Annotated in this window: 48 protein-coding genes, 7 tRNA genes and 2 riboswitches (1 of these 57 running past the window's edge); of the genes, 51 read left to right on the forward strand and 4 right to left on the reverse strand. The window is 47.9% G+C overall.

Features of this window, described 5'->3' with window-relative positions; all coding sequences use genetic code 11:
• Positions 1–31 precede the first annotated feature (31 nt).
• From ACM6JA_RS00980 to guaA, 11 genes are all read left to right on the forward strand, one after another.
• Positions 32–107, forward strand: a tRNA-Phe gene (locus ACM6JA_RS00980).
• Positions 108–125: 18 nt separating this feature from the next.
• Positions 126–201, forward strand: a tRNA-Thr gene (locus ACM6JA_RS00985).
• Positions 202–205: 4 nt separating this feature from the next.
• Positions 206–280, forward strand: a tRNA-Gln gene (locus ACM6JA_RS00990).
• A 5-nt stretch (positions 281–285) separates the two neighbouring features.
• Positions 286–361, forward strand: a tRNA-Lys gene (locus ACM6JA_RS00995).
• Positions 362–429: 68 nt separating this feature from the next.
• Positions 430–511, forward strand: a tRNA-Leu gene (locus ACM6JA_RS01000).
• 51 nt (positions 512–562) lie between these two features.
• Positions 563–638: transfer RNA gene (locus ACM6JA_RS01005), tRNA-Gly, on the forward strand.
• A 7-nt stretch (positions 639–645) separates the two neighbouring features.
• Positions 646–722: transfer RNA gene (locus ACM6JA_RS01010), tRNA-Arg, on the forward strand.
• A 196-nt stretch (positions 723–918) separates the two neighbouring features.
• A complete protein-coding gene (locus ACM6JA_RS01015; protein ID WP_414850783.1) occupies positions 919–1872 on the forward strand; it encodes an AAA family ATPase in 954 nt (317 codons plus the stop codon).
• 14 nt (positions 1873–1886) lie between these two features.
• A complete protein-coding gene (locus ACM6JA_RS01020; RefSeq protein ID WP_414850784.1) occupies positions 1887–3092 on the forward strand; it encodes a DUF58 domain-containing protein in 1206 nt (401 codons plus the stop codon).
• Positions 3093–3096: 4 nt separating this feature from the next.
• Positions 3097–5331, forward strand: a complete 2235-nt coding sequence (locus ACM6JA_RS01025) for a transglutaminase TgpA family protein (protein ID WP_414850785.1) — start codon at positions 3097–3099, stop codon at positions 5329–5331.
• Positions 5332–5351: 20 nt separating this feature from the next.
• A riboswitch (purine riboswitch) is annotated at positions 5352–5454 on the forward strand.
• A 158-nt stretch (positions 5455–5612) separates the two neighbouring features.
• Positions 5613–7151, forward strand: coding sequence for a glutamine-hydrolyzing GMP synthase (gene guaA / locus ACM6JA_RS01030; RefSeq protein WP_414850917.1), 1539 nt, complete (start codon positions 5613–5615; stop codon positions 7149–7151).
• A gap of 64 nt (positions 7152–7215) precedes the next feature.
• Here the strand turns inward: guaA and ACM6JA_RS01035 are convergent, their stop codons facing one another.
• The gene (locus tag ACM6JA_RS01035) at positions 7216–7701 is read right to left on the reverse strand and encodes an NTF2 fold immunity protein (protein ID WP_414850786.1); all 486 of its coding nucleotides are present in this window, start codon (positions 7699–7701) and stop codon (positions 7216–7218) included.
• 138 nt (positions 7702–7839) lie between these two features.
• Positions 7840–7941: riboswitch (purine riboswitch) on the forward strand.
• Between the two features lie 196 nt (positions 7942–8137).
• On the opposite strand from ACM6JA_RS01035, the gene ACM6JA_RS01040 reads away from it, so the two are divergent.
• The 38 genes from ACM6JA_RS01040 to ACM6JA_RS01225 all read left to right on the forward strand — a co-directional run bounded on the left by ACM6JA_RS01040 (position 8138) and on the right by ACM6JA_RS01225 (position 53739).
• Complete coding sequence (locus ACM6JA_RS01040) at positions 8138–9514, forward strand: NCS2 family permease (protein WP_007729997.1); 1377 nt, start codon at positions 8138–8140, stop codon at positions 9512–9514.
• 294 nt (positions 9515–9808) lie between these two features.
• Entirely contained in the window at positions 9809–11110 is a 1302-nt protein-coding gene (locus ACM6JA_RS01045; protein ID WP_414850787.1) for a histidine--tRNA ligase, read from the forward strand.
• Between the two features lie 59 nt (positions 11111–11169).
• Positions 11170–12666: a M1 family metallopeptidase gene (locus tag ACM6JA_RS01050; RefSeq protein ID WP_414850788.1), complete on the forward strand. Its 1497-nt coding sequence runs from the start codon at positions 11170–11172 to the stop codon at positions 12664–12666.
• A 19-nt stretch (positions 12667–12685) separates the two neighbouring features.
• Entirely contained in the window at positions 12686–14224 is a 1539-nt protein-coding gene (locus ACM6JA_RS01055; RefSeq protein ID WP_414850789.1) for a M1 family metallopeptidase, read from the forward strand.
• 182 nt (positions 14225–14406) lie between these two features.
• Positions 14407–14895 (forward strand): 5-(carboxyamino)imidazole ribonucleotide mutase, encoded by a 489-nt coding sequence (purE, locus tag ACM6JA_RS01060; protein WP_007730004.1) that lies wholly within the window; start codon positions 14407–14409, stop codon positions 14893–14895.
• Complete coding sequence (purK, locus tag ACM6JA_RS01065) at positions 14892–16055, forward strand: 5-(carboxyamino)imidazole ribonucleotide synthase (protein ID WP_414850790.1); 1164 nt, start codon at positions 14892–14894, stop codon at positions 16053–16055. Before purE ends, purK begins: the two co-directional genes overlap by 4 nt.
• Complete coding sequence (gene purB / locus ACM6JA_RS01070; protein WP_173618414.1) at positions 16052–17347, forward strand: adenylosuccinate lyase; 1296 nt, start codon at positions 16052–16054, stop codon at positions 17345–17347. Before purK ends, purB begins: the two co-directional genes overlap by 4 nt.
• A gap of 251 nt (positions 17348–17598) precedes the next feature.
• Positions 17599–18171: a GNAT family N-acetyltransferase gene (locus ACM6JA_RS01075; protein ID WP_414850791.1), complete on the forward strand. Its 573-nt coding sequence runs from the start codon at positions 17599–17601 to the stop codon at positions 18169–18171.
• Between the two features lie 294 nt (positions 18172–18465).
• A complete protein-coding gene (locus ACM6JA_RS01080) occupies positions 18466–18981 on the forward strand; it encodes a sigma-70 family RNA polymerase sigma factor (protein ID WP_414850792.1) in 516 nt (171 codons plus the stop codon).
• Positions 18982–19639: 658 nt separating this feature from the next.
• A complete protein-coding gene (locus ACM6JA_RS01085; RefSeq protein WP_414850793.1) occupies positions 19640–20338 on the forward strand; it encodes a response regulator transcription factor in 699 nt (232 codons plus the stop codon).
• Positions 20335–21351 (forward strand): sensor histidine kinase, encoded by a 1017-nt coding sequence (locus ACM6JA_RS01090; RefSeq protein WP_414850794.1) that lies wholly within the window; start codon positions 20335–20337, stop codon positions 21349–21351. Before ACM6JA_RS01085 ends, ACM6JA_RS01090 begins: the two co-directional genes overlap by 4 nt.
• Positions 21352–21418: 67 nt before the next feature.
• Entirely contained in the window at positions 21419–22189 is a 771-nt protein-coding gene (locus ACM6JA_RS01095) for an ABC transporter ATP-binding protein (protein ID WP_007729857.1), read from the forward strand.
• A complete protein-coding gene (locus tag ACM6JA_RS01100) occupies positions 22164–24050 on the forward strand; it encodes an FtsX-like permease family protein (RefSeq protein WP_414850795.1) in 1887 nt (628 codons plus the stop codon). The genes ACM6JA_RS01095 and ACM6JA_RS01100 overlap by 26 nt, the downstream gene beginning before the upstream one ends.
• Before the next feature lie 70 nt (positions 24051–24120).
• Complete coding sequence (locus ACM6JA_RS01105; protein ID WP_414850796.1) at positions 24121–24591, forward strand: nucleoside deaminase; 471 nt, start codon at positions 24121–24123, stop codon at positions 24589–24591.
• A gap of 242 nt (positions 24592–24833) precedes the next feature.
• Positions 24834–25310 carry an Lrp/AsnC family transcriptional regulator gene (locus ACM6JA_RS01110; RefSeq protein WP_007729865.1) on the forward strand — a complete coding sequence of 159 codons (477 nt, stop codon included), beginning with the start codon at positions 24834–24836 and terminating at the stop codon, positions 25308–25310.
• Positions 25311–25429: 119 nt separating this feature from the next.
• Positions 25430–26992, forward strand: coding sequence for an ABC transporter substrate-binding protein (locus tag ACM6JA_RS01115; protein ID WP_414850797.1), 1563 nt, complete (start codon positions 25430–25432; stop codon positions 26990–26992).
• A gap of 41 nt (positions 26993–27033) precedes the next feature.
• Positions 27034–27990 (forward strand): ABC transporter permease, encoded by a 957-nt coding sequence (locus ACM6JA_RS01120; RefSeq protein ID WP_414850798.1) that lies wholly within the window; start codon positions 27034–27036, stop codon positions 27988–27990.
• Entirely contained in the window at positions 27990–28820 is an 831-nt protein-coding gene (locus ACM6JA_RS01125; RefSeq protein WP_414850918.1) for an ABC transporter permease, read from the forward strand. The genes ACM6JA_RS01120 and ACM6JA_RS01125 overlap by 1 nt, the downstream gene beginning before the upstream one ends.
• 35 nt (positions 28821–28855) lie before the next feature.
• On the forward strand, positions 28856–29830 hold the full coding sequence (locus ACM6JA_RS01130) for an ABC transporter ATP-binding protein (RefSeq protein WP_026043173.1): 975 nt from the start codon (positions 28856–28858) through the stop codon (positions 29828–29830).
• Complete coding sequence (locus ACM6JA_RS01135; RefSeq protein WP_414850799.1) at positions 29827–30813, forward strand: ABC transporter ATP-binding protein; 987 nt, start codon at positions 29827–29829, stop codon at positions 30811–30813. The genes ACM6JA_RS01130 and ACM6JA_RS01135 overlap by 4 nt, the downstream gene beginning before the upstream one ends.
• Before the next feature lie 24 nt (positions 30814–30837).
• A complete protein-coding gene (locus tag ACM6JA_RS01140; protein ID WP_414850800.1) occupies positions 30838–31419 on the forward strand; it encodes a chromate transporter in 582 nt (193 codons plus the stop codon).
• Entirely contained in the window at positions 31416–31946 is a 531-nt protein-coding gene (locus tag ACM6JA_RS01145; RefSeq protein WP_007729877.1) for a chromate transporter, read from the forward strand. The genes ACM6JA_RS01140 and ACM6JA_RS01145 overlap by 4 nt, the downstream gene beginning before the upstream one ends.
• A 323-nt stretch (positions 31947–32269) precedes the next feature.
• Entirely contained in the window at positions 32270–33880 is a 1611-nt protein-coding gene (gene ggt, locus ACM6JA_RS01150) for a gamma-glutamyltransferase (RefSeq protein ID WP_414850801.1), read from the forward strand.
• Between the two features lie 250 nt (positions 33881–34130).
• Positions 34131–34502: a response regulator gene (locus ACM6JA_RS01155; RefSeq protein WP_007729879.1), complete on the forward strand. Its 372-nt coding sequence runs from the start codon at positions 34131–34133 to the stop codon at positions 34500–34502.
• A 281-nt stretch (positions 34503–34783) separates the two neighbouring features.
• On the forward strand, positions 34784–35836 hold the full coding sequence (locus ACM6JA_RS01160) for a glycosyl hydrolase family 8 (RefSeq protein WP_414850802.1): 1053 nt from the start codon (positions 34784–34786) through the stop codon (positions 35834–35836).
• Positions 35817–36686, forward strand: a complete 870-nt coding sequence (locus tag ACM6JA_RS01165) for a GGDEF domain-containing protein (protein ID WP_414850803.1) — start codon at positions 35817–35819, stop codon at positions 36684–36686. The genes ACM6JA_RS01160 and ACM6JA_RS01165 overlap by 20 nt, the downstream gene beginning before the upstream one ends.
• Entirely contained in the window at positions 36652–38439 is a 1788-nt protein-coding gene (locus ACM6JA_RS01170) for a DUF2334 domain-containing protein (RefSeq protein ID WP_414850804.1), read from the forward strand. Before ACM6JA_RS01165 ends, ACM6JA_RS01170 begins: the two co-directional genes overlap by 35 nt.
• Positions 38432–39718, forward strand: coding sequence for a glycosyltransferase family 2 protein (locus ACM6JA_RS01175; RefSeq protein ID WP_414850805.1), 1287 nt, complete (start codon positions 38432–38434; stop codon positions 39716–39718). The genes ACM6JA_RS01170 and ACM6JA_RS01175 overlap by 8 nt, the downstream gene beginning before the upstream one ends.
• Before the next feature lie 3 nt (positions 39719–39721).
• Positions 39722–41986: a cellulose biosynthesis cyclic di-GMP-binding regulatory protein BcsB gene (locus tag ACM6JA_RS01180; RefSeq protein ID WP_414850806.1), complete on the forward strand. Its 2265-nt coding sequence runs from the start codon at positions 39722–39724 to the stop codon at positions 41984–41986.
• A 248-nt stretch (positions 41987–42234) separates the two neighbouring features.
• Entirely contained in the window at positions 42235–42621 is a 387-nt protein-coding gene (locus tag ACM6JA_RS01185; RefSeq protein ID WP_007729887.1) for a response regulator, read from the forward strand.
• 30 nt (positions 42622–42651) lie between these two features.
• On the forward strand, positions 42652–44856 hold the full coding sequence (locus tag ACM6JA_RS01190) for an NAD-dependent epimerase/dehydratase family protein (protein WP_414850807.1): 2205 nt from the start codon (positions 42652–42654) through the stop codon (positions 44854–44856).
• Entirely contained in the window at positions 44849–45823 is a 975-nt protein-coding gene (locus ACM6JA_RS01195) for a hypothetical protein (protein ID WP_414850808.1), read from the forward strand. The genes ACM6JA_RS01190 and ACM6JA_RS01195 overlap by 8 nt, the downstream gene beginning before the upstream one ends.
• Before the next feature lie 80 nt (positions 45824–45903).
• Positions 45904–47727 (forward strand): DUF2194 domain-containing protein, encoded by a 1824-nt coding sequence (locus ACM6JA_RS01200; protein WP_414850809.1) that lies wholly within the window; start codon positions 45904–45906, stop codon positions 47725–47727.
• A gap of 3 nt (positions 47728–47730) precedes the next feature.
• Positions 47731–49137, forward strand: coding sequence for a GT4 family glycosyltransferase PelF (gene pelF / locus ACM6JA_RS01205; RefSeq protein ID WP_414850810.1), 1407 nt, complete (start codon positions 47731–47733; stop codon positions 49135–49137).
• A gap of 5 nt (positions 49138–49142) precedes the next feature.
• On the forward strand, positions 49143–50543 hold the full coding sequence (gene pelG, locus ACM6JA_RS01210) for an exopolysaccharide Pel transporter PelG (RefSeq protein WP_414850811.1): 1401 nt from the start codon (positions 49143–49145) through the stop codon (positions 50541–50543).
• 31 nt (positions 50544–50574) lie between these two features.
• A complete protein-coding gene (locus tag ACM6JA_RS01215) occupies positions 50575–52299 on the forward strand; it encodes a CotH kinase family protein (RefSeq protein WP_414850812.1) in 1725 nt (574 codons plus the stop codon).
• Positions 52296–53030: a polyphosphate polymerase domain-containing protein gene (locus ACM6JA_RS01220; RefSeq protein ID WP_007717248.1), complete on the forward strand. Its 735-nt coding sequence runs from the start codon at positions 52296–52298 to the stop codon at positions 53028–53030. The genes ACM6JA_RS01215 and ACM6JA_RS01220 overlap by 4 nt, the downstream gene beginning before the upstream one ends.
• A gap of 22 nt (positions 53031–53052) precedes the next feature.
• The gene (locus tag ACM6JA_RS01225; protein ID WP_414850813.1) at positions 53053–53739 is read left to right on the forward strand and encodes a DUF4956 domain-containing protein; all 687 of its coding nucleotides are present in this window, start codon (positions 53053–53055) and stop codon (positions 53737–53739) included.
• A 67-nt stretch (positions 53740–53806) separates the two neighbouring features.
• On the opposite strand, the gene ACM6JA_RS01230 is transcribed toward ACM6JA_RS01225, so the two are convergent.
• From ACM6JA_RS01230 to ACM6JA_RS01240, 3 genes are all read right to left on the reverse strand, one after another.
• The gene (locus tag ACM6JA_RS01230) at positions 53807–55201 is read right to left on the reverse strand and encodes a DUF4832 domain-containing protein (RefSeq protein ID WP_414850814.1); all 1395 of its coding nucleotides are present in this window, start codon (positions 55199–55201) and stop codon (positions 53807–53809) included.
• 32 nt (positions 55202–55233) lie between these two features.
• Entirely contained in the window at positions 55234–56385 is a 1152-nt protein-coding gene (locus ACM6JA_RS01235) for a response regulator (RefSeq protein ID WP_414850815.1), read from the reverse strand.
• A 130-nt stretch (positions 56386–56515) separates the two neighbouring features.
• The gene (locus ACM6JA_RS01240) at positions 56516–56830 is read right to left on the reverse strand and encodes a thioredoxin family protein (protein WP_414850816.1); all 315 of its coding nucleotides are present in this window, start codon (positions 56828–56830) and stop codon (positions 56516–56518) included.
• A gap of 212 nt (positions 56831–57042) precedes the next feature.
• Between ACM6JA_RS01240 and ACM6JA_RS01245 the strand changes: the two genes are divergently transcribed.
• Together ACM6JA_RS01245 and ACM6JA_RS01250 are read left to right on the forward strand one after the other, a co-directional pair.
• Positions 57043–57498 carry a prepilin peptidase gene (locus ACM6JA_RS01245; protein ID WP_414850817.1) on the forward strand — a complete coding sequence of 152 codons (456 nt, stop codon included), beginning with the start codon at positions 57043–57045 and terminating at the stop codon, positions 57496–57498.
• Between the two features lie 96 nt (positions 57499–57594).
• Positions 57595–57671 carry the start of a flp pilus assembly protein CpaB gene (locus tag ACM6JA_RS01250; protein ID WP_414850818.1) on the forward strand. Its footprint extends 739 nt past the window's final position, so only the first 77 of its 816 coding nucleotides appear in the window; it begins with the start codon at positions 57595–57597; the stop codon falls past the right edge of the window.

The raw sequence follows: 57671 nt of genomic DNA on the forward strand, positions 1-57671 counted from the left end.
TTCTTAAGGAATGGCGAAGATAATCATAGATGGCTCGGTAGCTCAGTCGGTAGAGCAGAGGACTGAAAATCCTCGTGTCGGCGGTTCGATTCCGTCCCGAGCCACCACAAATTAAATTAAACAGCGCCGGTATAGCTCAATTGGTAGAGCACCTGACTTGTAATCAGGGGGTTGTGGGTTCAAGTCCTATTGCCGGCACCACCATTGGGGTATAGCCAAGCGGTAAGGCAACGGACTTTGACTCCGTCATTCCTAGGTTCAAATCCTAGTACCCCAGCCATTTGCGAGCCATTAGCTCAGTTGGTAGAGCATCTGACTTTTAATCAGAGGGTCGAAGGTTCGAGTCCTTCATGGCTCACCAGTTTTTTTTGCTGAACAAGCAAAGCTGCGTGATAGTAATAGTAATGCCTTTTCTGTTCTAAGTAAAATGCGGGTGTGGCGGAATGGCAGACGCACCAGATTTAGGTTCTGGCGGGCAACCGTGGGGGTTCAAGTCCCTTCACCCGCACCATACTATGACAGAAAGCTTTGCCCTCAGTACAAACCACATAAGATGTAACATGCGGACGTAGCTCAATTGGTAGAGCGTCGCCTTGCCAAGGCGAAGGTCGAGGGTTCGAGACCCTTCGTCCGCTCCATTTATTTGTGCCCTTAGCTCAGCTGGATAGAGCGTTTGACTACGAATCAAAAGGTCGGGAGTTCGAATCTCTCAGGGCACGCCATATTTCATATGAAATCGAAGAGTAGGAATAGATCCTACTCTTTTTTTTATAATGACTTGTGTATTTTTTCAAATTTTAAGCATTTTTCCCTTGTATCTCCTATTTGCATCTATTACTTTAGAATTACGCTGAAAGCATGGAGGAACATCTGTTACAAACCTGCGGAAGAATATCATGGAACAGGAGTTGTATCAACATGAACCCTATCAAATTGGAACAAGTAAATCCTGCAATAGCCAGTTTAATCGATAATATAGAAAAAGTATTGATTGGTAAACGCTCTGTAATTGAGATGATGGTAGCGGCTGTTCTAGCGAATGGTCACGTTTTGCTCGAAGATGTACCAGGCGTTGGGAAGACCATGATGGTACGTGCATTGTCCAAATCAATCAGCGGTGAGTTTAAACGTATTCAATTTACCCCAGATTTGTTGCCAACGGATGTGACAGGGGTTGCTATCTTTAATCAAAAAAGTCTGGAGTTTGAGTTCCGTCAAGGGCCGATTTTTGCAAATGTCATTCTTGCAGACGAAATCAACCGGACTTCGCCAAAAACACAATCCGCACTCTTGGAAGCAATGGAAGAGCGCTCGGTAACAATCGATGGTGCTACGTATCGATTGGAAGAGCCGTTTTTTGTGATGGCTACACAAAACCCATTAGAGTATGAAGGGACCTTCCCATTACCTGAAGCTCAATTGGACCGATTTTTCATGCAATTAAGCTTGGGGTATCCAACAGTAGAGGAAGAAATGCGGATGCTGTCCAGATTCTCGGCGGCGAATCCATTGGAAGAGCTTCAGCCGGTTATGACCACTGCCGAGCTTGCGGAACTTCAACGCCAGGTATCGACGATTAAGGTAACGGAAGGAATAAAAGAATACATTGTGCGTCTATGTCATCGTACGCGTGAGCATCATCATATTTATCTAGGCGTGAGCCCGCGCGGTACCCTTGCTCTTTTCCGGGCTGTTCAGGCGTTGGCCTTCGTTCGTGGACGTGACTATGTCATTCCAGATGACGTGAAGGAACTCGTTCCATTTGTATTTGCACACCGTATGATTGTGAAACCAGAAGCAAGACTGGAAGGAGCAACCGTAGATCGGGTGTTGGCTATGATCTTGTCTGAGACCCGTGTCCCGGTAAGCTAAGGCGGTGATTGCAGATGAGACAGCAAAGGTGGGGTAGGCTCAAGGCGATTGCATTAGTCCTGATCACGTATTTATTCGCAAAATTTCAAGGTGGCTTCTCAAGCTGGTTTCTTTTCTATAGTAGTTTGGTATTTCTTCTGTATGAAATTGTCGCTTATGTACTCATGTTCACGAAGCTAGAAGTCGAGCGTGAACTAGATCGCAATCGTCTACAGGATGGGGAAGATGTCATTGTAACGATACGCCTGCGCCGGAGGATTTGGTTTCCGCTAGGATGGAATATGATTATGGAGCCATTGCCGGCGAGGCTGGCTGGCGTGTATGAGCCGCATCGACAACTGATATTCCCATGGTTCAAAAGGGAAGTCGAGTTTCGGTATGTCATACCCAATGTACCGCGGGGATACTACCGTCTCGATGAATGTGTAGTGAGCGGCGGAGATTTTTTTGGATTTTTTGAGCGTCGCAAGGTTTATTCGATTTCTCAGGAGTTTCTCGTTTATCCAAAATACAAAGAATTGACCCATTGGGCCCTGGGAGACGGAAGCTTCAGTGGAACTGTTCATGTTTCCCATCGACGGTCTGATGACGTAGCAGCAGTACGCGGCGTAAGAGACTATCATCGGGGCGATCGGTTGAGCCAAATTCATTGGCGAGCTTCTGCACGGGGGACGGGTCTAAAGACGAAAGAGTTTGAGCATCAAGCGATGAATCAGGCGGTCTTTTTCCTTGATGTGGAGAAGGCAAGCTACCGAGGGAAGCCAGTGCACTTGTTTGAAACAGCAGTGAAGCTGGCCGCGAGTCTGATCGCTTACGCCAATCGGAATCAATATCATTATGGGCTCGTATACAAGCAAGCAGAACGCATATCGATACCACCAGGTCTGTCCCATGCCCATTTCCTCAGAGTTTTTGATCAATTAGCTCGTGTTGCGCCAGAAGGACAAGAGTTATTTGCAAAAATTGTGGGAAGAGAAGCATTGGAGCAGCCTCAAGGTGTTACTTTGATTATTATTACACCGCATGTAGAAAAAACGTTGATCAGTCGTTTGGTCACACTCGCTCAAAAAGGCAGACGGGTGCAGTTGTTTCTCATGCAAAACGAGTCAACGATTTCGCATGAACAAAAACAAGCGTTGCAGCTGCTTGGCGCAAACAAAGTAACTTGTACGTCTATTCACATGGATGATCAAGAGTGGAAACGGATTGGAGGTGCATAGACTCATGAGCGTTTGGAAGCGTCCAACGATTTGGGAGTGGGTCTTGGCCCTTTTTCTGTTCCTGATGTTAAGAGAGTGGCTGATTCCTCTACAGACATTAACCGATACGGGCGTTCTGTGGCCGTTTTATGCGATTGTGGCTGGAGTCATCATCATTGACCTGTTGATCCCTTATCGGTGGTTAACCTTGCCGATCAAGGCACTGGGGCTAATGGTGCTTTTGCATGCTACTTTGTTTGACAAACCGTTTTTTGATTCGGAATGGATTGGTCAATTGTACGGGCAGATGATTCACGATCTCCCGTTAGCGTTTCAACAGGATTGGGCCAGCATGTCGATCTTGTCGCGGAATACCATGTTTGATCTCGTCTTGGTGTTGTTAGCGACGATGTTAACTTATCTGGTGCTGGAACAACGACAAGGTTTATGGTTTGTCTTTTTAACGGAACTGTATTTGGCTGTGTTGGATACGTTTCTCCCGTATGATGCCAGTGCAGGGGTTGTACGGACGCTGATCATTGGTTTTCTGATGCTGGCCATTAGCCATCTGATGAAGATGACGAACATGGCAACATTGGCAGGGAAGAGAAGCAGAATCATGCTCAACTCACTGCTGGCCTCGGTGCTGGTCATCATGGCTTGCATAGGCATCGGTTATGCTGCACCGAAGTCAGGACCGTCATGGCCTGATCCGATCGCCTTTTTAACAGGGAAAGGAAACGATACCCCTGTTGGTGTGATGAAAAAAGTAGGATACGACAACAACGATGAACGGTTGGGCGGTCCTTTCCTGCAAGATAACACATTAGTGTTTATTGCAAAGACGAACGAGCGCAGCTATTGGCGCGGTGATTCGAAGGACGTGTATACGGGAGTTGGCTGGGAAAAAGGCGATAGAGAGTATGAGTCAATCTTGGACCCGCAAACTTATACATGGGAGAATACGTTGTTCCAAGGGCTTGAAACGAAGAAGGTACAAGCGACATTAGATTTTAAAGGCCCGCAGCAATTCCCGACTGTCTTTTATCAAGGTCAGCTGAAAAAGGTGAGCAACTACGCTCCACCAGATGCAACCGTTGTTTATGACAAAATGAATCAGCAACTGGAAGTACGGGCAGGAAAAATCAACTTGGTCCAGCTGAGTGAGAAAAACGATCGGCCAGAGTACGGCCCCAATCCGCTTTTGCTCAAACTGAATCAATACAAGGTCGAGACAGAAGTACCGATTGTCAGTGAAAAGGCCGTGACGAATGCGGGGACGAACTATCCGGATGATATCAAAGAGCGCTATTTGCAAGTGCCAGCCTCGGTCCCTCCGCGAGTAAGAGAGCTCGCTGCAACAATTACGAAGGATGCCAAGACTCCTTATGACAAAGTGAGAGCGATCGAGAATTACTTGCGCGCAAGTGGAAAATATAAGTATGAAACGAAAGACGTTCCAGTCGCTGCAGAAGGTCAGGATTTTGTCGATCACTTCTTATTTGACAGCCTTCGAGGGTACTGTGACCATTTCTCGACTTCGATGGCGGTTATGCTCCGTACCCTGGATATCCCGACACGTTGGGTCAAGGGCTTCGCTCCAGGTGAACGAGTGGGAACGGATGCGTTTAACTACGAGACTGTAGAAGTGCGTAACAAGGATGCTCACTCGTGGGTAGAGGTATACTTCCCGGGGGTTGGTTGGGTTCCTTTTGAAGCGACGAGTACATTTATGTCACCTGTTCGTTTTAATTACGATCTGGTCACCTCAAAGCCGGAGATCCCCATCCCGTTGCCAAACATGGAGAATCAAACGAACATCGATCGTGGGGATGGACGTTTCAATGAGCTGGAAGAGGGCGACAGACCAGCAGGCAGTTGGATTAAAATTCCTTGGCAAGTAAATGCGGGATTGGCTGTAGCCGCTGTCGTAGCAGGATTTATCGCGTGGCGTCGCAGACAAGACATTCAGTTATGGTGGATGCGCAGGCAACTGAATCAAGAGCGAAGCAGTGAGTTCCCGGATCGGTACCATCTGCTGATGCGGATGATGGAGCGAATCTACACGCGCAGACAGCCAGGAGAAACGTTGCGGGAGTACGTGGGCAGGATGACCTTGCCGGCAGACAAGCGACAAGACCTGCGCTATTTGACGGAGCTGTACGAACGTACCGTGTACGGCTACAAACAAATGGAACAAAAGGCGAGAACAATAGCAGAGCAAATACTCGAACGCTTAATCCGTCAATTGAAGCCTTGAACAATGCCGTTCCATCTGCTAGAATGACGATCAATGAGACTCGTATAATGATCAGGAATAGGGCCTGAAAGTTTCTACCGCTAGACCGTAAATTTGGCGACTACGAGGAGAGCACATCGGATTTTTGTACATGCAAACCGCACATGTGTACACAAGCTGGGACGTTGCCTCCGTATTGATTATCGGAGATAGCAGTCCCGGCTTTTTTGCAAATATGCGACAACTTCGCATGGCATGCCGACACTTGCACGTCCTGTATGTTACAGGAGAAGGGGGATATGATGGACAAGTCAATGGAAATGGTCGTCGTACTCGATTTCGGAGGCCAGTATAATCAGTTGATCGCGCGCCGTGTACGCGATCTGGGTGTTTATAGTGAACTGATACCGTTCAATACACCTGTTGAAAAGATTAAAGAGATAAATCCAAAAGGGATTATTTTCTCTGGCGGACCTGCTAGCGTGTACGAAGAGGGAGCACCAACTGTAGATCCTGCGATTTTTGACCTGGGCTTGCCTGTATTGGGTATTTGCTACGGTATGCAGTTGATGAGCCATTTGACGGGCGGAAAAGTAGAACGCGCGGGTAAACGCGAGTACGGAAAAGCTGAATTGCGTATGCAGCAAAAACACAGCTTGTACGACAAATGGGATACAAACGAAATCGTGTGGATGAGCCACTCTGACAAAGTAGTAGAGCTCCCAACGGGATTTGTCATTGATGCGGTAAGCGACAGCTGCCCAGTAGCTGCGATCAGCAACCCTGAGCGCCAGCTGTACGGCGTACAGTTCCATCCAGAAGTAGTTCATACCGTAAAAGGTACTGAGTTCATCGGAAACTTCCTTTTCAACATTTGTGGATGTGAAGCGACTTGGAGCATGACCACGTTCATCGAGGACGAGTTGGTTCGCATTCGTGAAACAGTTGGCAACAAGCAAGTACTGTGTGCGTTGAGCGGCGGTGTGGATTCTTCCGTAGTAGCAGCGCTGATTCACAAAGCGATTGGCGATCAATTGACGTGCATGTTCGTTGACCACGGTCTTCTGCGCCAAGGGGAAGCAGAAGGGGTAATGGAGACATTCTCTGAGAAATTCTCCATGAAAGTGCTCAAGATCGATGCTCGTGAGCGTTTCATGAGCAAGCTCAAAGGTGTATCTGACCCAGAGCAAAAGCGCAAAATCATCGGTAACGAGTTCATCTATGTATTCGATGAAGAAGCTGCGAAGCTGACGGATATGGACTTCTTGGCACAAGGTACGCTGTACACCGATATCGTGGAGAGTGGAACAGCAACTGCACAAACGATCAAATCGCACCACAACGTAGGCGGTTTGCCAGAAGACATGAAGTTCACGTTGATTGAACCATTGAAAACCTTGTTCAAAGACGAAGTACGTAAACTGGGTACAGAACTGGGCTTGCCAGATGAGATTGTTTGGCGTCAGCCATTCCCAGGACCAGGCCTCGGCATTCGTGTTTTGGGTGAAGTGACGGAAGAAAAACTGAAGATCGTTCGTGAATCCGATGCGATCTTGCGTGAGGAGATTGCCAAGGCAGGTCTCGATCGGGAAATCTGGCAGTACTTCACGGCTTTGCCAAACATGACGACCGTAGGTGTAATGGGAGATGTTCGTACGTATTCTTACACAGTAGGAATTCGTGCGGTAACGTCCATTGATGGTATGACCGCTGACTGGGCGCGCATTCCGTGGGATGTATTGGAGAAAATCTCTGTGCGTATCGTGAATGAAGTAGACAATGTAAACCGCATTGTGTATGATGTAACGTCCAAACCACCAGCAACAATTGAGTGGGAATAGGAACAAAAAATGACTCTCTTTTATTTGCGTGTTTTGCGAATAAAAGAGAGTTTTTTATGACCAATTATCTCGTTCCATACATCATGAGAAGCTCTCCATTTTCTTTTGCAAGAGCGATATAAATGACTCCGCCTAGCCATCCCGGAGGAAGAGTTCCTTCGATAATCCAAGCTTCTGCAATAGGGTTATAACTGATAGCGAAGGGAGTTTCCTCTAAAAACTGAGAATAGTGCTCCGCTAAATAGGAGAAGATTGCCGTGGCAACTGCATGTTCATCTGCAAGCTCACCAAAAGCAATTTCATCTCCAAACCGATCTTGCTTGCGAAGAGCGTCGCGATCGGCGAAATAGAGTTCAAACCTTCCAAATAGATTCTCATCATACAAATCACGTTCTACAAAGCCATATTCGATGACTTTTTCCTTTTGATGAACGTTGCGTTTGCTCTTTTTCTTATCGTCGACCCGTACGGTGATTCGATTGACTCGAAGCCGGTCACGTTCTCGCTCCTGCTTCGCTATTATTTGTGCCCAAGCATCCATAAAGCTCATTTTGGATCTCCTCCATCTAGTTATGAAGTATAACATAGCCCTTTCTTAGTAAATATCCGGATATTAAACTCTTTCCAAAAATGAATGTTCGTATTTTCGTTGACATTCCCTATGTCACCTGATACACTTCTCAATGTGAGCAGGTAATATAGGAAGGTTCGTATATTCTTGAGAATATGGCTCGAGAGTTTCTACATGGTCGCCGTTATCGACCTGGCTACGAACAAAATGTCATCGGGATCTGATTTTGTTATTATATTTGGAATTATTCCCGGAGTGTTTTGTTTGAAGGCCAGGCGCATGATAATAGCGCCGGGGCCTTTTTTTTGTGAAAAGCGTCTCGACGTTTTTCATTAAATAAGATGTGACCGTTTACGGTCGGCAAAAAACAGTTAGACTGTTTTTTGCAACAAGATTAGTATGGGGGGACTTATAGGTGCGGAAGTATTTCGAGTTTGACAAGCTAGGCACCAATTACCGTCGCGAAATCATCGCAGGTATCACTACTTTTTTGGCAATGGCTTATATCCTGGCTGTCAATCCATTCATTCTCAGTGGTGCTGATCTGCCGCCAGATTTAAAAGCAAACTATCCTGAATTTGGGGCTGTCTTTACCGCAACAGCTTTGGCTGCTGCTCTTGGTACACTGTTAATGGGTATTCTCGGACGTTTGCCGATCGGTCAAGCTCCGGGGATGGGATTGAACGCATTTTTCACTTATACCGTCGTTCTGACGATGCAAATTCCTTGGCAACAGGCTTTGGCTGGCGTATTCCTTTCTTGTACGATCTTTTTGATTCTGTCTCTGACAGGTGTTCGTGAAGCGATCATCAAAGCGATTCCACAGAGCTTGAAATACGCAGTTTCGGCAGGGATTGGTCTTTTTATCGCGTTTATCGGTTTGAAAAACGCGGGTATTATCGTAGCAAATGATGCCACCTTCGTAGCACTGGGACATCTGACCTTCTATCACGAGGGCATGAAGCCGGAAGCAATTTTGGCAGCGAAAAATGCATTGCTTGCGGTGTTTGGTCTGATCGTGACGGTCATTCTGCTTTCTCGCAAAATCAATGCAGGTATCTTTATCGGAATGTTGATTACGGCGATTACCGGGATGTTTTTCGGACTGGTGAATCTGCCTGAGCAAGTCGTTTCTGCACCACCGAGCCTTGCTCCTACATTCGGTGCTGCGTTCCAATATCTCGGTGATCCATCCGCTTTGTTCACCATGAACATGCTGATTGTTGTGTTGACATTCTTGTTTGTAGACTTTTTCGATGCGACGGGTACGCTTTTGGGTGTAGCAAACCAAGCGGGATTGCTTCGCGAAGACGGCAATTTACCACGTCCAGGAAAAGCACTCGCTTCCGATGCGATTGCAGGTATGGCAGGTGCGGTACTCGGTACATCTACCACTACGGCTTATGTTGAGTCGACAGCAGGGGTAGCGGCAGGCGGACGCTCCGGATTTACAGCAGTTGTCACAGGGATTATGTTCCTTCTTGCGTTGTTCTTCTCGCCGATTCTCGCAATTGTGACACCAGCGGTTACGGCACCAGCACTCATTATCGTCGGTGTTCTGATGGCTTCTCACATTGCAAAAGTGGCTTGGGATGACCTGGATGAAGCGTTCCCTGCATTCCTGACGATTTTGTTGATGCCATTGACTTACAGTATTGCAACAGGTATTGCGACGGGCTTCATCGTTTATCCAGTGATGAAGGTAATGAAGGGCAAGGCCCGTGAAGTGCATCCGGCGATGTATGTGCTGTTCTTCGTCTTCCTGGCGTACTTCATCTGGTTGCGCGAATAGAATTTTTGGGGAATGAAGCTCTTCGTCTACTGGACGGGGAGCTTTTTTTGCGCTATGATAGGAAAAATATTTTTTCACGGAAGGATGGACCGATTCTCATGACAGGTCTAAACATGTTCCTTCAACAGCATCACCACACGTAGAGCGTTTGTATCTTCGGAAATTTTTCCGCAGGTGCAAGCGCTTCTTGTGCTTCGTGCCTGCGGTGGTGTATTTAGGAAGCCATGCGGGCAGGAAGTTGCCTTGCATGGCTTTTTTTGTTTTCTCTATCTGAAAAAAGAAAGGGTGTTCCTCATGGAAAACGAAGTATTAAAAACGGTAAAAGGCACAAAAGATTTCATGCCGCAGGAGCAAATGCAACGAAACTGGATACGACGGACGCTCGAAGCTGTATTCGAGACATACGGCTGCAAACCGTTGGAGACGCCTATGCTGCAGCACTACGAATTACTGGCATCCAAGTACGGCGGCGGGGATGAAATCTTGAAGGAAGTGTATCGCTTAAGCGACCAAGGAGATAGAGAGCTTGGCCTGCGCTATGATTTGACCGTACCGTTGACGAAGGTAGTGGGCATGAATCCTGAGATGCGGATGCCGTTCAAGCGGTATGAGATCGGAAAAGTATTTCGGGACGGTCCAGTAAAAACCGGGCGTTTGCGCGAATTTATTCAATGCGATGTCGATATCGTGGGAACGACATCGGTGCTGGCTGAAGCAGAATTGCTCAGTATGGCGTTTGAGGCATTCAAGCGGCTGGGGCTAGACGTGTACATTGAGGTTAACAACCGCAAGCTGTTATCTGGGGTGCTTCAGGAGCTGGGAGTTCCCGTAGAGCGGGCCGGGGATGTCATGCTGTCGCTGGATAAGCTCGAGAAAATCGGCGTGGACGGAGTGCGGGATGACTTGCGGGAGCGAAACGTCGAGGAGCCACTCGTTTTGGCGATTACATCTTTCCTGCAAGAAGGTGTGATTACCCTGGATCTGTTGGCAGAGCGTTTTGCATCCCCGCTTGTTCAGGAAGGGATTCGGGAGCTGCGCGATATGCTTGCCTATGTAAAAGGAGCGGGTGTGGGTGGGGAGCTTCGTTTCTCGCCATTTTTGGCAAGGGGCTTAGGGATCTACACGGGGATTGTGTATGAGATCTTTTTGCGGGATGGAAGTATGACGTCCAGTATCGGCAGTGGGGGACGTTACGATCAGATCATCGGTCGGCTTTTGGATGATGGAAGAGAGTATCCCGCTGTAGGGATTTCGTTTGGATTGGATGTCATTCTTGCAGCGTTGGCAAATCGCAACACGGAAGAGCAGAAAGCTGCCGATGTACTCGTCATTCCCCTCGGGACAGAAGCATCCAGTCTGGGCTTGGCCAATCGATTGCGCGAGAGCGGCGTCAGAGTCGAGCTGGAGCTAACAGGTAGACGACTGAAAAAAGCACTCGATTATGCAAACAAAGAAGGCTTTGCTTTTGCTTTGATCTATGGGGAAAACGAAGTGAACAGTGGGCAAGTCGTCGTTCGAGATATGCGAGAGGGAACGGAACAATCGGTTCCTTTGGAGTTGGCTGGAAAGTGGCTGTCCGACAAGCTATCAGGCTAAAGAGGAAAGATAGTCTTTTTCTTCCATTTTTTGTACAGTAGAGAAAAGGGGGAGATGGCGTGAAGAAATGGGTCTCAATGGTCGGTTGTAGCTTATTGTTTTTGACGTGGATGTTGCCTGTAAATGCTGAGGAGGGTACTGCGCTTACGCGTAAACCACTCTATCAGGCTGATGTGCGAATTGATCCAATCAAGAAAGAAGTAACAGGAACCGTAACGATTACCTTTTGGACAAAAGACCCTGCTCGTGCCTATCTCCATCTTTACCCGAACGTATTTACAGAAGAGCATCAAGGCATGCTATGGGAGGAACTTTTAGGCAATGGCCCAACGCTTGGCTCATACACTAATAAAAAGCTCTTGGTCGATGGAATAGCGGTTGTCGGCAAAAAGACGAAAGACTTGAACATACTCGAAGTGCCTCTAGAAGGAGAGCCGGGCCCACGAAAGATTGTGATGGAGTTCGAGATGACTCTTCCGCGAAACGACGGCAGGATGTCGTACGATGACCAATCGATCTGGCTGGGGAACTGGCTCCCGGTTCTTGCAGCGTACGACAAGGAAGGCTGGCATCTCGATCCATACGAGCCTGTCGGTGATCCATTTTACAGTGAGAACGCAGATTATGAGGTGAACGTGACGCTGCCAAAAGACTATCAATTGGCGAGCACAGCACCAGACAGGGCTGCGAAACAGGTTTCTGCTCGTGAGGGAGAAAAGACGATACAGCTCGGTGCAGAAAATGTGAGGGATTTTGCCCTAGTCGTTATGGATGCCTCCTATCAGCAAATGGAAACAAAAGTGGGCGAAACAGTCGTCCGAACATGGTGGCGGAAAACAGATGATCCGGCAACTACTGAGCAGATTCATGAAGCAGCAGCGAAGTCTCTCGCCTATTTTCATGATCAATTGGGTGCCTATCCATATACCGAATACGATGTGGTAAGGACTGGTGGCTCGATTAATGGAATGGAGTATCCTGCATTGGTCTTTCTTGACGGACGTCATTTCTTTTCTGGGGAAGAAACAGGTATTGTCACAGTTGTCCACGAGACGGCACATCAGTGGTTTTACGGCTTGCTCGGAAATAATCAGGTAAAGGAAGCATGGCTGGATGAGGGATTCACGGAGTACGTGACGCTCTCGTATTTATCTCAGCAAGACCCGCTGATGGGAGCAGAACGGGTGCGCAGACGGCTGGAGCAGGGCACCTCTGTTCAACATTACGTGGCAGAGGAACAGCGTCCTTGGCAAGCGCTGTCTGTATTCCCTGATAATCAGAGTTATAGTGATCTCGTTTATTCCCGTCCGTCCTCGATGCTGTGGCTATTGCAGGGAGCGTGGGGGGAAGAAAGGGTACATGACGTATTGAAGCAGTATGTCGAGAAGTACCGTTATCAGGTTGTGACCGGAAAGGAATGGGAGGCATTTCTATCTGAGATGGCAGGAGAAGATGCCAGTGCTTTCTTGGATTATTGGTTGAAAGTAGACATGTCCCAGCAGGAACAGGCAGCAGCTTGGCTGGAGCGCCAACGTCTCAAGCATCAGAAGAAGTAATCGAAGGCAGGGGATCACGATGTGGCGGAAGCATTGGGTGGTCATCGTGGCATTAGGAGTTGTTTTGACTGTATTCTTGACCGTCCGTCCTTGGACAGGGCAGGCTGGCTTAGATGCTCAGGAGATTGTGCCGATTAATCACAGGCAGGCTGCAGTCACTTACAAGGCCGACGTACAAATCGATATGAACAAGCACGTGGTGAAAGGCATGCTGACGGCTCGCTTTGTCCCACAAGATGACCAAGCTTTTTTTCATTTATATCCCAATGCTTTTTCTGCGAATGCTGCTCTCAGTGGAGAGAACTGGGAGGTTGTGCTGGGCAAACAGCGTGAGCCTGGTGGAATCAAGATAAGCGAGGTACGGGTGAACGGAAAAAGTGTCGGCGTACAGTATGCAGGAAAGACCAATACGCTTTTACAAGTGCCCCTTCCTGCAAGAACATCGTCTGCTGAGACGGTAGTGGATATGAATTTTCAGCTCGAGGTTCCTTTTAACAATGGGCGAATGTCTTACCATGATCATGCGATGTGGCTGGGCAACTGGCTACCGATCCTGGCGGTCAAGGATGCAGGAGGCTGGCGGCTCGATCCTTATTCCGCGATTGGCGATCCTTTTTACTCGGATGTGGCGAATTATCATTTGCGTGTGCAGTTATCAGAGGGGTACCAGCTTGCTACGAGTGGATTGGAGAGCGTGGCTGTTATCACCGAGACGAGACCGCAACGGCTAAAAATCTATGAGGTGGACGCATGGAACGTTCGGGATTTTGCCCTTGTTGTCATGGACGATACGTACCAGCCCATATCTGGCAAGGTCGGGGAAACCATCGTACGTACGTGGGTGCAGAAAAGTGATGACCCGCAAAACGTAGAACGAATACATGAGACTGCTAGGGAGTCTCTCGACTATTACGGAAAACAGTTCGGGGTGTATCCGTATAAGGAATACGATGTTGTCAAAACAGGCGGCTTCTTTGGCGGGATGGAATACCCGAGCCTCGTCTTTATTGCCCAGGAGTATTTTGACCGTAGCGATGCCATGGGGGAAGCGGTCGTAGCGCACGAAACGGCACATCAGTGGTTTTACGGGTTGGTCGGAAACGACGAGGTGCGAGAGGCTTGGCTGGATGAGGGACTGACGGATTATGCGACGATGGTATTTTTGCAGCAAAAGTCCCCCGCACAATCACAAGCGTATATTCAGATGCGGCTAGGCCAAGCACGTGCAGCGGAAGGATATGCGAACCAAGGAGTAACTGCGAAGTCGTCCGTGGAGGCTTTCCCAGACTGGAGGAGCTACAATGACCTCGTCTATGGGCGAGCTGGTGCCATGTGGTGGAACTTGAAAGAACAATGGGGAGTCGAACGACTGCATCAGGTGTTGCGTCAATATGTACGAGATCATCAATACAAGCAGGCAAATGGGGAGCAAATCACAGCGCTATTGACTACAGCAGCCGGGGCGGATGCCAGTCCCTTTTTGGATTATTGGCTTCGGGTTGAGCTAGAGAAAGTAGAAGCGGCAAACAATTGGGTAGAAAAAGGCAAACACGAATAATTTTTGATCTATCATTTTTAAATGTTCGGAAACGAGGTTGACAGGCAAACTTTCTCCCTGCTACACTGAATACGTTGAGAGAAAACGAGTTCGAATAGCCCAGGCGATGAGAGCGGCGCGAAAAGCCCGTTAGTCGGTTGGGTTTTCTTCTGATGTTACAAAACGTAGGGGGCGAATGGTTCATGCTACAGCCTTTGGTAGGAGTCATTATGGGCAGTACGTCAGACTGGGAAACGATGAAGGAAGCTTGCGCAATTTTAGACGAATTGCAGGTACCGTACGAAAAGAAGGTCGTGTCTGCACACAGAACGCCAGACTTGATGTTTACGTATGCCGAGACCGCGAAAAGCCGCGGCTTGGAAGTCATTATTGCGGGTGCGGGCGGGGCAGCTCATTTGCCAGGAATGGTAGCTGCTAAGACAGCGTTGCCTGTCATTGGTGTCCCGGTGAAATCATCCAACTTGAATGGTCTCGACTCGCTTTTGTCGATTGTGCAAATGCCAGGTGGAGTGCCAGTGGCGACGGTTGCGATCGGAAAAGCTGGAGCCATCAATGCTGGGTTATTGGCTGCGCAAATTTTGGGGATCAAATATCCAGACGTACAAGAGCGGTTCATGCAAAGACGTGATGATGTACGCAATAAGGTGCTGGAGGCTAGTGAACTCGAATGACAACCAAAGATCGTAAGCAAATCAAACCAGGATCGACCCTAGGAATACTCGGCGGAGGACAGCTTGGACGGATGATTGCTCTTGCTGGACGAGCTATGGGCTACCGCTTTGTCACAATGGACCCGACGGCAGACGCACCATGCGGCCAAACGGCTGATCGGCAAATTGTTGCCAGCTACGATGATGTAGAAGCAGCGATGCAGCTTGCCTCGGTCAGCGATGTTATCTCCTATGAATTTGAAAATGTCGATGCGCAGGTCGCTGAAGTGTTGGAGAGCCGCGCTTATGTACCGCAGGGGAGCCGTCTTTTGCGTATCACCCAGAATCGGATTCGGGAAAAGACCGCCATTCGCGAAATCGGCATTCCTGTTGCTCCGTTTTGTGTCGTGAACAGCTTGGGGGATTTGCAGGACGCCGTGCGTGAACTGGGACTGCCTGCTGTCATGAAGACCGCAACCGGTGGCTATGACGGCAAAGGGCAATGGGTATTGAGAAGCGAGGCTGAGCTGGCGGAGGCGTATGAAACGTTGTCCAAAGCAGGTACAGAGCTGATCGTGGAACAATTTGTACCATTCCAAATGGAGTTGTCTGTTATTGCTGCACGCAATCCTGCGGGAGAACTGGCTGTTTTTCCTGTGTCAGAAAATATTCATCAGGAAAACATCCTGCATTTGAGCATCGTACCCGCTCGTATTTCGGCTGAAGTAGCAGTCCGTGCGGAAGAAATTGCTCGCACGATTGTAGAAAAGCTGGATGTGGTCGGCCTCATTGCCGTTGAGCTGTTTTTGACCGAAGATGGTCAGCTATATGTCAATGAATTGGCGCCTCGGCCGCATAACTCCGGGCATTTTACGATGGATGCTTGTGTCACCTCGCAGTTTGAGCAGCATGTTCGGGCGGTTTGCAATCTGCCTTTGGGATCTACAGAGTTGCTCTCGAGCGTCGTGATGGTTAATATTTTGGGAGAGCATCTACAGCCTGTCATCGATCAGATCGACAAGCTGCCGCGCACAGCCAAGCTCCATTTGTACGGAAAAGCAGAGAGCAAGGCCAAGCGAAAAATGGGGCATATCAATGTGCTCGCCCCTACTGTAGAAGAAGCGCTCACCCTGATTGATGAGCTGAAAATCTGGACGAATACATCGGAGGTATTATCATGATCGAACGTTATTCCCGACCGGAAATGCGCGCCATTTGGACGGAAGAAAACAAATTCAAAGCGTGGCTGGAAGTAGAAATTCTCGCGTGTGAAGCATGGTCCAAGCTGGGCGTCATTCCTGAGGAAGACGTGAAAAAGCTGTGGGATAAAGCTACTTTTGACATGAACAGAATCTACGAGATCGAAGAAGAGACACGCCATGATGTGGTGGCGTTTACCCGTGCGGTATCGGAAACCTTGGGCGAAGAAAAGAAGTGGGTGCATTACGGACTGACTTCTACAGATGTGGTGGATACTGCTCTGTCTTATCTGCTGCGTCAGGCGAACGAGATTTTGGAGGGTGATATCCAAGACTTCATCGAGATTTTGGCAGACAAAGCTCGTGAGCACAAGGATACGGTTTGCATGGGCAGAACACATGGCGTACATGCGGAGCCAACGACTTTTGGTTTGAAGCTGGCCCTGTGGCATGAAGAAATGAAGCGCAACCTGGCGCGTTTTCAGGCTGCGAAAAAAGAAGTGGCGTTCGGCAAAATCTCTGGCGCAGTTGGAACATACGCAAACATCGATCCGTTCGTGGAAGCGTACGTGTGCGAGAAGCTGGGGCTGTCTGCAGCGCCTATCTCGACCCAAACCTTGCAGCGTGATCGCCACGCCGAGTACATGGCGACATTGGCACTGATCGCAACCTCTTTGGAGAAATTCGCGACAGAAATTCGCGGTCTGCAAAAGAGCGAAATGCGCGAGGTGGAAGAGGCATTTGCCAAAGGACAAAAAGGTTCTTCCGCAATGCCACACAAGCGCAACCCAATCGGCAGCGAAAATATTTGCGGTCTGGCTCGTGTCATCCGTGGACACATGCTCACTTCTTATGAAAATGTTTCCCTCTGGCATGAGCGGGATATTTCCCACTCCTCTGCGGAGCGCGTGATTTTGCCAGATGCGACGCAAGCATTGAACTACATGCTGCGCCGTTTCATGAACATCGTGAAAAACTTGACGGTGTTCCCTGAGAACATGAAGCGCAATATGGACCGTACCTTTGGATTGATCTACTCGCAGCAAGTGATGCTCAAGCTGATCGAAAAAGGCATGAGCCGCGAGCAAGCCTATGATACGGTACAGCCTCGTGCGATGCAGGCGTGGGAAGAGCAACGTTCCTTCCGTGCGATCGTTGAGGAGGATGCAACGGTCAGCTCCACACTGTCCAAGGAAGAGCTGGATGAGTGCTTTGATTACCGTTACCACCTGAAGCATGTGGATACGATTTTCCAACGTCTTGGATTGATTTAAATGTAAGTGCCCTCGAATTTTTTCGGGGGCGTTTCTTTTTATATAGGAGCTGTTGTGGGGGAGAAGCGCAGCTTTTTGTGAAAAACTTGAAAGTGAATTCAAGGGTGTGAAATTGCTGCTAAGTGTTCTCAATAATAAAGTGTTAGACTGACAGTATCGTTAAACTAACTGGTAGTGTTGCTTTCAATTGTCAATGAGCGGTCAAGCCGCTACTATTATTGGAAACTTATTCCCATAGAAGGAGGACTAATATGAATCCATTACTACTCTCTTTTCCGGAACATTTAGAAACTCAGCGATTATTGATTAGAGCACCGCAATGGGGTGATGGTCAATTTGTAAATGAAGCCATACGTGAGAGTCAAAACGAGATGCGCCCCTGGCTTCCGTTTGTAAAAAACCTCCCATCTATGGACGATTCAGAAGCCTACGTACGTAAGGCCAGGCTCAATTTTCTAGAGCGCACAGACTTAGTGCTACATATATTTGAAAAGAATACAGGGCAGTTTGTGGGCAGTAGTGGGCTCCATCGCTTTGATTGGTATGTACGCAAATTTGAAATTGGATATTGGCTACGCACATCGCGTACTGGTGAGGGTCTAATGACAGAGGCAGTAAAAGGTATTGTTGCCCTTGCCATTTCTGAGTTGGAAGCTAACCGCCTTGAAATTCGCTGCGATACTCGGAATAACTCAAGTATAGCTGTAGCTAAAAAGGCAGGTTTTACGTTGGAGGGCACTTTACGCAATGTTAACCTAAATGACTCAGGAGAACTAACTGATACCCATATCTTTTCAATAGCAAAAGGTTATGAATATCATTGATAACTGAGCTAATGGATGCGAAAGTATATGGTCAGTCTACTTGAGGCAGGACTTCTCCCCCAGCAAAACGGTTTTGAAGACAACTTAAAAAATTCCTTAAGAAATTTTTAAAGATTTCTTTTGAAAGTTGTAACCGAAATGATACCTCTTCCGTACCTACTTGTGCAGCTTACAACGAGCCCATAAGTACCTTACAAAAGTGTAAGCTTCCTGAAATATAACTCGATGGTTCCTGCTTCGTTTCGACCGTACAATGAAATCAATTCATACGGATCACGAAACGGGAGATCGATTATGACGACAGCAATCATGTATCCAAAATTAAGTCACCAACAAATTTACGAAGATTACTCTGCTAAAATATATCGCTATTTCCGCTACCGGGTAAAAAACATCTGGGATGTGGAAGACCTGACAACGACTGTGTTTATTAAGGTGTACTCCAAGCTTGAGCAGTACGATGGCCGCCATCCTTTTGGCGCCTGGATTTTCCGAATTGCGCACAATGCTTTGATTGACTACATGCGCAAGAAGCGGGAGAGTCCGGTAGATCAGGACACATTTAGCAATATGGTCGCAACAGATAAGCTGCCGGAGGAGTGCCTTCTGAATCAGGAGACAACCGAGGGCTTGTGGGATAAGGTGCACACGCTGACAAAGGATCAGCGCAATGTGATCGCCCTGCGTTATCTCGGAGATTTGCGAATGAATGAGATCGCGGAAATTTTGGGCAAGACAGAGGCTTCGGTGAAAATCTTGCACTTCCGTGGGATTAAGAAGCTGCAGCAATTGATGGAGGCTCAAACATAAAGGGGGGGACAACAGTCCTTCCTTTTTTCTATGTGGCTGTAGTGGAGAGAAGAATATTTCCAGACTAGGCTTCCAGGCTCCGTCCTGCTGAGGGCTGAGACTGTCCGCTCCGAAGGGATTCGCGGGGAAACGCAAAAGTGGTAGCCGCTTTGTCGTATGGGCACGGTTGCGTTTCTTTTGCCCGCGAATCCCTTCTCCGCTCGGTAGGACTCCACAAGTCGCTACGCCTGGAAATATTCTTCTCTGTCATTACTGATGACATCCTTACATTCTCTTAAGGCTTTTAATAAACCGTTTAACACTGAAAGCTCGTAGAGGAAACAGGAGAAAACAGCGAAGATCTTAGGGACACCGACCGAGACGCAATGCAAAAAGCGAAACACGCTCTTAAGCGTCCACCTCTGAAACACATCCAGAAAGGACAACTTTGGCCGCGGTTTCGCTTTTTGCATGGAGTCGAACAGTCAATCCCCCAGGGGGTGGCCCTAGAAGCTGAGCGTTTTCTCTTGTTTCCTCCCCTCCACTACAGCAACGTACAAGCCGTTTTTTCAGTAGACATCTAAGTACGAGAAACGCTAAAGGCTTGGCGTAGTCTAGTTTTCTAATGGTATAGTAAAGAATAAAATGGAGGAGACTCAAGACGAGAGGAGTATGAGTGATGTCCACAATTATGATTGTAGAAGACGACCCGAAAATTAACCAGCTGCTGCAAGAGCAACTGGAAAAATACGGATTTCAAACAGTCAATGTTGAACATTTCGATAGAGTCATGGAGGTATTTATCCAATCGCGCCCTGATCTGGTTTTGCTGGATGTGAATCTACCGAAATTTGACGGATTTTATTGGTGCCGGCAAATGCGCCAGGAGTCCAACTGCCCGATCCTGTTCATCTCTGCACGAGAAAGTAAAATGGACCAAGTGATGGCATTGGAAAATGGGGCGGATGACTATATCACAAAGCCGTTCGACTACGATGTGGTTTTGGCCAAAATCCGCAGTCAGCTACGCCGGGCTTACGGACAATATGCTCCGCAAGAAGGGGAGCGTACGGTTGAAGTGGCGGGGCTCAAGCTGTTTTTGGAGCGAATGGAGCTGTCTATGCACGATACCAAAATCGAGCTGAGCAAAAAGGAAGCGTTACTGCTCGAAGCCTTGATGAATCAACATCCGCGCGTCGTCAGCCGTGAGCGTTTGCTAGAAAAGCTGTGGGATGAACAGTTTGTCGATGAAAACACGCTGAATGTCTACATCACACGCGTGCGCGGCAAGCTGAAGGACTTAGGCTTGGAGGGAGCTGTGGAGACTGTTCGCGGTTCCGGTTATCGCTTGCGTGCGACTTGGGAGGAAGGGCAATGAAGCTGTTCCTTCGAGATCAATGGCCATTCGCAGCGTTTTTTCTCGTCCAATTGATCTTATTGATTATGATTTTTGCGATGGATGGGTACTGGAATGAGTCATTGATGATCTACGTCATGTTTTTATCTGTTTTTTTCGCGGGGGCTTTTCTCGCCATCCGTTATTTGTCTCACCGCACAATCTATCAGCGACTGAGCAAGCCGGTAGAGACATTAGAGGAACTGACCCAGACATACGGGAATTCACCGTTGTGCCGCGCGATGGATGACATTAGTCAGGAACAATACCGACTCTACAAAGAACAGCTTCATGCCTATGAAAACAAGCAACGGGACCATACGACGTTTATTCAGCAGTGGGTCCATCAGATGAAGACGCCGATTTCGGTTATTCATCTGTTGCTGCAAAATGAAGATGATCCAACAGCTGAGAGCGTCCGTGAAGAAGTGGACCGGATCAAGCGTGGACTGGAAACCGTTTTGTACATAGCTCGCCTCGACCGATTTGAACAGGACTTCCTGATTGAGCCCGTAACGCTGCGTTCTTTGGTGCAGAATGTGTTGGCCGAAAACAAGCGGCTGTTTATTCGCAATCAGGTGTATCCCGAGGTAAAAGTAGATGAAAATTGGCGAGTGGAATCGGACGATAAGTGGCTTGCTTTTGTCCTTAACCAATTGTTGACGAATGCCGTTCGTTATTCAGCAGGGAAAAGCAACAAGGTCACCATTCGTGCGTATGAACGCGGAGTACATGCCATACTGGAAGTGCAGGATTATGGAATCGGAATCCCTGCCGAAGATATTCGCCGCGTGTTCAAGCCGTATTTTACGGGAGAAAACGGGCGCAAATACCCTGAGTCCACCGGGATGGGGCTGTACTTGGTGAAGGAAATATGCGGGCGGCTCCATCATGGGGTGGAAATGGAATCAGAAGTGGGCGAGGGGACAACCGTACGCATCGTCTTGTCTGCCGTCGTACCAACCTTACAAGAAAGTAAGATAGCTGAAAGTTAATTCGATAGCTGGACTATGCGCACTTTCGTATAGTTGAATTTGGAAGTGCAAGAAAGGGGAATGGCGCATGGAAATGCTTGCTGTAAATAGCTTAAGTAAAATATACGGGGGCAAGGTAACCTACCGCGCGCTGACCGATATCGATTTTTCGATTCGCAAGGGCGAATTCGTCGGTATTATGGGCCCCTCAGGCAGTGGCAAGACTACGCTATTAAACATGATCTCCACCATTGATACACCAACCTCTGGTGCGGTTCTTTTGAACGGTACGAATCCGCATCATTTAAAAAAAGATAAACTCGCTCTGTTTCGTCGCCGTGAGCTCGGTTTCGTGTTTCAAGATTTCAATCTCTTGGACACGTTGACGATTGGGGAAAATATCGTGTTGCCGCTGACGCTGGACAATGAGAAAGTGTCGGTCATGGAAGAAAAGCTGCAAAGTGTTGCAGAGAAGCTAGGGATTCAGGACATTTTGGAAAAGCGGACCTTCGAGGTGTCTGGGGGGCAACGCCAACGGACGGCAATTGCCAGGGCGATCATTCATTCCCCGTCGCTTTTGCTCGCTGACGAGCCGACAGGAAATCTTGATTCCAAGTCTTCGCGCAATGTGATGGAGACACTGGAAGCGATCAATAAGAGAGACAATACCACGATGATGATGGTGACGCACGATGCTTTGGCGGCCAGCTATTGCCATCGGGTGATTTTTATTAAAGACGGACAGCTCCATAACGAGATGTATCGTGGTGAGAGTCGACAGGTATTCTTCCAGAAAATTATTGACTCGTTGTCGTTTTTGGGAGGGAACACCTATGACCTTTCGACAATTCGCGTGTAATAACGTTGTACGAAATAAGCGTATGTACGCTGCATTTTTCATGAGTAGCGTTTTTTCTGTCCTCATTTTTTTCGTCTATGCGATGTTCATTTTTCATCCGGAAATTATCGGGCAGGAGATTCATGAATCCGTAGCCACTGGGATGATGGCGGCTGAGTACGTCATTTTTCTGTTCTCCTTCTTTTTTCTCTTTTATTGTGTCGGTGCTTTCTTGAAAAAGAGGGAGAAGGAGTTCGGCATCCTTTTTATCCAAGGCATGACACCGTTACAGCGGAACATGCTGATTTTTATGGAAAACATGCTGATTGGCATTGTCTCGATTGCCATCGGGATTGGGCTCGGGCTGGTTCTCGCCAAGCTGTTTTTCCAATTCGCCGGATTTTTGCTGGATGTAAAAGCACTCGGGTTTTACTTCCCGTGGAAAGCGATCGGTTTGACAGTGGTGGCGTTTCTCATCTTGTATGCAGCCATTTCGCTGTTTACCGTCCTCGTGCTGCGAAGCCGCAGTCTGTTGGATCTGTTGCAAGGAAGCGGTCGTCCTAAGCGTGAGCCAAGGGCATCTTTAGTACTGTCTCTGGTCGCAGTAGCTTTGTTGGGAATGAGCTATGCCTTAGCCCTCACTGCAGACGGCGTGAATGTGCTCGTGCTGATGCTTCCGGTCATTGCGCTGACGACTGTAGGAACGTACCTGTTGTTTACTCAGTTGAGCGTCATCTTCATCGATTTTCTGAAGAAGCGTCGCGTTTTCTATTGGAAAGGTACGAATCTCCTGACGCTCTCTGATCTGGCCTATCGGATGAAGGATAATGCACGGATGTTCTTTTTGGTCAGTATCGTCTCTACCGTTGCTTTTTGTGCGATTGGCACGCTGGCAGCGTTGGCTGGGTCGATTCAGATCACGGTGATGAAAACACATCCGTTTGCGTTTGAATACCAGTCCAAACAAAGCGATGCGGAGAGAGTAAAGCATCTGTCGTTAATCGAAACGAGCTTGCAGCAAAGTGGCTTTTCCTTCGAAAAATATCAAGTGGCTATGCGAGTTTTGCCAGAACTGGTTCAGGAGGAAAGGGTCGGAGTAGTCAAGCTGTCTGACTACAACCGGCTGGCGGTAGCGTCCAATTCGACTGTACTCGAAATGACGAATAAAGAGGCCTTCGTACTGCTCAATTGGATTGGTGATTCGGTAGCGAGCAAAACGCTGCAAGTGGGGAAGGCACAGCTTGCAGTCAAAACAGATACGAATATGACGCCGTTGATCAGAGGGATTGAATTTGAGCGATTGGTTGTCGTACCGAATCAGGTGTATGACCAGCTTCCGCAAATGAAGGAAGAACAGCGCTTTGTATACGAGGTGCCGAGATGGAAGGAAACGCAGGAGCTTAGTCTCAAGCTTCAGGAAGATATCAGTCATGTGGAAGAAAATTATTTGTTTTCAGCTCGTGCGCCATACTACCACTCCATGAAACAAATGGCGAACATGGGACTCTTTATCGGTTTGTTTGTGGGCGTGTTGTTCTTTGTAGCCGCAGCAAGCTTTCTCTATTTCCGTCTATACACGGATCTGGAATACGACAAGCGGCATTACGGAGCGCTTTCCAAGATTGGACTCACAGATGCAGAGCTAACGCGGACCGTCACGACTCAGGTTGCCCTGTTGTTCTTCGTGCCGATTGTGGTAGCCATTATTCACAGCGTGGTGGCGTTCGTTTCCCTGCAAAGCTTGTTGAAGCTGATTCTTGTCGCGTCTGTGGTCAAACCGACCGCGATTGTCCTATGCAGTTTCGTCGTTGTTCAGGGCGTGTATTTCTGGATCATTCGAAACCGTTACTTGTTCCATTTAAAGCAATCGATGAACCGCTAGTGACTTTTCCAGCATGTCCAGATGCGCATGGACATAGGATAAAAGGAGAAGGATGCGAGGGGGTAAGCGGATGGAACGAGAGACATGGATGGGGCAAGCCGTACAGATTGCGTTTGAAAATGTACGTGATAAAATAGGCGGACCGTTTGGAGCCCTTGTCGTGAAGGATGGGCAGGTAATCGGGCGAGGGCGTAATGAAGTGACGACGAGTAATGACCCTACTGCACATGCCGAAATTCAAGCAATTCGGGAAGCGTGTCGTCATCTCCAAACCTTTCAATTAAACGATTGTGACCTGTATACAAGCTGTGAGCCGTGTCCGATGTGTCTGGGAGCCATCTATTGGGCCAGACCGCGCAATGTCTATTACGCTTGCACGAAAGAAGATGCGGCGCATGTCGGTTTTGATGATCAGTTTATTTATGAGCAGATTGTTCTCTCTCATGAAGAGCGCAGTATTCCTTTTCAGAGAATCAATCTTGCGAATAGACGGAGTCCATTTGAAGCATGGTCACAATCTCTGGACCGTATCGAATATTAATAGAGAGCCTCTCCCAAGCGGAGTAGGCTCTTTTTCTTCGCTTTATTTATAGTGAGAATAGGTGGAAAGAAAAAATAGAATGAAAATGCTTTCAAAATAAAATTTTCAGATAAAGGTATTGCGCTATGTCGAAAATCGTATTATAGTAACAACAATCGTTATGAAATTCGACCAAATTTTCTAAAATAGAGCTGTAATAAGGTTGAATATTATTAAAAAAAGACGAATAAAGGTGTGCTTATATGGAAGAAACTTTTCGAAGATCACTTTATCCTGATTTAGATGACATCGACTATGGGATCATTCGCGCCTTGCAAGCAAATGCACGCTTGCCGTTTACCCAGATTGCGAAGGACCTCGGGGTCACGGAAAAGACGATCCGCATGCGCGTCCAGCAATTGCAGGACGAAGGTGCCCTGAGTCTGGTCGGTATTGTCAATCCAGTCAAGGCAGGGTTTCACGTACAGGCGATGATTCAAGTGGCTGTGGATGCGGAAAAGCTAGACGATGTGGTGGCTGCATTAACGGATACCGTAGAGATTAGGCTCATCGTACTCACTTCTGGTGAATATCAGCTTTTCACACAGGTGCTCGTAACAAGCAATGAAGAATTATCGCAATTTTTGCTCAAAAAGCTACACAAGATTCCTGGCATCTCCAAAACGAATGTCATTAACGAATTGAAAATACTGAAGTCCAAGTATAACTTTATCCGTTAGATACGAGTGACCTTGGAAGGGGGAATGCCATCGGGCGAAAATCCGTTGGGATTATGAAATGAATGCCGAACGATTCTGAGTAGAGACTAGAGAAAAAACGAGAGAAAAGGGGTCATCCTATGTTTTCGACCAAAGTGAGCAAAGCAATGCTCAGTGCTGTTCTGGGGACAGTTTTATTGGTTACAGGCTGTGGAGGAGGAAACAGTGCGACTACAGAAAACGGCAAAGCCGGAACAACAGCGCCAGCCTCCGGCAAAAAAGTACTGAATATTGGGTTAAAGGCAGACCCGCCGTCAATGGACCCAAACACCTCGACTTCGCTTTACGACCGTCAAGTATACGCGAGCCTCTATGACAAGCTGTTTGATATCGATTCAGAAGGAAAAATAGTGCCAATGCTGGCGGAATCGTATGAAGTAACGCCAGACGGCAAGACCTATACATTGAAGCTGAAGCAGGGCGTGAAATTCCACGATGGCACGGAGTTTGATGCTGAGGCAGTGAAATTCAACTTCGAGCGCAACATGAACGATGAGAAGTCCCGCCGGAAAGGCGAATTGAAATTCGTAGATTCGGTTGCCGTAGTGGACAAGCAGACCATAAAAATCCAGATGAAAGAGCCCTTCGCTCCATTCTTGTCCGTCTTGACTGACCGTTCGGGCATTATGGTATCGCCAAAAGCAGTGAAGGAACATGGCGATCAATACCTCAATCATCCCGTTGGTACAGGTCCATATGTTTTTGTTGAACAAGTAAAAGGCGACCACGTGACGCTGAAGAAAAATGAAAACTACTGGAATGGTCAAGTGAAGATCGATGAGGTGAACTACAAAGTATTCACGAACGGAACAGCGAAGGTACAAAACCTGCGCTCCGGCATGCTGGATATCATCGATGATACCCCTGTAAAAGAAATTCCTGCAATCAAGGGCGATGCGAACCTGCAATTGGTCGCGGAATCCGGCATGGGTTACCAAGGTCTTTACTTGAACAACTCCCGCCCGCCGTTTGACAACAAGTACCTCCGTCAGGCTGTGGATCGTGCCATTGACCGTGAAGCCCTGGTAAAAGTACTGTTTAACGGCTATGCGGCACCGGCTCGGACAGCATTTACAAAAGGCAGTCTGGCTTACAATGAAGCACTGAACACACCGAAGCCACCGGATGCAGCGGAAATCAAGGATTTGCTCGCGAAGGGCGGTCAACTAAACGGATTTAACTTCAAGCTGTATATCTCTACTTCTCCAGAGAATGAGCAACTGGGTGCGGTACTGCAAAACATGCTGAAACAACACAACATCAATGTGACATTGGAAAAATTGGAATATGGACAATTGATCGAAACAGGCGATAAAGGCGAATTTGAAGCAATGCAATTGGGCTGGTCTGGACGTCAGGACCCTGACCAAAACTTCCATGACTTCGTCGTAACAGATACATCGAACAACGATGGCCGTATTTCCATTCCTAAGCTGGATGAACTGGTCATCAAAGCACGTGGTGAGCTGGACGAAGCAAAACGTAAGGCGCTGTATGACGAAGCTGCCACATTGCTGCAAGAAGAAGCGGGCTATGCCTACATGTACCACCAATATGTACTGCTCGGCATGAACAAGAAAGTAACCGGCTTTACGTATGTCCCAGACGGTTTGATCCGTACAGCCAATTTGGACAAGCAATAGGTAGCGCAACACTATAACAGCAAGAGCAAGGAGGAATTGTCATGATGTTCATAATCAGGCGTCTATTGCTGACAATCCCTATTCTCCTGCTGGTGTCGATTATGACATTCTCTTTGATTCATATGATCCCGGGCGATCCTGCCCGGGTCATTTTAGGAGAGGAAGCGACACCGGAAGCCTATGCGGCACTGCGAACCGAGCTGGGATTGGATCAGCCGATCGTGGTGCAGTATTTTTCCTGGCTAGGAAAAGTGGTAACGGGTGATTTGGGAATATCGATTACGGACCGTGTGCCGGTCGCAGACTTAATTATGCAAAGACTCCCAGCTACCGTGGAATTGACGATCGGAACGTTCTTGGTAGCGATTCTGATTGCGTTTCCTGCGGGAATTCTCGCGGCCGTGCGACGCGGGACCTGGATTGACTATACAAGTACCTTTACTGCGCTAGGCGGTATGAGTATCCCCAGCTTCTGGCTGGCGATGATGATGATTATTTTCTTTGCCGTGGAAAACCAGTGGCTGCCTTCATCCGGTTATGTACCGTTTTCCGAGAATCCTACACAAAACCTGATGGCTATGATTCTGCCCTGTTTGGCAACGGGCTTGCGGGAATCTGCCGTATTAATGCGAATGCTGCGTTCTTCTTTGCTCGATGTCGTGAGCATGGACTTTATTCGGACAGCGAAAGCGAAGGGATTGAATGAGGCTCGCACGATTCTGGGGCATGCGCTGAGAAATGCGATGGTTCCAGTGGTAACGACCTCGGGTTTGATGATCGCAGGATTGTTGGGTGGTCTGGTGATTACCGAGTCAATTTTTTCGATTCCTGGCTTTGGCCGTCTGATTGTGGAATCTGTATTCAAACGTGACTACGTAACGGTTCAAGGAGCCATTCTTGTTTCTGCGGTTCTCGTTGTCTTGGTAAACCTGATTGTCGATATTTTGTACGCTGTCATTGATCCGCGCATCAAGGCTGGGAAAGGAGCAGGTGAGTGATGAAAACCGTGGGCAAATTTCTCCGGAATGGTTTGGGCGTCATCGGAGCGGTGATTATCCTCGGATTGATCTTGGTGGCGATTTTCGCGCCGCTGATCGCACCCTTCGACCCCAATGCTCAAGACTATAACAAAATTTTGATGTCGCCAGATGGTGAGCATTTGTTTGGGACCGATGATCTCGGTCGGGATATTTTCTCCCGTGTTGTTTACGGGGCGCGCATCTCCATTCAGGCAGCGCTGATCTCTGTCGGTATTGCGATGCTGATCGGGGTGCCGATTGGACTGTTGTCCGGTTACTACCGCGGCTTTTGGGATGAGTGGATCGTCATGCGGAGCGTCGATGCGATGCAGGCCTTTCCATTTTTGATTCTGGCTCTGGCGATTTCGGCGGTGCTCGGTTCAGGCTTTGGGAATGCCATGCTGGCGATTGGGATTGGTTTTGCCCCTGCATTTATACGGATTACACGCGGTCAAGTTCTTTCGCTTCGGAATATGGAGTATATTCAAGCAGCACGTTCGGTTGGGGTAAAGGATACACGCATTATTTTCCGCCACATTTTGCCGAATGCCATGAACCCGATTGTGATTCAAGCGACCTTGGCAATGGCGTCCGGGATTATCGCAGAAGCATCCTTATCCTATCTCGGATTGGGTGTACAGCCGCCGACTCCCTCCTGGGGCAGCATGCTAAACCAAGCACAAACGCTTATGTCCGTCGCGCCCTATGCGACGTTTTATCCGGGGATTGCGATCTTTTTAGTCGTGCTGGGCTTCAACTTGTTGGGGGATGGTCTACAGCAAGTTCTGGACCCGCGCGCACGTAAATAATGAATGCCCTACACGGGAGAAAAGGAGTGGAGCAGATGACGACCATCTTGGAAGTGGAACAGCTGAGAACCCGTTTTCGCACGGACAGCGGTGTCGTCAGTGTCGTGGACGGCGTCGACTTCTTTATCCGTGCTGGTGAAACGCTTGGCGTCGTGGGCGAATCCGGCTGTGGGAAGAGTGTAACCAGCCTGTCGATCATGCGCTTGCTGCCGCCCAACGGAAGCACGGAAGGATCGATTCGCTTCAATGGGAAGAACGTGCTTGCGCTGTCGGAAAAAGAAATGCAAGGTGTTCGCGGTAATGAAATCGCGATGATTTTTCAAGAGCCAATGACATCTCTCAATCCGCTGCATACCGTAGGCAAACAGATTGAGGAAGCAGTCATGCTGCATCGCAAGGTAACGAAGGCAGAGGCAAAGGAAAGGGCGATTGCGATGCTAAAAGCAGTCGGAATGCCTCGTGCCGAAGAGATTTACGGAGAGTTTCCGCATCAGCTCTCAGGAGGGATGCGCCAGCGTGTCATGATCGCGATGGCGATGTCCTGCGATCCGAAGCTGATTATTGCAGACGAGCCGACAACGGCACTCGATGTGACGATTCAAGCGCAAATTCTCGATTTGATGCGCGATTTAAAAGAAAAGACCGGAACCTCCATCATGCTGATTACGCATGATTTGGGTGTAGTTGCCGAGATGTGTGACCGCGTTATCGTCATGTATGCCGGCCAAGTCGTAGAGGAGACTGATGTCGATACGCTGTTTGACAGTCCGAAGCATCCGTATACGATCGGGCTGATGAACTCGATTCCTGAGCTGGACGAAGAACGCGAATATCTGGAAACCATACCGGGAGCGGTTCCCCTGCCGTATCAAATGCCAGTGGGCTGCCGTTTTGCCCCGCGCTGTTCGCAAGCAATTGCGATTTGTCACGAAAAGCCCCCTGAACTCTTGCAACTGGACAATCAAAAATGTCGCTGCTGGCTGTACGCGAAGGAGGGAGAACAGGCATGACGACACCTCTCTTAGAAGTAAAAGGGCTGCAACAGCATTTTCCCATCAAGGGTGGCTTTTTGAAGCGGACGACGGGACATGTCAAAGCAGTCGATGGTATTGATCTGACAGTGTATCCGGGTGAAACGCTTGGCATTGTAGGGGAATCGGGCTGCGGCAAGTCTACGACGGGCCGAACGATTCTACGCCTCTTGGAGCCGACAGCAGGAGAAGTCTGGTTTGATGGCAAAGATTTAGCGAAGCTTCCCAAAGAAGAAATGCGCGTCATGCGGCGAAACCTGCAAATGATTTTTCAGGACCCATACGCTTCGCTGAATCCGCGGATGACGATCAAGCAGATTTTGATGGAGTCGCTGATGGTGCACAACATCGGGACAAAGGCAGAGCGGGAAAAAGTCATCGAAGAGATTATTCAGGTCGTTGGCTTGCGAAAAGAACATCTGAACCGCCATCCACACGATTTTTCCGGCGGACAGAGGCAGCGGATTGGAATCGCCCGCGCACTGGTCGTAAAACCAAAGCTGATCATTGCCGACGAGCCCGTATCTGCATTGGACGTATCGATTCAATCACAGGTACTCAATTTGTTGAAGGATTTGAAAAAAGAATTTAATCTGACCCTGATGTTCATTTCGCATGATTTGTCGGTCGTGAAGCACTTGTGCGACCGGATCGCGGTGATGTATTTGGGGCGGATCGTAGAAATTGCTGACAAGCGGACGTTATTTGAGAACCCGAGTCATCCGTATACACGGGCGTTGCTCTCGGCTGTTCCAGTAGCGAAACCACGGCAAAAGCGAGAACGGATCTTGTTGACAGGCGATTTGCCGAGTCCAGCAAATCCACCGAGCGGTTGCACCTTTCATCCGCGTTGTCCATATGCGACAGAGACTTGCAAGACGCAGGTGCCCAGTCTGTCAGACATCGGCAAGGGCCAACTGGTCTCCTGTCATTTGGTGCCATCGGGCGAACTTTTCCGCTAGCTAGGCAAGGATGGAGGTACAGCTATGATTTACTGGCAATTATTTCTCGCCTTTTTCCGTATCGGAATCTTCGGATTTGGGGGAGGACCTACGATGGTTCCCCTCTTTTACACCGAATGCGTGAAAAAGTACAAATGGGTGACAGATGAGGACTTTTCCGACAATCTGGCGCTCGCCAACGCTCTTCCAGGGCCCATTGCGACCAAGCTGGCCGCATTTATCGGCTATCGGGTAAAAGGCTGGAAGGGTGCATTAGTGGCAAACATCGCAGTAGTGATGCCAATCGTGCTTGTGATGATCGGTTTGCTGCAAGTCATTTATCAATGGAAGGATGCGCCGGGTGTATACGGCATGATCCAGGCAATCGGTCCGGTAATCGCAGTCATGACAGGCGTCCTTACGTGGGAATTCCTTTCAAAGGGCTGGAAGGGAGCGTCCAGCAAAGCAGGTGTGAGCTTTTCCCTCGCTCTCTCACTCGTAGCGTTGATCTTCCTTGATTGGCATCCGGGTATCGTAGTAGGGATTGCGCTGGTCGTTTCATTTGCCTACTCTACCTGGTCTGTCCGCAAGCGCAAGGACAAGGACGGCAAGGAGGGAGTAGCATGATCTACCTGCAATTATTTTGGGCCTTTTTCATCTCCAACATTTTGGGGTACGGGGGAGGACCACCGAGCATTCCTTTGATCCAAAATGAAGTGGTTGACCATTACCAGTGGATGACTGTACAGGAATTCGGAGAAGTGCTGGCGGTAGGAAACGCGCTGCCCAGCCCAATCGCGACCAAGCTCGCTGGGTACATTGGCTATCAGGTAGCGGGTGTACCGGGTGCAGTAGTCGCATTATTTGCAACGGTTGCTCCGACAGCGATCGCGATGGTCTTACTGATGGGTTTTATTAACTTATTTCGGAGTGCTCCACAGGTAAAAGCGATGACCCAGTCGGTACGTCCAGTCGTTACTGTCTTGCTCGGAACGATGACGTATCAATTCCTGATGGGCGCAGTCGAGGGAATCGGCTGGATGCAAACAGGGATTTTGACAGTGGCATCCTACCTTCTGCTCGAAACATGGAAGGTCCATCCCGCTTTTGTCATTCTGGGAGCAATGGCGTACGGGTTTGTTTTCATCGGCTAGGAAAGTTTACGTAAGCTGGTAAGAAGAAAAAGCACAGGGCTCGTAGACCTTGACAACGCCTACCCAGTCGGAACTTCCAAAAGGGGACCCGCTTGTCGAACACGTCTTCCCTGAGAAACTTCCGCCCGTAGGGTGGCTTTGGCTCGACGGTCCCCTTTTGGAAGTGGAGACGGACAGTGAATCCCCAATGCTGGCGTGTCAGAGTCGAAGAGAACTGTGCTTTTTCTTCTCCTCCACTATGTTGACTCAAACCAAAAGGACCTTCAGTGCATTTCTTATGGTCTTTCTTATCGGCTAAACGAACGATTTAGGAGGCTTGAATCATGGTTAATTATGACGCAATGGAATACCCATACGCATCGAAGCGTGTGACGACTTTTGCCAAGAACGGTATGGTAGCGACTTCGCAGCCACTGGCGGCACAAGCTGGTCTCGATATATTGAAAAAGGGCGGAAATGCGGTGGATGCGGCGATTGCAACGGCTGCGTGCCTGACTGTAGTCGAACCGACCTCGAACGGCATCGGGGGAGACGCCTTTGCCCTCGTGTGGATCAAAGACGAGCTGCATGGACTGAATGCAAGCGGACCTGCTCCACAAGGAATCTCCATCGAGGCATTAAAAGCAAAAGGTCTGGAAGAAATGCCGACCTACGGCTGGACCCCTGTCACTGTGCCTGGCGCACCTGCTGCGTGGGCTGCCTTGTCCAAGCGTTTTGGACGCCTTCCGATGACGGAGGTTTTGCAGCCAGCGATTGATTATGCGGAGAATGGCTATCCGGTATCGCCAACATTGGCACATTATTGGAATGCCGCACACAAAAAGTTTTCCCAGCAATGCAAAGGGGAAGAGTTCGCGCATTGGTTCTCTACCTTTACGCCAGATGGCAAGGTGCCAAAAGCGGGTGACATCTGGAAGTCGCCGGGTCATGCTGAGACGCTGCGTCAAATCGCGGAAACAAATGCAGAGAGCTTCTATCGCGGAGAGCTGGCAGACAAGATCGACGCATTCTCCCGTGAGTGCGACGGCTACTTGCGTAAAGAAGACTTGGCTGCCTATGAGCCGGAATGGGTGAAGCCGATCAGTGTCAACTACCGCGGCTATGATGTGTGGGAGATCCCGCCGAATGGGCAAGGGATGATCGGTCTGATGGCGTTGAACATTCTGAAGGGCTTTGATTTTGACGTAAAAGACACGACGGAAACGTATCACAAGCAAATCGAAGCGATGAAGCTGGCATTTGTTGATGGATTGAAATACATCACAGAAGAGAGCAAAATGAAAGTTTCCAAGGAAGCATTGTTGTCAGAGGAATACGCTGATACTCGACGTGCACTGATTGGTCATGAAGCATTTACGCCAGAGCCGGGTCAGCCGAAAACGAGCGGCACGGTCTATTTGGCCACTGCTGACGGTGAGGGCAACATGGTTTCCTTTATCCAAAGCAATTACATGGGCTTTGGTTCGGGGGTAGTTGTGCCGGGGACAGGGATCGCTATGCAAAACCGCGGTCACAACTTCTCGCTGGACCCTGCTCATGACAATTGCTTGGAGCCAGGCAAAAGAACGTTCCACACCATTATCCCGGGCTTCTTGACGAAGGATGGAAAAGCAGTGGGGCCATTCGGCGTAATGGGCGGCTTCATGCAGCCACAAGGACACGTACAGGTGGTCATGAACACCATCGACTTCCACCTCAATCCGCAAGCTTCGCTCGATGCGCCGCGCTGGCAGTGGATGGAAGGCAAAACGGTGGAGCTGGAGCGCCATTTCCCGGAGCATTTGGCACAAGGCTTGGAGCGCAGGGGCCATACCATCAAGTGGGCGCAGCTCGGCAATTACTTCGGGCGCGGTCAAATCATTTGGCGTGATGAAAATGGTGTGCTGAGCGGTGGTACTGATATGCGTACGGATAGTTGTATTGCAGCTTGGTAGGGAAAAGAGAATCGAATAGAAGAATGAGTTGAGCCGAAGCTGATGCTTCGGCCTTTTTTATTTCGATAGATAGGTATAATGTAGTTCTTTATGCCTATTCTCTTCTTTTGACGATGTTCTCTTGTTCAGAAATTGTTTAGATGATCTTAGTAGAATGTAGAAAATGGTCAGATCATGTCGTTTTTGAGTATAGGAAATTTTTCTGATAGTTCGAAAGTCGTGGTATAAAAGATAGGAGAAAACAATTTGGATGAATAGCATTTTAATTGTTGATGATACAGCGTTTACGAGACTCGTGCTGCGTAACATGTTTGAGAAATTAGGTATTGAGGTAGTTGCAGAAGCTGATTCAGGGGAGGAGGCTGTTAGAAATTATTGTTTGTATCGACCGACACTCGTCATGATGGATATTACCATGCCGGGCATGAACGGTTTGGTTGCTTCCCGGAAAATTATGGAGCTGGATAAGGATGCGAAGATCATTATTTGCTCCGCAGTTGCACGACGCGACACTGTCATCAAAGCGATCCAGGCAGGTGCACGTGATTTTATCGCAAAGCCCTTACAGTTCGAGAGGATTGAATGGGCTGTTCAACATTTGTTGGAAACAGATACTAGGTGAAACAAAATAACAGTGATGTTAGTATGGAATTTTGATCACAGAAAGTTATGGGTTCTTTTGTCGAGTGAAGGCGGAGTTTTCTCTACCTTTTTAACGGATGGATTATAATAGGAAGTGCGACACCTTTCGCTAGGTTCATTGAAACCGGGATGAATCGTAGCGAGATAGAAACTTGTTAAAAAGGCGTGAGCATGTTGAAAGATTTTCGCTTTCCCATGATAGCAGTCTCCCTACTTGTCCTCATCTTGAGTGGATGCTTTTTTCAGGGGGTGCCGTCTGCCATGAAATCGGAACAAAATACCAGTAGCTCCGAATACGTCAGGCTTTTGCCGGGCGAGCTCTTTATCAAGGAGCATTTGACGAATGACGATCAGACCTTGAAAACAAATATGAAGCCTGCTACATCTAATGACCCGAGTGTTGCAAAAGGGGCAGAGACCCTTTCGGAATCGCTTGGTCTGTGGATGCTGTACGCAGTGGAAAAAGGGGATCAAGCCCTCTTCGCTAAGAATGTAGAGGTCATGAAAGCCTACGATTATCAGGATGGATGGATTGCTTGGAAAGCGGGTGGAGGGAATGAGACCCCAGTCGCGACCAATGCATTGGTGGATGACCTGAGGATCGCAGAAGCTCTTTACATGGCAGGCGAAAAATGGGGAGACGAGAGCTATATCCAATTGGCTAATGAAGTTGGACAAAGCATCGTGGAGAACCAGAGTCGAGAGGGGCTGCTGGTCGATTTTTACGATCGCCATTATAAGGTAGCCAGTGATTACCTGACACTCTCCTATTTGAATGCTTCAGCGATTCAATTGATGGAGAAGCATCAACAGGTGAGCAAAGAATTGAATAATCAAGTACATTCCTTTCTGAACACGTTGCCGACCAAAAACGGGTTTTTCCCATTTTCTTATCAGTTGGGCAGCAAGGAGTATGTCTATCATCAGGAAGTGAATCTGATCGACCAGTTGTACATCGGCTACCATCGCGCACAAGTAGGCATATCATCCCCAGAGTTGTGGGCGTTTCTCAAAGATGAGTTTGCGCGTAATGGCCTATTGTATGGCAGATACGATGCCAGTACCAAGAAACCGCTGGTATCGTACGAGTCTCCAGCTGTGTACAGCTTGGCGATCCTGACAGCGAGCGAGCTTAAGGATTACACGTTTGCCCGTGATTTATATGAACGGATGGTTCGTCAGCAGATTCGACGTCCAGAAAGCGAGTTCTATGGCGGTTACGTGGACATGAGTCAGATGGACACGCATTCGTTTGACAATCTGCTTCCACTGCTCGCAGAAAGGAGGTTGTTCAATGAGGGAACGCTTCAGTAAAAACGGTAAATTTATCAGTTATCAAGTGTTGTTTTTGCTTTTCATCATTCTGCTCGCCCTGTTTGCGGTGGGTATGCCTGCTCTGCCGCTGATCCCAGCCTTATTGTTGGTCTGGACACTGGTCATTAGCCTGACGGGTATCATTTTTGGGCTGTTGGCTAGCCTGGGGCTCGCCCTGATCAGCTTATTCGCCTTTGGCAGTTTGTTAATTTGGGGCATGTTTGCTGGCTGGACGATTTCCTTTTCCTTCTCTGACATCGTCATCTGGATGGGACTCTTTCTTGGCGCTGCCGTTCTGACCGGCTTGATCCATCGCTTGGTGAGGCGGACAGTGGCCGAGCATCAGGAGATGGTTGGGAAGTTTGACGAGCTGGTGACGATCGACGAAGTGACGGGCTTTTCAAATGAGAAACGACTGCTCTTTGATTTGGAAGAAGAATGTAGCCGCTCTCGTCGGACAGGCATCCCTTTTTCGCTGATGCTCATTGAAGTCCTGTATCTGGATTCCTTCCATCGCTTGTACGGTCCAAAAGAGGGAGATTATCTGCTCAGCTCGCTCTCAACCATACTACGCAACAACACGCGATTGACAGACCGCAAGTTTCGTCTCGACCGCGGGGAGCAGGGCTCAGGAACCTTCGCTGTTATTTTGAGCAACAGCCATGAGGAAGGGGCGGAAGTAGTCGTCAAAAAGATCGAAAGGCTCCTATCCGTCCACAATTTGGAGAATGACAAAAAGCAGGTCACACTGACGATCGGGTTTGGAATCAGTCATTACGCGGAAGATGTGAGTGACCATTTGGAGATGGTGCAACGTGCCAAACAAGAGCTGGAACAATACATTCAATAATCGCTGCCGCATAGTCGTTTCTTTGCTTGCGGTGCTCTTGCTGCTGGCTGGAACAGGGGGTAAGCTGTACGCTGCGGAGCGGGCGGGACAAGAGCCAGAGGTACTGGTCGTCTACTCGACCCAAGACGGAGCCTTGACGGATGAAGTGCGCATGCTTGATCTGGTGCTGGGACATTACAGCTCAAAGCTCACCTATGTGGCGGACGAGGTATTGACCGAGCGAGATTTGGACGGAGTCACACACCTCGTCTACTTCGGTAGCATCTCGAAGGATTTGAGCAGTTCTTCGAGGCAAATCATGCAACGCTTTCAGGGTACCTGGCTTGCGCTTGGCAAAAACGTAGAGCAGTTGGGAGCGCGGTTTTCCTTTTTCCAGGTGAACGGACAGGTGGATATCCAGAAGGTATCAAAGCCTAAGGGTGTTGACCAAGTCCTGCTGAATGACAACTATTTGGTGGGGCATATCTCGCTATCTCAAGGCGATGTTTTGCTTGAGGGCTGGAAGGGGATGTATACATACCCGCTGATGGTTCAGAACGGAAAGACAGCGTATTTTGCTAGCTCCAATTTCACTTCGCCCTTCTCCCTCTTTGTGTCAGAAGCACTACACGAGGTTTTCAAGCAACCGCATGACGCGGGGCGTTACGCGTTGATCCGTCTGGAGGACGTACACCCCCATTCCGATCCCAAGCTGGTCTGGGAGGCGGGGAGTTATTTGGCAGACAAGGGGATTCCTTTTGTCATTGCGCTTATTCCGGTGTACGAAAACTCCGAGACGCACGAGATGGTCCATCTGAAGGATCGCCCAGAGATGCTCAATGTTCTGCGGGAGTTGCAAAAAAGAGGAGCAAGCATCGTACTGCACGGATACATGCACCACTATCGCAATTCGGAAACAGGGGAAGGGTCGGAGTTTTGGGACATCGAAAACAACTCGCCAGTCTCCAAAGCTCCGGACGACGAGACTCCTTTGAAGAAAAGGCATGCGTTTGCGTCTCAGACCGATTATGAGACCTATCAGCAGTCGCTAAAAGAATATGAGGAGCATTATATACAGACACGCATGGAGACGGGAATCAAGGAACTGACCGAGCTGGGTCTGGCTCCGGTCGCTTTTGAGGCCCCGCACTACACGATGAGCCAAAAAGGGTACGAGGTCATGGCCCGCTACTTTCCTTATGTCCTTGGCCAGCTTCAGTTTAATGACAGGGACTGGGTACACATGGGAGCACCTCCTTTCGTGTCGAAGCCGGCCTTTTTGCACGGAATGACCCTCCTGCCGGAAACAGTCGGGTATTACGATCCCGCCTCTTCTACTCCGATGCAGGATATCAAGGACAAATACAGAGAAGTCAGCTTTGTACGCGATGGCATGGTCAGCATGTTTTTTCATCCCTATTTAGGAATAAAACCTTTAAAAGAAATGATTGCCTACGTGGAGACCCTGCCTGATGTGAAGTGGATAGGCGTCCGCGGGCTGAGCGGACAGGAAATCAGTCTGGATAGCGGTCAGGAAGCTAGTGAGCCACCTATCCTCGCCGAGTCTTTAAAGGAGCAGGGTTCAACGTTGAAGGCTTCGGATATTTACCAAAATCTTCAGGATTTCCTGCGTGAAAATGGGTGGGTACAGCTCGTACTATGGGGCATTGCCGGACTCGTGTCTGTCATGGTCATGCTGTTTATGTTGTATACGTGGCGCAATCGGGCTAACCTGCGCAAACAACTATTTATGGAGCGTGATCTCGATGGCTAATGCTTTATTTTATCTCTCCCTGTCTGTCATCTGGATTATGCTGCTGTACCATATGTTCTTGATGCAGGGTGGGTATTTTCACTACCTGCGATATAGACGACCCATTCCAGAGTGGGAAAAAAACCAGCATCCGCTGCCAAAGGTAAGCGTTCTGATCCCCGCTCACAATGAGGAAGTCGTCATCGAACGGACCATTAAGGCGATGCTGAGGTTGGATTATCCGAAAGACAAGCTGGAGATTGTCGTCATCAATGACAACTCGCGTGATCGCACGGGTGAAATCGCCGATGAATACGCCAGCAAATACCCGTACGTGAAGGTTGTCCACACCAAGCCTCCTCATGCCGGAAAAGGAAAATCGGGTGCGCTCAACCAAGGCTTGGCTCATTCCACAGGAGAAGTCATCGTGGTCTATGACGCTGATAATACGCCAGAGCGCAAAGCTGTCTACTACCTCGTTCTGGCACTGTTAAATGATCCAAAGGCAGGGGCTGTTGTCGGCAAATTCAGGGTGGTGAACGCCGCTACGAATTTGCTTACACGTTTTATCAACATCGAGACGATCTGCTTTCAATGGATGGCGCAGGCAGGACGATTTTTCTGGTTCCGGGTGACGACGATTCCGGGGACCAACTTCGCCATTCGCCGCAGCTTGGTGGAGGAACTGGGTGGCTGGGATGAAAAAGCTCTCGCGGAAGACACCGAGCTGACGATCCGTGTCTACAATGAGGGCTACTATATTCGTTTCTTCCCGGCGGCGATCACATGGGAGCAGGAGCCTGAAAGCTGGAAGGTGTGGTGGAAGCAAAGGACGCGATGGGCGCGAGGGAATCAGTACGTTGTGCTGAAGTTCATGTGGAGAATCTTCTCTTTGCGAAAGAAAAGCATCATGTTTGATTTGATCTACTTCTTCTTCACTTATTTCCTGTTCTTTATGGGTGTGATCGTATCGGATGTACTGTTTGTGACGAATATGTTCGTCGATTTGCATTTGCAGGTAGGCATTGTCGCCATGATTCTCTGGATTTTGGCTTACTTCCTGTACGTCACTGAAGTAATGATCGCACTTAGTATTGAGCGGACTGAATTGAATGTAAAAAACTTCTTGATTGTGTTGTTGATGTATTTTACTTACTCACAGCTCTGGATTGTCCTGGTCATCTACGCCCTGTACCTGGAGTTCAAGCGGGTTGTATTTCGACAGGAGCTTAAATGGTATAAGACAGAGCGTTTCGCGGCAGATAAGAAGTCCGCACCGCCAGCAGAAAGACAGGTGTAAAACATGAAGAGAAACAATTGGAAACCGGCGTTTGCACTATTGACCGTAACCGCTCTCCTTTTTGGGCAAGGAGTGGGTACGCTCTACGCTCAAGGCACGACAGCACCGACACAAGCCGGTTCAACTGCGCCATCGGGACAGGCGATGCGCCCAGCTGTGTTTACCTTTTCAAACCTAGCTAAGCAAGCAAAAACGACTTACGCAGCCAATGGACTTGACAAGACACCAGGAACCGTTTTGCGTTTTACGAGTGAGCCGGTCACATTGGATGGGGTAAACGAGTCCTTTGATTACTTCTACAGTGTTCCGCGTGCAACCATCGGAAGCAACAACTATCTGGAAATCTCATTTAGTCATTCCGAGCTGCTGAACGGCACACGTTCTACTTTGACGGTAAGTGTCGATGACAAGCCGTTGAAAAGCGTGTTTTTAACCAAGGAGACGGCCCAGCAAGGGAAAATCAGAGTACCGCTGGGAGCGGACGAGACGGCAATCGGCTTCCACAAAATTACCATCACCAAGCATAGCCTGCTCACCGACAACATTTGCGATGATCAGAACGATCCTGCGAACTGGGTAAAAATCGATAAAAGCTCCTTTGCTTTTCTGGATACCCAGGCCGTAACCTCGTCTGCTGATCTGTTGAGGGAGTACCCGGTACCGTTCGTAGAGCCGGGCAATTCGACTGAAGTGTTTACCAAGATCGTCGTTCCTGATGCCGCAGATCAAGATGTGGTGGCAGCTGCGTTGAAGGTAGCCACATCCTTGTCTGCCCAGACAGCTACGAAACGCCCGATCCCGATCATGACAGAGAGCGAGTGGAAAGCAAAGGGAGAATTGGGACACGTCATCGCGATCGGCAATCCAGAAGGGTGGACTGGCCCGCTCAAAACACTGGTTGCTGAACAGGGGATTGCGACCAGGGAACAAAAGCTGGGGCTCGATTACTATCAGATGAGAGTGAATCAATCTGCTGAAGCCAAGCTCTTGCTCTTGGTGTCGAGAGGCAAGGAGCCAAACTTTGCCGAGACGATTCATCTACTAACAGATAAGGAAATGAACAAGCAGTTGGCAGGGAATCAACTGACTGTCAAGCAAGTTCCTAGTGTACAGGCAACAGAGCAAAGTCCGATTTCTCTTTCTTTGGCTTCAGGCGGATATTCGCATGTGATGCTTGAGCACGGAAACAGCCGTACCGAGCAGGTGACCTTGAAAATACCGTCTCATTGGAAGATTACCGGGGACGTCACGCTTGATTTGAAACTGAAGATTTCCCCATTGCTCATGCAGAAGTATGAAGGGGAAGATAAGCCACAGCACCAGTTGACGGTAACGGTAAATGGCGTACCTTATACGGTCATGCTCCAGCAGTTGAAAGCAGTGGACGATAACGATAACTACCACGTGAGTATTCCCATTCCACAGTCTGTCATCAAAGAGGCGAATCATGCTCTGACAGTCTCTTTCTCGGCTTCGATGAACCAGAAGGGGGATGTGTGTGCGCCTGAGAACAACATGGGGCGCTGGGTGTTTGTGGATAAGGAAAGTAGTTTAAACGTGCCGCACGAGGTACCCGCACAGCGTAGCTTCCGGTACTGGCCCGCTCCTTTTGTGCAGGATGCAGGTTTGAAGGACACCGCCTTCCTGCTGCCGGAAAAATGGACAGGTTCCTATTTGTCCCAGTTTTCGATGCTAATGAATAATATGCTGTCGGAGGTAAGCAATCAGAAGGGAAGCTCCTTCGTCATTTTCCAGGAGCCTCTGAACGAGAAGGCCTTGCAAGAGATCGCCTCGTACAATGTGATTGCGATGGGGGATATGGAGCAGTACCCGAGCTTGCAGAAGGTTCAGGGACAGCTTTTGATCAATGAGGCTAAACAGTTGAACCAATACCACGTAATCAACGAGGCGAGCCGTTATGTGGCCTGGGTCCAGCCCTCGATCTGGAATCAAGAGCGGACGTTGAGTGTTTTCCAATCTGCAGACGAGAGTAAGTCTAGTCAGGGAACCTTCCTTCATGCTGATCTACTTGAGTATCTGAAGAATTCCAACGAAGATGGGCAAATTATTGTGATGAGTAAATCAAACGAGGTTTTCTCTATTCAGCTCGAAGACCATGAAGAGAAACAGACAAAAGGCATAAATGAGGTAGTGGGCAATATCCCGCTCTGGTTAATCGGAGTGATTTTGGCGGTATTCCTGATTGTACTGGTGATCTTTATTCGCTTGTTGAAAAAAGAGAAAGAGAAGTCACGTAGAGGAAGATAGTAAAAAAGTATGAAGAAGAACAGGGATAAGTTGCCGTATAGGTAACTGTCCCTGTTCTTCTTTTTGTCTCTTGTTCAGAAATTGTTGAGATGATCCTAGTAGAATGGGTAAAGCTACAGAATGAGGGGGCTTTGTGCCTATGAAAAGTTAAGAAACTACTATTTTGATTCGCAGTAAAAACAGTAATATATTACTATGTTAGTATAGTCCAAAAGGTATAGATGATAGGATGGGAGACAGCATTTTGGATGAATAGCATACTGATTGTTGATGATACAGCGTTTACGAGGCATGTGCTGCGCAACATATTTGAGTCGTTAGGACTGCATGTCGTTGCAGAAGCTGCATCTGGAGAAGAGGCTGTTAGAAATTACTGCTTGTATAAACCATCACTCGTTACGATGGATATTACCATGCCCGGCATGAACGGTTTGACTGCATCACGCAAAATCATGGAGTTGGACAAGGATGCCAAAATCATTATTTGCTCAGCAGTGTCTAGGCACGATACCGTCATCAAGGCACTTCAGGCAGGTGCGCGGGATTTTATAGCAAAGCCATTGCAGCTGGAGCGGATCGAATGGGCTGTCCAAAAAGTATTGGGAACAGGGTTGGGATGTCCGTCGTGGAGATAGATAGGTGAAACAAATAGCTGAGGTGTTAGTATGAAAGTTTTGATCACAGGTGGTTATGGGTTCATCGGTTCTTTTGTCGCAGAGAGGTTTTATAAGGAAGGCTATAAAGTTTTCATCTTGGATGATCTCAGTTCAGGCAATCAGAGGAACGTCACATTTCCTCATAAGGCATACGAGCTGGATGTAGCGGATAAAAAATGTGACGAGGTTTTTAAAAGCAACAAGTTCGATGTCGTTGTACATTTAGCGGCCCAAGTGAGTGTTGTTGCATCCATGGAAGACCCCCTGCTGGATTCGAATACGAACATTCTTGGACTCGTGAATATGCTGAAGCTATCGAGCAAATATGGCGTGTCCAAATTTATTTTTGCGTCATCGGCCGCCGTTTACGGCATGAATGAAAATACTCCGTTACATGAAGATTCAGTGTGTGATCCGGTATCTGTTTATGGAATAAACAAGCACATCGGCGAGATGTATTGCCGCAAATGGACGGAAATGTACGGCTTGCGAACGGTAGCCTTTCGCCTGGCGAATGTGTATGGCCCCAGACAAAGTGCAGTAGGGGAAGGCGGCGTCATCTCTACTTTTTTAACCCAGATCAACCATGGAAAAGAAATAGTTTTGCACGGGGACGGCAGTCAAACGAGAGATTTTATTTATGTAGAGGATGTAGCTGACGCCATTTTCCGTTCCGTTACCACGGATGATACCGGGGTGATGAATTTGTCTACCAATCAGGAAAGCAGCATTAATGAGCTGATTGACATTCTCGGGGTGAACCAGTCTCTCCAGGGAATATTACGAAGGAAAAAACGCCCAGGAGACGTAGATAAGTCGGTTTTGGACAATACGAGGGCAAAAAGAAGACTAGACTGGGTTCCGATGTATTCATTGCCGGAGGGGCTGGAAAAAACGGCGCAGTGGTATCAAACGACCCTCGCAGAGAAAGAACAAGAGCAGGAGAGCGATGCGAAGAAAACGATCCATTGGCTCCGTTCATGGGATGTAAGGCCGTACATTGAGAACATTCTCGCTTTTCTTGTGGTGATTTTCGCTACAGTTGGAACGGTTAACAGCGGTGTTTTTGATCTCAAGCTGATTTACATCGTGTTGATAGGCGCGATTTACGGAACGAAGCAATCCCTCTTGTCTGTCATCCTGGCCTGTGGACTTTTCATCGGAGAAAGTTTGCATAACGGGCGCGATGTCGTATCGCTCTTGTATGACGCCAATGTTCTGTTTCATATCGCTGTCTATTTTATTATCGGGATTGCTGTGGGTTATTCGATCGACAAACGCAACAGGGACGTACTGTCCAAAGAACTGCAAAAGCAAGAGCTGGAAGACAAGTATGACTTTTTAAAAGACATTTACAACGATGTCCTGATGGTCAAGCAAGAATTGCAGCAGCAGATCGTGAATTCGGAAGACAGCTTTGGAAAAATCTACAACATCACCAAGGAGCTGGACAGCCTTGAGCCTGAACGCGTATTGCAGAAATCGGTCAAGGTGTTGGAAAGAATCATGAAGTCCGATGAGATCGCAATTTATACGATGAATCAAAATGGCTCCTTCTTGCGATTGATGGCTAAATCAAATAAAGCGGGCTTTGATCTGCCACGCTCGTTGAAAATGAGTGAGCATGCTTATCTTTCTGAATTAATGACAATGAAGAAGATCATCGTGAATAAAGAGCTGCGTCACGACATGCCTCTTATGGCAGCTCCCATTTTTGACAAGGGCAAAATGGTGGCGGTCATTACGCTGCAACAACTTGGATTCGAAAATTTTACGATGTACACCCAAAACCTTTTCCAGGTCGCCGTTCAATTGATTTCTTCCGCGTTGTCGCGTTCACTTCGTTTCTTAAACTCCACACAAAAGGATCGCTACCTAGGAGGCACCTCCATACTGATTCCAGCTTATTTTTCGGCTATGTTGAAGAATAAAAGGGACGCCAAGCAACAGTTGAACACCGATTTTACACTCTTGGCAGTGGACGCTGCGCAAATGGATCATCATACGCTCTCTACCTTTATCGCGAGCTCTCTGCGCGAAGCGGATTATATGGGAATGGACGAAGCAGGAGATGTCTATATCATTCTCTCCAATTCAAACGAGCAAGAAGCCAATATCGTGATTGATCGGCTTGGTAGACTCGGCATTGCAGCGAGAATTGTACAGGAAAAAGACCAGGATCGCTTCTCCCTGAAGGATGGCGCCTATGCTTAATCTAGTCCTCCTCCATGTCTTGGTGACTGTTAGTTACAGTTGGATGCAAAGCCGCGGCAAAAACAAGCAGGTGCTTATTATGCGAATGCTTGTTGCTGGCTTTCTTCCTGTTTTTGGCCTCCTGTTATTGGGGATTACCGATGTGTACAAGCGAACGTCGAAAAAGAATGTGAATGAGCTAATGCTGGAGAGTGATTTGCTTAAACTAGCCGAGGGATCGAATATTTTCCGAAGAGCGGACATGGAAAAGGAAATGAACATCGTTCCAGTTGAGGACATTTTGTTTTTGAACGACACTAGCACGCGCCGAAAGATGCTGATCGATGTCTTGAAAGAGCAGACCATTTGGCAGATCGGCACATTGGAGACAGCCTTGCAAAACGAGGATTCGGAAACGGTTCACTACGCGGCAGCCGCTTTAACGGAAATGCGGCGCAACCTTCAGCTCCAACTGCAGGATTTATCAGTGAAATACGAGGAGAACAAGCAGGATCTTGAGGTTTTACGCGCCTACGCAGACGTTTTGAAGAAGTACTTGGACAGTTCACTGATTGATCAACGCACCTATGTGAAATACAGCTATACGTATTCCTTTGTGCTGGAGTCTTTATTGGACATTTATCAGGAACAGGAAAGCTATTTTGTGGACAAGATCAATTGCGAGCTGGTGAACCAGTCCTATGAAAAAGCCGCACAGTACTGTCAATTGTTTCATGAGTATCATCCAGAAAGCGAACAGCCATATGTCATGTCGCTAAAGCGATTCTTTACGATCAGAGACCATGCAGGGTTTGCGGCAGAAATGAATCGATTAAAAGGCTCTTCGGTTAAAATCTCTCACGCTACGCTGATGATGATCCGCTACTGGAACACCCTGGAAGCGGATGAACAAGACAGTACTTGGAAGGAAGTCGCTGCTGCACAGGAAGCAGGGACGAATTCGAAAGAGATGAGCGATACAAAATGAGAATGACATGGAACAGGAAAAAGAAAAGAGACAGGGAAAAGGACCGAGAATGGAGCGGGGCGAGGTCCAACGATATTCCCGTGAAAAAAAACATCTACCTCATTCTGATCTTTGTGGCGATTCTGGGGATCACCATAGAAGCTACCCGTTCCCAGTTCATCCTCCAGGTGAGCAGTAATAAATCGGGAGGCTCGGGAGTGCAGACTGACGAGCCGAAGCAAAACGCAATCAGCCAGGAGGAAATCGCCAAGCTTGCAAGGGAGCGGTTCCTCATTCTGCATGATTCCAAGGATGAGAGCAGTATGGCAATCGCGAGGAATGTGGAGCAAGTACTGCGGTATATGAAAAAGGAGTACGATCTCGCAGACGTTAAGCAATTTTCGAAGCCCGATTCTCAATACATGACGGTCATTGTCACCATAGAAAATCTGGGCTTGCTAGCCGATCTGGATGCGATGATGCAATATGCGCACAATGGGGGAAATGTGTTCCTTTCACGTACGCCTGAGTATAACGACAGCTTATATCGCATTTACCGAAAGCTAGGAATCAATTCCATCGATCTCCCTATCGTGACAAACGGCATTCAGATGACATCCAATCTCTTGATCCAAGGAGAAGATGCAAAAATCGGGGCGGAGTCCATTGTTAATTCCTCGATTCCTGTAGAGCTGGATAGGAAAGCAAAAGTACATGCAGTTTCTGCCGACAATATGCCACTGCTATGGGAGGCCCAGCATGGACAGGGAAAGTTTCTGGTCTATAACGGGACGAATATGCAATCTGCAATGAACAGAGGACTGATTGCTGGTGGCATCAGTTTACTGAATCAAGATTTCATGTACCCCATTTTCAATATGAAAATCACGTATATTGACGACTTTCCCGCTCCCTTTCGTCAGGGAATCGAGCCGAATATTTACCGCGAGTACCGCAAAGATATTCCCAGCTTCTTTCGGGATGTGTGGTGGCCCGACATGATCAAGCTTGCTGCTGATTATGATGTGACCTACACGGGAGCGATTATCAAAACATACAATAACCGAGTTGCCGCCCCCTTCACAGATGAGGAAGGAACGGATTCGAACAATCTGATTACGTACGGCAGGGATTTGTTGAAATTGGGTGGTGAATTGGGTATCCACGGATACAATCATCAATCGCTGGTTACTGATCAAGCGACGGCGAGCCATTACGAGTATAAGGCTTGGCCTGATGAAGCAAGCATGGCTGAGTCACTTGCATACCTGGACGATTATATCAGGAAGGCCTTCTCGTCATACGACGTACAGGTGTATGTCCCGCCTTCCAACGTGTTGGGAGCGGAAGGGCGTCGAGCGCTGAAAAAGTCCTTCCCTGATCTGAGAGTCATTGCCTCCTTATATGCGGAATCAGACAGCACGCACGAATACATCCAGGAGTTTTCCGTTGCCGAGGATCGCATCGTAGAGCTGCCGCGTATTACCTCGGGATACAGTCGCACAGACATTCATGATTGGTACATAGCGAATGCGATCACATCCATCGGTGTTTTTTCTCATTTTGTTCACCCAGACGATGTGTTGGACAAGGAGAGAAGCAATAACAAGTCGTGGCCGGAATTGGTAAAAGACTTTCAACTCATGATGGAAGAGCTTTACCAGCAGTATCCATGGCTGCGTAGCCAGACTGCTTCCGAAGCTGCAGCAAGCCTTGAGAGCTATTTGCAGACGGATGTGTATATCGCGCATACAGATAAAAAAATGACAGGATACATGAACAATTTCTCCGACGAAATGTATTACATCTTGCGGACAAACAAAAAAATGACGAGCTTGGTCAATTGCACGGTAGAAAAAATAGAGGAAGGCGCCTATCTTGTACATGCAACGGGTGCAAAATTTGAAATAGGACTGGAAGAGTAAGCGATGAAAATTTGTCTGATTGCCGAAGGATCTTACCCTTTTATTACAGGGGGCGTCTCTAGTTGGATTCATTCCTTAATCGCTAGTATGCCAGAGCATGAATTTATCATTTATGCGATTGGTGCAGAAGAGAAAAACAGGGGGAAATACGTCTATCAGCTCCCTGCAAATGTGGTGGAAATCAAAGAGGTATTTCTGGATGCCTATCTCAAAGAAGAGGCTGCACTGGGCAAGCGTCTAGGGCTAACTGAGGATGAGCAGCAAGCGGTGCTTTCGTTGCTTGATGGCAGTAAGGGTGACTGGCACGCTCTTTTTTCCGTGTTGTCAGGGAGTAAGGTGCCATCCGTAGCCGAGTTGCTTACAAGCAAGGACTTTTTCGAGGTAATCCAGCGGCTTTGCGAGCAAAAATACCCGCAAATTCCCTTCACCGAAATGATCTGGATGATTCGCTCAATGGTGTTGCCGCTATGTCTGGTCATTCAAAACGGCATGCCGCAAGCGGATTTGTATCACAGTGTTTGTACGGGATATGGCGGTGTAGCAGGGAGTCTCGGGAAGTATTTGCATGCAAAGCCGTTTTTGCTGACGGAGCATGGAATCTATACCCGCGAGCGGGAAGAAGAAATTATCAAGGCAAACTGGATTAAGGGTCACTTTAAAGATATTTGGATCGATTATTTTCATAACCTTTCTGCATGTGCCTACTCCTACGCGGATGAGGTAATCTCGTTGTTTGAGCGAAACAAGGAAATTCAGATTGAGCTAGGCTGTGATCCTTCCAAAGTATCAGTGATCCCAAACGGTGTAAAAGTGAGCGACTATGCAGACATCGTGGAGGAAAAAAAGAACGACGCAATAACTATTGGCGCTGTCGTCCGCGTGGTACCCATCAAGGATATTAAAACAATGCTGCACAGCTTCGGGCTCGTCAAAGAACAGGTGCCACACGCACGCTTTGTCATCATGGGCCCGACAGATGAAGACGAGGAGTACTACACAGAATGCCTGCAATTGGTCGAAAGCCTGCAGCTGGAGGATGTTACGTTTACGGGTGCGGTCAATGTGAAAGAGTATCTCGGAAAAATGGACATGCTTGTTTTGACCAGCATCAGTGAAGGACAACCGCTCGTTATTTTGGAAGGAATGGCATGCAGAAAACCCTTCGTCACAACGGACGTGGGAAGCTGTCGGGAATTGTTGTACGGCAATGGTGACAACTATGGCAACGCAGGGATAACGGTACCCGTCATGCATTTTACTCAAATTGCTCAAGCGATCATTACGTTATGCCAAAACGAGCCCATGAGACGGCGTATGGGCAGATGTGGCTTCCAGCGAGTATCGACTATTTACACACATGGGAATTTCTTGGCGGGATATCGCAATATGTATCGGAAATACGAGGTGTAAGAAACATGGCGGGCATTGGCTTTGAACTGAAGAAAATGTTTCGGAATAAAGGGTATTTGTCCAGTGTGAAGGCGTATGCATTTTCTTCGCTGGTCACAGTCGGACCGATGCTGATTTGTATGGTAATGATTACGGTGCTACAGCAAATCCTTCTTCAATTGAATGTCAGCTATTTGGAAAGGATGTCTTTTTTAGCAGCTGTCGTTTATGCATTCGTGTTTTCGCTGTTAATTACCTGCGGCTTTTCCATGGTCATTTCTCGCTATATTGCAGACAAAATTTACTTGCGTGAGTATAACGACATCATTGCGTCTTTGTATGGAGTTATCGCTGTTTGTCTAGGTTTGGGGGGAATTATGGGCGGTGCTTTTTACTGGCTCGCGCCTCTGCCGTCTGGCTTCAAACTCGTAGCCTACCTTCTTTTTGTTGAATTGATCGTCGTATGGCTGCAATCCGCCTACTTGTCCGCATTAAAGGATTATATGCGCATCATTCGTGGGTATTTGGCTGCTGTTGCCGTTACGCTTCTGGCTGCGTTTCTGCTGTTGAATCTGACTGAGCTGGAAAAAGGGATCGCGATGCTGATTTCTTTGGATCTCGGCTTTTTTACGATGATCGTCCTCTCTATGATTCATCTTGAGAGTTTTTTCCCGAAGCGGGAGAGGAATTATTTTGATTTCCTGAAGTACGTGAAAAAGTACCCAAGTCTGCTTGGTGTGGGTCTTTTTTGTTCTCTTGGTTTTTATGTGCACCATTTTATTTACTGGCTGGGGAGTCCGTTGCAGGAGGTCGTGGCGGATACTTACGTGATTGCGCCTTTTTACGACGTGCCAGCGTTCTACGCTTCCTTGAGCATATTGCCTACCATGGTCATGTTTGTGGTATCTGTGGAGACTGCTTTTTACGAGAAGTACCGAGCGTATTACGGAACGATATTGGGCACAGGCTCGGTGCAGGATATCAAGCGGGCGAAAACAGATATGGTTCAAACGTTGATGCAGGAGCTCAGCTTCATGATGGAGGTGCAGCTGTTCTTTTCCTTCGTTGCACTGGCTCTAGGCATTACGCTGCTTCCGCATATCGGTTTTACGTCCGATCAAATGGAGAGGTACAACATATTGGTCATTGCGGGGTATTTGTACGCTGTTATGTTTGTGATCGTGCTGATGTTGCTCTATTTTGACGATCGGAAGGGAGCGCTTACGGTGACAACCTTATTTCTCGTCAGTACCGTTGTCATCACCATAGCGATGTTGCCCCTTCATAACTACGGTTTTTCATTTTTTATTGCTTCGTTTCTTGCACTGGTAGCCGGTCTCGGCAGGTTGATCTATTACTTGAAAAATATCGATTATTACACCTACTGCCTACAGCCGCTCTTTGTCAAAGGAAAGCGAGTGGAATAGATGGTTACGTATAGATTGGGGAGGACTTAGGTTGAAGAAAAAACGATTGATACTGAGCCTGCTCGTAGCATTAGGAGTAGTATCGACTGGTTGTACACAGGATTCTCCTGAACAGCCAGTGTCAGACAACTCGCCAGCAACGAGTCAGGTGGCGTCAACTCAGCAGATGAACGAGGGTCTGCTTGAGAATAGAAGCGTATACGATCAGGATGTTGACGGGAGCATCGTCCATTTATATGTGACGGTAGTCAACGAAGAAAATTCGAAACTGAAGACGACCACCTTTACGGAACTCAATCTAGCTCCTAGCGGACGGAATGAAAAGGGAGAAGATCTCCAGGCCAAAGTCATTATGCAGGAAGGGACGGCGGAGGGGCCAGCCCAGGGGTACTTTGGTTTTGGCGAGACAAGAGCGAACGGAACGATTGAGCTGCGGGGGGAATCGAGCAGAAGAGCGGAACAAAAATCGTACAAAATCCGTTTGTTCGACAGCGCCGGATACTGGCGGGATCAGCGCAACATCAACTTAAGCAAGCATAAGTCTGACATGACGCGTGTTCGACAAAAGCTTAGCTTTGATTATTTCGAGCAAATGCCCAATATGACCAGTTTACGGACGCAGTTCGTTCAAGTAAAAGTCAAGGATTTGACCAAAAAAAATCCGGACCGGGACTATGTTGATTACGGTTTGTTCACTCAAATTGAACAGCCGAACAAAACATTTTTGCAGGCGCACGGATTGGACCGAAACGGAAATTTGTACAAGGCAATTGATTTCGAGTTCCACCGCTACGAGGATCAAATCAAGCTGGCAACTGATCCTACCTACGACAAGAAAGCATTTGAGAAAATTTTGGAGATCAAAGGCAGCGAGAACCATGAAAAGCTCATTTCGATGCTGGACGATCTTCACAATCCTGCAATCAATACACAAGACTTTTTGGACAAGCATTTTGATCGGGAGAACTACTATACATGGCTGGCATCCAACCTGTTGATGGGGAATCACGACACGGCTGTTCATAATTTTTACTTGTACAGCCCTAGCAACTCCAACAAGTGGTATTTCCTACCTTGGGACTACGACGCATCGTGGGGATTTTTTGAAGAAGAGCTCAAGCGAAGCCCGGAAAAAGGGCTAGGACAATGGCAGTTTGGCATTTCCGACTACTGGGTGTCGAATTTGCATCGCCGCATCTTTAAAGATCCTGAAAACATCAAAACGCTTAACGAAAAGGTTGAGGAAGTCAGCAAGATCATTACGAAGGAGCAAACGGAAAAATACTTGAAGAGCTATTATCCGATTGTGAGCAAATATGTGCTGCAACAACCTGATTTATATAATTTACCGTTGGATGTCTCCTATTTTCACAATGAGCAAGCACTTCTCTCTGGTGAACCGGAGCGTAACCAAAAGAGGTATTATGAACGCCAAGAGAATCCGATGCCCTTTTTTATGGGGGAGCCAAGAAAAGAAGGAGATAAGCTCATTTTTGCCTGGGACCATTCCTATGATCTGCAAGGTGACGATTTGACCTACGACTTTGCCGTCAGTTACGATCCTGCGTTTACGAAGATACACGCGCAGGCCAAGGGGCTGACAGGGGTCCAATACACCATAAACGATCCGGGTAAAGGCCGCTTTTTCTGGCGCGTGATTGTTCGGGACAGCAAAGGGAACGCACAGACGGCATTTGACAGGGTAGAGTCCGAGGATGCGCTTTATCATGGGGTGAAGGAGTTCGTATTGAAATGAAAGGAATACAGAGCACAGGCATCCAGCTCGGCAACAAGCGATTGAGGCATGAGTTGAAGTATTATCTTCGGCTGAGTCATTACGAGCCGCTGCGACAGAAATTGCGTCTGATCGCGACTCCTGACCCTTATTCTGTAAGTGAGGAAGGGTATCATATTCGTAGCTTGTACTTTGACGACTTTCACGACACGGCTCTCTATGAAAAAAACTACGGGGTTTTTCAAAGAAAAAAGTATCGCATTCGCATCTACAACAAAAGTGATGCAGTCATCAAAATGGAGCGAAAGAGCAAGTTCGGAGGATACATTTGCAAAGAATCAGCGTCGATCACGCGGGATGAATATGAACTGATTTTGGCTGGCGATGTTGAGTTTCTGCGAGAGACGGAAAGTGCTGTGCTACGAGATTTTTATTTATCGTGCAAAAATCATCTGTTTCGGCCTCGCGTCATTACGGATTATGTTCGAGAGGCGTATTTGGTGAGAGAAGGGAATGTCAGAATTACGTTTGATAAGTATTTGAAGGCAAACGTCAATTCACTCGATATTTTTGACGAAAACATCATGATGGTCAGAGCTATTCATCAGCCCATGATGATCATGGAAGTGAAGTACGATCAATTCCTGCCGTTCAATATTAGACATCTGCTACAAAACCTGAGTAATCAGCGATCGGCTATCTCCAAATATGTCATTTGCAGAGAGGAGACCAAAAAATACTATAATCTTTAGTGTGAGGAGAAGTCGGGAAACTATGGATACTACCAATACGATTAATTTTCAAGATATCATCAAAAAAAGTGTCTTAAAAATGGATCAATTCGCCAGCATCTCGATCATTGATACCATCATTGGGCTTGTGCTGTCGGGATTGATAGGTTTGTTCATCTACTATATTTATAAAAAAACGTTTCGCGGTGTCGTCTATACACATACCTTTAACATCACGCTAGTGGCAATGGCGATGCTTACTTGCCTGATTATCATGACGATTAGCACCAATATCGTGCTCTCTCTCGGGATGGTCGGCGCGTTGAGCATCGTGCGGTTCCGTACTGCCATCAAAGACCCATTGGATATTGTTTTCATGTTTTGGTCGATCTCGGTAGGTATTGCGACGGGAGCGGGTGTGTACCCGGTTTCCGTCCTGGGATCACTGGTGGTGGCGGCTGTCATTGTCGTGTTATCCAAGCGGCAAATGAAAGATGTTGCCTATCTGCTCATTATCAACTATCACGATCAAGCCAATGACGGGGTTAAATACCAGTTGAACAAACTGAAATACGTCTTGAAGTCAAAGACCGTACACAAAGAGATGGTGGAATTGATTGTGGAAGTCAAAATCAAAGGAGATAATACGGCATTTGTTCAAGATATTTCAGAGGTAGAAGGTGTGAAAAACGTATCATTGGTAAGCTACGATGGCGATTATGCACCATAATGATTAGAAGAAAAAAATCCCTTTCCGACTCCTTTACAGGTGGTCAGGAAGGGATTTTTTTGATGGATCAGTCTCGTACTTGGACCGCACCCAACGTATATCTTCCGTCCGAGCGTTTGCCTTCCATAGCAAATTGAATGCCCGGCTTTTCTGTATGGGGATCGAGGATCGCTACACAGAGGGTGTATGTTCCTTCTGGAAGATCATCCGGGATTTCCAAGCTTTGCTTGACGGTTTTCTTGCCGGGTAGCCATTTGCGGATGTTTTCATCCGTGTTGGTCTTGGCTACGATCTCGCCATCTTCATCCGCGAGTGACAGCTCGAGAATCCACGGGAAATAAAAAGGAGCAACACCGCGGTTTTGCCAATCCATCGTCACAGCGAGGCTGTCTCCGGGCTCGACTGCTTTGGCATGTGTCTCTTTGGTGATGGAGAAGCGGTAGCCAATCGTGTTTAAAAAGCGGTCCAAATATTCTTGTTGCTCGCCGTCTTTTTCGAAACGTGCGGGTGTATTCGGGCCAAGCCAGCTAATATGCGAAGCTTTGGCTTGTGAGATTACCTGGTTAATCGAGGAGCGAGTAAAGTAGCTTGTCAATGAATTGGATGGAGAGAATTCTCCGCCACTTGGCGCATACTTCCAAAAGTCGGGCATGGCAGGCATTTTTTCTTTGGTCAGCCAGGAGACGTAGCCCTTCTGTATCCAGGACAGGTAGCTGTTTGTATCTTCTTTGTTGCCGAACATGTCGTTAAACAGCCCCAGTTTGTACTCCTTGGCAACTGGGTGTGGTCTGCGCATCAGCAGCATGGAATCAGGGAAGTTATCTAGATACGGTTGTACGTACTGATCCGTGATTTCTGTTGCAGGGAAAGGAATTGACGTATCGGTGTGCCATTCTCCCCAGTGACCGACGCTTCCCAGTTGTATGAAAGCAATACGGGGATCGTCCTTGTAGCGCTCTCCCAGAGCGTCAATCAATTCTTTGTGGTACTTGATAATCAATGGATTACTGTAGTTGGGACTGTAGCCTTTGCCATAGTCGTTTCGATACCACTCGCCATCATCAAAATGGTCATTGTCCCCACCGATCTCGTTGTATAGCCAATCCGGTATCTCCATGTCCGATTTTTTATCAGGAAGATCCATAACGATGCGGAGTATGAACTTGACGTCTTTTTCTGTCCATTCTTCAAACCGGATCGCATCTTCGACCTCATCAAAAGCATAATCCCCTTTGGTTGGCTCAAGTATCCTCCAGGTTAGATTGGCATAGACGAGGGTGTGTTCTTGCTCATTATTACTCGTCCGTGAATCGGGAGCCAGTCCCATATAAGGGTTTTGTAGTACGTCTTGGGATGGCTTTGGCGAATAAGTCGCCGTTCCATAACTGGAGGCGGCGGCAGAGGAAGGTAGAATGCAAAAAGCAGCGAGAAGTACGCTGTATAGACCACTTCGGATCTTCATGAGTGCCCCCTAGATCTAGTGAGAGAGTATCATTACTTTTGTTCTGTCTCCTGTTTCCATATGTGATACCACTTGGTGATATGTTCGTTTACAGTAGAGCCGAGTTCAATCTCCCATCGAGAGGTCAAGAGTTGATACTGCTCTTCTACAGCCGCATGATCGTCCAAGGAAGCGTACAACTGCATCAGGAACATGTAGCTGTCTTCTTCAAGCGGGTGCAAATGCTGAATGCGCTGATTGACGTTGATCGCCTCTTGTACTCTGCCGTGGCCCAAATAGAAGCTGCTCATTGTTTTCGCGAGCTGCAGCCACATTCTACGGAGTCTTTCGCGCTCATACTCAGCCCACAAATAGTCGTAATCTCCGAAGTAATCGCCTGTATACGCAGCGAGCACTTGTTCATGCTCCTCCCTACTGGCAAGTGAAAGAGGAGGCAAGTGTCGCAAGCGATTTTCCCATTCTTCCACATCGATCGCAGCTGAATCGATCGTCAATCTATAGCCGCCTTCTAAATTGCCTTTGTTGATCGATATCGTTTGGAGACCATAGCGCTTCAAGGTTTGCCGGATGAGGTAAATCGTCGTATATAGCTGGGTCACGCCTTTGCTTCCATCATAGTCCGGCCACAAAAGCTCGATAATCGAATCCTTGTCGATCATCTTGTTGCGGTGATGCAACAAGTACGCAAACAGCTCGCGGGCTTTATTCGTGCGCCACTTGATATCCTGTGGCTCCTGATTCGACTGGTGAAACAAAATACTATTGAAGCATTGGATGGAAACGACTAATTCTTCTTTAACAGGCTCAGCTTCTTGCGCGGACTTGATTCTCTCACGCAGACGGTCCATTGTCTTTTGCAAGCGTTGAAGTTGTACGGGCTTCATGATGTAATCCAGCGCGCACAGCTCAAAAGCATCAACGGCGTACTTATCGTACCCTGTGACAAATACGATCTCTGGGGAGTTATCGATTCCTTGCAGACGTTCTCCGATCTCCAGTCCACTGATGCGTGGCATATTAATATCTAAAAATACGACATCTGGTTGAAGGGATATTGCTTGGTCGATCGCTTCGAGAGGATTGGTGTAGGCTCCGATTACCTTAACGCCGCCAACATCTTTTTCTAGCAATCGTTGCAGATGCATCAAGGGTAGTTGCTCGTCGTCTACCAATAAGGCTCTCATCCACTGTCTCTCCTTCAAAAATCGATAAAATGCAACAGATTGTCTTACGAATCTGATTTATCCATACTCTCTACTCTATCATCAAAAGAGAGGTTATCCAAACCTTTACAGTGGCAGGAAATGTGAATTTTTAGCAAGTGATGGAGGTCAGAACACGCTCAAGCTCGTCAAATGAAACAAACCGGGCTTGCCGAAATACTTCCTTTCCGTCCATAAACAGCAGGATCGCCGGGGCAGTAAATACGAGATACTCACCGGAAAGAGTGGGCATTTTTTCTATGGATGCAACCATACTTTTCACTTGTGGATATTGTTTCAGCAGTTCTACCGCTCTTGCATAGGTGACATCGCAAACACCGCAGTTTGACGTTTTTATAAACAACAGACTAGTCGGATGACGTTCAATCTCTGCAAGTAGTTCAGTCAGTTCGAGATACTCCTGCACGGTTCGGTACTCCCACCTTTCGTCGCAGTATTTTTCTACTAGAATAGCACAAAAAATGTTTGCCTCATGAAACGACAACGGATGTAATCTCCGAGGCAATGAAAGCGCTTTTCCAAAAAACATCCAAAAAAATTGGATATTCTTGCAACAAATTTCCCTGATATGCAGTCTGTAATGGTGAAATTTTCCTCAAAAAGCAGGAAGGAGGACATATGGTGTTATCTTGGTATGTCATCATTCCCATTCTTTTCGTAATGGCAGTCGCTATGTATACCGACCTACGCCGTCGTCTCATTTACGACTGGCTGACGCTTCCGGGAATTGTATATTTTCTCGTTCTGCATGCATACCTTCATCCAGAGAAATGGCTAACTTATGCGATGGGAGTTATTGTGCTGGGAGGAATTTCATTACTTATGGCGGTGATCAGCAACGGCCAGATGGGCGGAGGAGATATTAAGCTGCTCGCTCTGGTTGGGGCAGCGGTTGGATGGCAAGCGGGGTTGGTCGTGCTAATGCTTACGTATTTGCTTGCGGGAGTCAGCGTGCTTCCCATGTGGGCCATCGCCAAAATGACAGGCAGGATGAAGCTCGGGCGAGAAATTCCGTTGGCTCCATTTGTTGCGGGTGGGACCAGTCTCATGCTGGTAATAATCATGTATTCCTAGTGCCTTTCTCACGAGTTTGTGGGTTTGGAATATTGGCAATAAAACGTCAAAGTATGAACATGAATGGATTTTTCGAAAAAGAGAGGGAATCTTCTGATGTTGGAATCAAAACGTAGGGCAATTATTTTCCTTGTATTATCGTTCCTACTTGCTGCACTTGCGGGTTTTCTGTT

Source organism: Brevibacillus sp. IT-7CA2 (genome assembly GCF_949767855.1).
In the GTDB taxonomy this organism is placed as follows: Bacteria; Bacillota; Bacilli; order Brevibacillales; family Brevibacillaceae; genus Brevibacillus.

Excerpts from the sequence above, each read along its gene's own strand:
- ACM6JA_RS01015 (WP_414850783.1), top strand. The coding sequence starts at position 919 with ATGAACCCTATCAAATTGGAACAAGTAAATCCTGCAATAGCCAGTTTA.
- ACM6JA_RS01020 (WP_414850784.1), top strand. The coding sequence starts at position 1,887 with ATGAGACAGCAAAGGTGGGGTAGGCTCAAGGCGATTGCATTAGTCCTG.
- ACM6JA_RS01025 (WP_414850785.1), top strand. The coding sequence starts at position 3,097 with ATGAGCGTTTGGAAGCGTCCAACGATTTGGGAGTGGGTCTTGGCCCTT.
- guaA (WP_414850917.1), top strand. The coding sequence starts at position 5,613 with ATGGACAAGTCAATGGAAATGGTCGTCGTACTCGATTTCGGAGGCCAG.
- ACM6JA_RS01035 (WP_414850786.1), bottom strand. The coding sequence starts at position 7,701 with ATGAGCTTTATGGATGCTTGGGCACAAATAATAGCGAAGCAGGAGCGA.
- ACM6JA_RS01045 (WP_414850787.1), top strand. The coding sequence starts at position 9,809 with ATGGAAAACGAAGTATTAAAAACGGTAAAAGGCACAAAAGATTTCATG.
- ACM6JA_RS01055 (WP_414850789.1), top strand. The coding sequence starts at position 12,686 with ATGTGGCGGAAGCATTGGGTGGTCATCGTGGCATTAGGAGTTGTTTTG.
- purE (WP_007730004.1), top strand. The coding sequence starts at position 14,407 with ATGCTACAGCCTTTGGTAGGAGTCATTATGGGCAGTACGTCAGACTGG.
- purK (WP_414850790.1), top strand. The coding sequence starts at position 14,892 with ATGACAACCAAAGATCGTAAGCAAATCAAACCAGGATCGACCCTAGGA.
- purB (WP_173618414.1), top strand. The coding sequence starts at position 16,052 with ATGATCGAACGTTATTCCCGACCGGAAATGCGCGCCATTTGGACGGAA.
- ACM6JA_RS01075 (WP_414850791.1), top strand. The coding sequence starts at position 17,599 with ATGAATCCATTACTACTCTCTTTTCCGGAACATTTAGAAACTCAGCGA.
- ACM6JA_RS01080 (WP_414850792.1), top strand. The coding sequence starts at position 18,466 with ATGACGACAGCAATCATGTATCCAAAATTAAGTCACCAACAAATTTAC.
- ACM6JA_RS01085 (WP_414850793.1), top strand. The coding sequence starts at position 19,640 with ATGTCCACAATTATGATTGTAGAAGACGACCCGAAAATTAACCAGCTG.
- ACM6JA_RS01090 (WP_414850794.1), top strand. The coding sequence starts at position 20,335 with ATGAAGCTGTTCCTTCGAGATCAATGGCCATTCGCAGCGTTTTTTCTC.
- ACM6JA_RS01095 (WP_007729857.1), top strand. The coding sequence starts at position 21,419 with ATGGAAATGCTTGCTGTAAATAGCTTAAGTAAAATATACGGGGGCAAG.
- ACM6JA_RS01100 (WP_414850795.1), top strand. The coding sequence starts at position 22,164 with ATGACCTTTCGACAATTCGCGTGTAATAACGTTGTACGAAATAAGCGT.
- ACM6JA_RS01105 (WP_414850796.1), top strand. The coding sequence starts at position 24,121 with ATGGAACGAGAGACATGGATGGGGCAAGCCGTACAGATTGCGTTTGAA.
- ACM6JA_RS01110 (WP_007729865.1), top strand. The coding sequence starts at position 24,834 with ATGGAAGAAACTTTTCGAAGATCACTTTATCCTGATTTAGATGACATC.
- ACM6JA_RS01115 (WP_414850797.1), top strand. The coding sequence starts at position 25,430 with ATGTTTTCGACCAAAGTGAGCAAAGCAATGCTCAGTGCTGTTCTGGGG.
- ACM6JA_RS01120 (WP_414850798.1), top strand. The coding sequence starts at position 27,034 with ATGATGTTCATAATCAGGCGTCTATTGCTGACAATCCCTATTCTCCTG.
- ACM6JA_RS01125 (WP_414850918.1), top strand. The coding sequence starts at position 27,990 with ATGAAAACCGTGGGCAAATTTCTCCGGAATGGTTTGGGCGTCATCGGA.
- ACM6JA_RS01130 (WP_026043173.1), top strand. The coding sequence starts at position 28,856 with ATGACGACCATCTTGGAAGTGGAACAGCTGAGAACCCGTTTTCGCACG.
- ACM6JA_RS01135 (WP_414850799.1), top strand. The coding sequence starts at position 29,827 with ATGACGACACCTCTCTTAGAAGTAAAAGGGCTGCAACAGCATTTTCCC.
- ACM6JA_RS01140 (WP_414850800.1), top strand. The coding sequence starts at position 30,838 with ATGATTTACTGGCAATTATTTCTCGCCTTTTTCCGTATCGGAATCTTC.
- ACM6JA_RS01145 (WP_007729877.1), top strand. The coding sequence starts at position 31,416 with ATGATCTACCTGCAATTATTTTGGGCCTTTTTCATCTCCAACATTTTG.
- ggt (WP_414850801.1), top strand. The coding sequence starts at position 32,270 with ATGGTTAATTATGACGCAATGGAATACCCATACGCATCGAAGCGTGTG.
- ACM6JA_RS01155 (WP_007729879.1), top strand. The coding sequence starts at position 34,131 with ATGAATAGCATTTTAATTGTTGATGATACAGCGTTTACGAGACTCGTG.
- ACM6JA_RS01160 (WP_414850802.1), top strand. The coding sequence starts at position 34,784 with ATGAAATCGGAACAAAATACCAGTAGCTCCGAATACGTCAGGCTTTTG.
- ACM6JA_RS01165 (WP_414850803.1), top strand. The coding sequence starts at position 35,817 with ATGAGGGAACGCTTCAGTAAAAACGGTAAATTTATCAGTTATCAAGTG.
- ACM6JA_RS01175 (WP_414850805.1), top strand. The coding sequence starts at position 38,432 with ATGGCTAATGCTTTATTTTATCTCTCCCTGTCTGTCATCTGGATTATG.
- ACM6JA_RS01180 (WP_414850806.1), top strand. The coding sequence starts at position 39,722 with ATGAAGAGAAACAATTGGAAACCGGCGTTTGCACTATTGACCGTAACC.
- ACM6JA_RS01185 (WP_007729887.1), top strand. The coding sequence starts at position 42,235 with ATGAATAGCATACTGATTGTTGATGATACAGCGTTTACGAGGCATGTG.
- ACM6JA_RS01190 (WP_414850807.1), top strand. The coding sequence starts at position 42,652 with ATGAAAGTTTTGATCACAGGTGGTTATGGGTTCATCGGTTCTTTTGTC.
- ACM6JA_RS01195 (WP_414850808.1), top strand. The coding sequence starts at position 44,849 with ATGCTTAATCTAGTCCTCCTCCATGTCTTGGTGACTGTTAGTTACAGT.
- pelF (WP_414850810.1), top strand. The coding sequence starts at position 47,731 with ATGAAAATTTGTCTGATTGCCGAAGGATCTTACCCTTTTATTACAGGG.
- pelG (WP_414850811.1), top strand. The coding sequence starts at position 49,143 with ATGGCGGGCATTGGCTTTGAACTGAAGAAAATGTTTCGGAATAAAGGG.
- ACM6JA_RS01220 (WP_007717248.1), top strand. The coding sequence starts at position 52,296 with ATGAAAGGAATACAGAGCACAGGCATCCAGCTCGGCAACAAGCGATTG.
- ACM6JA_RS01225 (WP_414850813.1), top strand. The coding sequence starts at position 53,053 with ATGGATACTACCAATACGATTAATTTTCAAGATATCATCAAAAAAAGT.
- ACM6JA_RS01230 (WP_414850814.1), bottom strand. The coding sequence starts at position 55,201 with ATGAAGATCCGAAGTGGTCTATACAGCGTACTTCTCGCTGCTTTTTGC.
- ACM6JA_RS01235 (WP_414850815.1), bottom strand. The coding sequence starts at position 56,385 with ATGAGAGCCTTATTGGTAGACGACGAGCAACTACCCTTGATGCATCTG.
- ACM6JA_RS01245 (WP_414850817.1), top strand. The coding sequence starts at position 57,043 with ATGGTGTTATCTTGGTATGTCATCATTCCCATTCTTTTCGTAATGGCA.